At 74.6% G+C, this 54,744-nt stretch carries 54 protein-coding genes (1 of these 54 only partly in view); 25 read left to right on the top strand and 29 right to left on the bottom strand.

The genetic code is table 11. The features are described from left to right. Positions 1-128: 128 nt before the first annotated feature. Complete coding sequence (locus tag ACZ47G_RS24550) at positions 129-1,328, bottom strand: cytochrome P450 (protein ID WP_465745976.1); 1,200 nt, start codon at positions 1,326-1,328, stop codon at positions 129-131. A 303-nt stretch (positions 1,329-1,631) separates the two neighbouring features. On the opposite strand from ACZ47G_RS24550, the gene ACZ47G_RS24555 reads away from it, so the two are divergent. Continuing rightward, positions 1,632-2,285 carry a MarR family winged helix-turn-helix transcriptional regulator gene (locus tag ACZ47G_RS24555; RefSeq protein ID WP_465745978.1) on the top strand — a complete coding sequence of 218 codons (654 nt, stop codon included), beginning with the start codon at positions 1,632-1,634 and terminating at the stop codon, positions 2,283-2,285. 13 nt (positions 2,286-2,298) lie between these two features. On the opposite strand, the gene ACZ47G_RS24560 is transcribed toward ACZ47G_RS24555, so the two are convergent. Then, positions 2,299-3,624 carry a M14 family zinc carboxypeptidase gene (locus tag ACZ47G_RS24560; RefSeq protein WP_465745980.1) on the bottom strand — a complete coding sequence of 442 codons (1,326 nt, stop codon included), beginning with the start codon at positions 3,622-3,624 and terminating at the stop codon, positions 2,299-2,301. Between the two features lie 158 nt (positions 3,625-3,782). Here ACZ47G_RS24560 and ACZ47G_RS24565 point away from each other — a divergent pair, with 158 nt between their 5' ends. Continuing rightward, on the top strand, positions 3,783-6,593 hold the full coding sequence (locus ACZ47G_RS24565) for an AfsR/SARP family transcriptional regulator (protein WP_465745982.1): 2,811 nt from the start codon (positions 3,783-3,785) through the stop codon (positions 6,591-6,593). 19 nt (positions 6,594-6,612) lie between these two features. Here ACZ47G_RS24565 and ACZ47G_RS24570 read toward each other — a convergent pair whose 3' ends face one another. Beyond that, positions 6,613-7,017, bottom strand: coding sequence for a hypothetical protein (locus tag ACZ47G_RS24570; protein WP_465745984.1), 405 nt, complete (start codon positions 7,015-7,017; stop codon positions 6,613-6,615). A gap of 111 nt (positions 7,018-7,128) precedes the next feature. On the opposite strand from ACZ47G_RS24570, the gene ACZ47G_RS24575 reads away from it, so the two are divergent. Continuing rightward, a complete protein-coding gene (locus ACZ47G_RS24575) occupies positions 7,129-7,755 on the top strand; it encodes a hypothetical protein (protein ID WP_465745986.1) in 627 nt (208 codons plus the stop codon). A gap of 77 nt (positions 7,756-7,832) precedes the next feature. Here ACZ47G_RS24575 and ACZ47G_RS24580 read toward each other — a convergent pair whose 3' ends face one another. From ACZ47G_RS24580 to ACZ47G_RS24605, 6 genes are all read right to left on the bottom strand, one after another. Continuing rightward, entirely contained in the window at positions 7,833-8,195 is a 363-nt protein-coding gene (locus ACZ47G_RS24580) for a peptidoglycan-binding domain-containing protein (RefSeq protein WP_465745988.1), read from the bottom strand. A 143-nt stretch (positions 8,196-8,338) separates the two neighbouring features. Further along, positions 8,339-9,226, bottom strand: a complete 888-nt coding sequence (locus ACZ47G_RS24585; RefSeq protein ID WP_465745990.1) for an NAD-dependent epimerase/dehydratase family protein — start codon at positions 9,224-9,226, stop codon at positions 8,339-8,341. Positions 9,227-9,228: 2 nt separating this feature from the next. Then, positions 9,229-10,341 (bottom strand): cytochrome P450 family protein, encoded by a 1,113-nt coding sequence (locus ACZ47G_RS24590; protein ID WP_465745992.1) that lies wholly within the window; start codon positions 10,339-10,341, stop codon positions 9,229-9,231. Beyond that, positions 10,338-11,807 carry a class I adenylate-forming enzyme family protein gene (locus ACZ47G_RS24595; protein WP_465745994.1) on the bottom strand — a complete coding sequence of 490 codons (1,470 nt, stop codon included), beginning with the start codon at positions 11,805-11,807 and terminating at the stop codon, positions 10,338-10,340. The genes ACZ47G_RS24590 and ACZ47G_RS24595 overlap by 4 nt, the downstream gene beginning before the upstream one ends. A 123-nt stretch (positions 11,808-11,930) precedes the next feature. After that, on the bottom strand, positions 11,931-12,671 hold the full coding sequence (locus tag ACZ47G_RS24600) for a glycosyltransferase family 2 protein (RefSeq protein WP_465745996.1): 741 nt from the start codon (positions 12,669-12,671) through the stop codon (positions 11,931-11,933). Further along, positions 12,668-13,681, bottom strand: coding sequence for a 3-oxoacyl-ACP synthase III family protein (locus ACZ47G_RS24605; protein WP_465745998.1), 1,014 nt, complete (start codon positions 13,679-13,681; stop codon positions 12,668-12,670). The genes ACZ47G_RS24600 and ACZ47G_RS24605 overlap by 4 nt, the downstream gene beginning before the upstream one ends. A 395-nt stretch (positions 13,682-14,076) precedes the next feature. Here ACZ47G_RS24605 and ACZ47G_RS24610 point away from each other — a divergent pair, with 395 nt between their 5' ends. Next, a complete protein-coding gene (locus ACZ47G_RS24610) occupies positions 14,077-14,928 on the top strand; it encodes a PIG-L family deacetylase (RefSeq protein ID WP_465746000.1) in 852 nt (283 codons plus the stop codon). Between the two features lie 116 nt (positions 14,929-15,044). Here the strand turns inward: ACZ47G_RS24610 and ACZ47G_RS24615 are convergent, their stop codons facing one another. Continuing rightward, positions 15,045-15,749, bottom strand: coding sequence for a G1 family glutamic endopeptidase (locus ACZ47G_RS24615; RefSeq protein ID WP_465746002.1), 705 nt, complete (start codon positions 15,747-15,749; stop codon positions 15,045-15,047). Between the two features lie 194 nt (positions 15,750-15,943). Here ACZ47G_RS24615 and ACZ47G_RS24620 point away from each other — a divergent pair, with 194 nt between their 5' ends. After that, positions 15,944-16,897, top strand: coding sequence for a LuxR C-terminal-related transcriptional regulator (locus ACZ47G_RS24620; RefSeq protein ID WP_465746004.1), 954 nt, complete (start codon positions 15,944-15,946; stop codon positions 16,895-16,897). Between the two features lie 7 nt (positions 16,898-16,904). Here ACZ47G_RS24620 and ACZ47G_RS24625 read toward each other — a convergent pair whose 3' ends face one another. After that, positions 16,905-17,579, bottom strand: a complete 675-nt coding sequence (locus ACZ47G_RS24625; protein ID WP_465746006.1) for a TetR/AcrR family transcriptional regulator — start codon at positions 17,577-17,579, stop codon at positions 16,905-16,907. A gap of 166 nt (positions 17,580-17,745) precedes the next feature. On the opposite strand from ACZ47G_RS24625, the gene ACZ47G_RS24630 reads away from it, so the two are divergent. The 3 genes from ACZ47G_RS24630 to ACZ47G_RS24640 all read left to right on the top strand — a co-directional run bounded on the left by ACZ47G_RS24630 (position 17,746) and on the right by ACZ47G_RS24640 (position 20,829). Next, complete coding sequence (locus tag ACZ47G_RS24630) at positions 17,746-18,381, top strand: SRPBCC family protein (protein ID WP_465746008.1); 636 nt, start codon at positions 17,746-17,748, stop codon at positions 18,379-18,381. A 152-nt stretch (positions 18,382-18,533) separates the two neighbouring features. Further along, a complete protein-coding gene (locus tag ACZ47G_RS24635; RefSeq protein ID WP_465746010.1) occupies positions 18,534-19,937 on the top strand; it encodes a uracil-xanthine permease family protein in 1,404 nt (467 codons plus the stop codon). A gap of 148 nt (positions 19,938-20,085) precedes the next feature. Beyond that, positions 20,086-20,829 (top strand): heparin lyase I family protein, encoded by a 744-nt coding sequence (locus tag ACZ47G_RS24640; protein ID WP_465746012.1) that lies wholly within the window; start codon positions 20,086-20,088, stop codon positions 20,827-20,829. 56 nt (positions 20,830-20,885) lie between these two features. On the opposite strand, the gene ACZ47G_RS24645 is transcribed toward ACZ47G_RS24640, so the two are convergent. The 4 genes from ACZ47G_RS24645 to ACZ47G_RS24660 form a co-directional block, all read right to left on the bottom strand. Continuing rightward, on the bottom strand, positions 20,886-22,082 hold the full coding sequence (locus ACZ47G_RS24645; protein WP_465746014.1) for an MFS transporter: 1,197 nt from the start codon (positions 22,080-22,082) through the stop codon (positions 20,886-20,888). Between the two features lie 87 nt (positions 22,083-22,169). Then, a complete protein-coding gene (locus tag ACZ47G_RS24650; RefSeq protein WP_465746016.1) occupies positions 22,170-22,382 on the bottom strand; it encodes a DUF397 domain-containing protein in 213 nt (70 codons plus the stop codon). Positions 22,383-22,392: 10 nt separating this feature from the next. Further along, positions 22,393-22,590, bottom strand: coding sequence for a DUF397 domain-containing protein (locus ACZ47G_RS24655; RefSeq protein ID WP_380457753.1), 198 nt, complete (start codon positions 22,588-22,590; stop codon positions 22,393-22,395). After that, positions 22,583-23,410, bottom strand: coding sequence for a helix-turn-helix domain-containing protein (locus ACZ47G_RS24660; protein ID WP_465746018.1), 828 nt, complete (start codon positions 23,408-23,410; stop codon positions 22,583-22,585). Before ACZ47G_RS24660 ends, ACZ47G_RS24655 begins: the two co-directional genes overlap by 8 nt. 144 nt (positions 23,411-23,554) lie before the next feature. Between ACZ47G_RS24660 and ACZ47G_RS24665 the strand changes: the two genes are divergently transcribed. Further along, positions 23,555-23,800 carry a hypothetical protein gene (locus ACZ47G_RS24665; RefSeq protein ID WP_465746019.1) on the top strand — a complete coding sequence of 82 codons (246 nt, stop codon included), beginning with the start codon at positions 23,555-23,557 and terminating at the stop codon, positions 23,798-23,800. 47 nt (positions 23,801-23,847) lie between these two features. Next, entirely contained in the window at positions 23,848-24,336 is a 489-nt protein-coding gene (locus ACZ47G_RS24670) for an NUDIX domain-containing protein (protein ID WP_465746021.1), read from the top strand. Between the two features lie 59 nt (positions 24,337-24,395). Here ACZ47G_RS24670 and ACZ47G_RS24675 read toward each other — a convergent pair whose 3' ends face one another. Then, positions 24,396-25,337 carry a phosphatase PAP2 family protein gene (locus ACZ47G_RS24675; RefSeq protein WP_465746023.1) on the bottom strand — a complete coding sequence of 314 codons (942 nt, stop codon included), beginning with the start codon at positions 25,335-25,337 and terminating at the stop codon, positions 24,396-24,398. 290 nt (positions 25,338-25,627) lie between these two features. On the opposite strand from ACZ47G_RS24675, the gene ACZ47G_RS24680 reads away from it, so the two are divergent. From ACZ47G_RS24680 to ACZ47G_RS24690, 3 genes are all read left to right on the top strand, one after another. Next, a complete protein-coding gene (locus tag ACZ47G_RS24680; protein ID WP_465746025.1) occupies positions 25,628-26,590 on the top strand; it encodes a quinone oxidoreductase family protein in 963 nt (320 codons plus the stop codon). A gap of 36 nt (positions 26,591-26,626) precedes the next feature. Beyond that, complete coding sequence (locus ACZ47G_RS24685; protein ID WP_465746027.1) at positions 26,627-27,253, top strand: TetR/AcrR family transcriptional regulator; 627 nt, start codon at positions 26,627-26,629, stop codon at positions 27,251-27,253. Between the two features lie 329 nt (positions 27,254-27,582). Further along, a complete protein-coding gene (locus tag ACZ47G_RS24690; protein ID WP_465746029.1) occupies positions 27,583-28,971 on the top strand; it encodes an MFS transporter in 1,389 nt (462 codons plus the stop codon). An 88-nt stretch (positions 28,972-29,059) separates the two neighbouring features. On the opposite strand, the gene ACZ47G_RS24695 is transcribed toward ACZ47G_RS24690, so the two are convergent. Then, positions 29,060-29,998 carry a hypothetical protein gene (locus tag ACZ47G_RS24695; RefSeq protein WP_465746031.1) on the bottom strand — a complete coding sequence of 313 codons (939 nt, stop codon included), beginning with the start codon at positions 29,996-29,998 and terminating at the stop codon, positions 29,060-29,062. Positions 29,999-30,212: 214 nt separating this feature from the next. On the opposite strand from ACZ47G_RS24695, the gene ACZ47G_RS24700 reads away from it, so the two are divergent. After that, positions 30,213-31,316, top strand: a complete 1,104-nt coding sequence (locus tag ACZ47G_RS24700) for an NADH:flavin oxidoreductase/NADH oxidase (protein WP_465746033.1) — start codon at positions 30,213-30,215, stop codon at positions 31,314-31,316. A 117-nt stretch (positions 31,317-31,433) separates the two neighbouring features. Here the strand turns inward: ACZ47G_RS24700 and ACZ47G_RS24705 are convergent, their stop codons facing one another. Further along, positions 31,434-33,617 carry a hypothetical protein gene (locus tag ACZ47G_RS24705; RefSeq protein ID WP_465746035.1) on the bottom strand — a complete coding sequence of 728 codons (2,184 nt, stop codon included), beginning with the start codon at positions 33,615-33,617 and terminating at the stop codon, positions 31,434-31,436. A 2-nt stretch (positions 33,618-33,619) separates the two neighbouring features. Then, positions 33,620-33,931: a hypothetical protein gene (locus ACZ47G_RS24710; RefSeq protein WP_465746037.1), complete on the bottom strand. Its 312-nt coding sequence runs from the start codon at positions 33,929-33,931 to the stop codon at positions 33,620-33,622. Between the two features lie 337 nt (positions 33,932-34,268). Between ACZ47G_RS24710 and ACZ47G_RS24715 the strand changes: the two genes are divergently transcribed. Then, positions 34,269-35,516 carry a cytochrome P450 family protein gene (locus ACZ47G_RS24715; protein ID WP_465746039.1) on the top strand — a complete coding sequence of 416 codons (1,248 nt, stop codon included), beginning with the start codon at positions 34,269-34,271 and terminating at the stop codon, positions 35,514-35,516. Positions 35,517-35,628: 112 nt separating this feature from the next. Here the strand turns inward: ACZ47G_RS24715 and ACZ47G_RS24720 are convergent, their stop codons facing one another. From ACZ47G_RS24720 to ACZ47G_RS24735, 4 genes are all read right to left on the bottom strand, one after another. Then, positions 35,629-36,705: a hypothetical protein gene (locus ACZ47G_RS24720; protein WP_465746041.1), complete on the bottom strand. Its 1,077-nt coding sequence runs from the start codon at positions 36,703-36,705 to the stop codon at positions 35,629-35,631. Beyond that, positions 36,702-37,625, bottom strand: coding sequence for a hypothetical protein (locus ACZ47G_RS24725; RefSeq protein WP_465746043.1), 924 nt, complete (start codon positions 37,623-37,625; stop codon positions 36,702-36,704). Before ACZ47G_RS24725 ends, ACZ47G_RS24720 begins: the two co-directional genes overlap by 4 nt. Beyond that, positions 37,622-38,410, bottom strand: coding sequence for a hypothetical protein (locus ACZ47G_RS24730; RefSeq protein WP_465746045.1), 789 nt, complete (start codon positions 38,408-38,410; stop codon positions 37,622-37,624). The genes ACZ47G_RS24725 and ACZ47G_RS24730 overlap by 4 nt, the downstream gene beginning before the upstream one ends. A gap of 161 nt (positions 38,411-38,571) precedes the next feature. After that, complete coding sequence (locus ACZ47G_RS24735) at positions 38,572-39,432, bottom strand: hypothetical protein (RefSeq protein ID WP_465746047.1); 861 nt, start codon at positions 39,430-39,432, stop codon at positions 38,572-38,574. A gap of 448 nt (positions 39,433-39,880) precedes the next feature. Here ACZ47G_RS24735 and ACZ47G_RS24740 point away from each other — a divergent pair, with 448 nt between their 5' ends. From ACZ47G_RS24740 to ACZ47G_RS24755, 4 genes are all read left to right on the top strand, one after another. Beyond that, complete coding sequence (locus ACZ47G_RS24740) at positions 39,881-40,303, top strand: carboxymuconolactone decarboxylase family protein (RefSeq protein ID WP_465746049.1); 423 nt, start codon at positions 39,881-39,883, stop codon at positions 40,301-40,303. Between the two features lie 181 nt (positions 40,304-40,484). Further along, on the top strand, positions 40,485-41,495 hold the full coding sequence (locus ACZ47G_RS24745; protein ID WP_465746051.1) for an ADP-ribosylglycohydrolase family protein: 1,011 nt from the start codon (positions 40,485-40,487) through the stop codon (positions 41,493-41,495). Between the two features lie 187 nt (positions 41,496-41,682). Beyond that, entirely contained in the window at positions 41,683-42,345 is a 663-nt protein-coding gene (locus tag ACZ47G_RS24750; RefSeq protein ID WP_465746053.1) for a hypothetical protein, read from the top strand. Positions 42,346-42,537: 192 nt separating this feature from the next. Next, positions 42,538-45,297, top strand: a complete 2,760-nt coding sequence (locus ACZ47G_RS24755) for a M4 family metallopeptidase (RefSeq protein WP_465746055.1) — start codon at positions 42,538-42,540, stop codon at positions 45,295-45,297. Between the two features lie 205 nt (positions 45,298-45,502). Here ACZ47G_RS24755 and ACZ47G_RS24760 read toward each other — a convergent pair whose 3' ends face one another. Further along, positions 45,503-46,486, bottom strand: a complete 984-nt coding sequence (locus tag ACZ47G_RS24760) for a hypothetical protein (protein ID WP_465746057.1) — start codon at positions 46,484-46,486, stop codon at positions 45,503-45,505. Positions 46,487-46,790: 304 nt separating this feature from the next. Here ACZ47G_RS24760 and ACZ47G_RS24765 point away from each other — a divergent pair, with 304 nt between their 5' ends. After that, positions 46,791-47,945: an alpha/beta hydrolase gene (locus ACZ47G_RS24765; protein WP_465746059.1), complete on the top strand. Its 1,155-nt coding sequence runs from the start codon at positions 46,791-46,793 to the stop codon at positions 47,943-47,945. A 90-nt stretch (positions 47,946-48,035) separates the two neighbouring features. Continuing rightward, a complete protein-coding gene (locus ACZ47G_RS24770; protein ID WP_465746061.1) occupies positions 48,036-49,151 on the top strand; it encodes an RICIN domain-containing protein in 1,116 nt (371 codons plus the stop codon). Positions 49,152-49,233: 82 nt separating this feature from the next. On the opposite strand, the gene ACZ47G_RS24775 is transcribed toward ACZ47G_RS24770, so the two are convergent. Next, positions 49,234-49,635, bottom strand: coding sequence for a hypothetical protein (locus ACZ47G_RS24775; RefSeq protein ID WP_465746063.1), 402 nt, complete (start codon positions 49,633-49,635; stop codon positions 49,234-49,236). Further along, positions 49,632-50,153, bottom strand: a complete 522-nt coding sequence (locus tag ACZ47G_RS24780; protein ID WP_465746065.1) for a peptidylprolyl isomerase — start codon at positions 50,151-50,153, stop codon at positions 49,632-49,634. The genes ACZ47G_RS24775 and ACZ47G_RS24780 overlap by 4 nt, the downstream gene beginning before the upstream one ends. Positions 50,154-50,253: 100 nt before the next feature. Here ACZ47G_RS24780 and ACZ47G_RS24785 point away from each other — a divergent pair, with 100 nt between their 5' ends. Beyond that, on the top strand, positions 50,254-50,466 hold the full coding sequence (locus ACZ47G_RS24785; RefSeq protein WP_465746067.1) for a hypothetical protein: 213 nt from the start codon (positions 50,254-50,256) through the stop codon (positions 50,464-50,466). Between the two features lie 3 nt (positions 50,467-50,469). After that, positions 50,470-50,751 carry a hypothetical protein gene (locus tag ACZ47G_RS24790; RefSeq protein WP_465746069.1) on the top strand — a complete coding sequence of 94 codons (282 nt, stop codon included), beginning with the start codon at positions 50,470-50,472 and terminating at the stop codon, positions 50,749-50,751. A gap of 68 nt (positions 50,752-50,819) precedes the next feature. On the opposite strand, the gene ACZ47G_RS24795 is transcribed toward ACZ47G_RS24790, so the two are convergent. After that, positions 50,820-52,169, bottom strand: coding sequence for an ALF repeat-containing protein (locus ACZ47G_RS24795; RefSeq protein WP_465746071.1), 1,350 nt, complete (start codon positions 52,167-52,169; stop codon positions 50,820-50,822). Between the two features lie 165 nt (positions 52,170-52,334). Between ACZ47G_RS24795 and ACZ47G_RS24800 the strand changes: the two genes are divergently transcribed. After that, entirely contained in the window at positions 52,335-53,270 is a 936-nt protein-coding gene (locus ACZ47G_RS24800; protein ID WP_465746073.1) for an NAD-dependent epimerase/dehydratase family protein, read from the top strand. 58 nt (positions 53,271-53,328) lie between these two features. Here the strand turns inward: ACZ47G_RS24800 and ACZ47G_RS24805 are convergent, their stop codons facing one another. After that, the gene (locus ACZ47G_RS24805) at positions 53,329-53,658 is read right to left on the bottom strand and encodes a DUF1330 domain-containing protein (protein WP_465746075.1); all 330 of its coding nucleotides are present in this window, start codon (positions 53,656-53,658) and stop codon (positions 53,329-53,331) included. A gap of 177 nt (positions 53,659-53,835) precedes the next feature. Between ACZ47G_RS24805 and ACZ47G_RS24810 the strand changes: the two genes are divergently transcribed. Next, entirely contained in the window at positions 53,836-54,465 is a 630-nt protein-coding gene (locus ACZ47G_RS24810; protein ID WP_465746077.1) for a hypothetical protein, read from the top strand. A 38-nt stretch (positions 54,466-54,503) separates the two neighbouring features. Here ACZ47G_RS24810 and ACZ47G_RS24815 read toward each other — a convergent pair whose 3' ends face one another. Further along, positions 54,504-54,744: the 3' end of a DUF4253 domain-containing protein gene (locus tag ACZ47G_RS24815; RefSeq protein WP_465746079.1), read on the bottom strand. 533 nt of this gene lie beyond the right edge of the window; only the last 241 of its 774 coding nucleotides appear in the window; its start codon lies beyond the right edge, outside the window; the stop codon is at positions 54,504-54,506.

Here is a 54,744-nt window from a genome sequence, read left to right on the forward strand (position 1 = left end):
TGCGGCGGGTTGTTTTTCCTTTTTTCTTGGTGGGGCTGGGGGGGGGGGGGCGCCTCCCCCCCCTTCCCCCCCCTCCCCTTCCCCTTCCTCCCCCCCCCCCCCCCCCCCCCCCCCCCCCGGGCCCGGGCTCACCAGGCGACGGGCAGCTCGTGGACGCCGTAGATGAGCATCTCGCCGCGGAAGCGGACCTCCTCGAACGGCACCGCCAGGCGCAGTTCGGGCAGCCGGCGCAGCACGGTGGCGAGGGCGATCTGGAGTTCCAGCCGGGCCAGGGGCTGGCCCAGGCACTGGTGGACGCCGAAGCCGAAGGCCAGGTGGCGGCGGGCGTCGCGGGTCAGGTCGAGGTCGTCGCCGCCGGGGAACTCCGCGGTGTCCCGGTTGGCGGCGCTGACCATGCAGATGACGCCCTCGCCGGCCCGGATCCGCACCCCGCCCAGTTCGACGTCCTCGGTGGCGACCCTGGTCAGGCCGGAGTGCACGATCGTCAGGTAGCGCAGCAGTTCCTCGACGGCGCCGGCCACGGCCTCGGGGTGGCGGCGCAGGTGGTCGAGCTGGGCGGGGTTGCGCAGCAGGGCGAGGACGGAGAGCGCGGTCATGTTGGCGGTGGTCTCGTGCCCGGCGACCAGCAGCAGCCGGCCCATCGCGCCGATCTCCGCGGTGTTGAGTTCGCCGCGCTCGACGAGGCGGCTGAGGATGCCGTCGTCGGGCTGGGCGCGCTTGGTCTCGGTGAGTTCCTCCAGGTAGCCGGTCAGCCGTTGCTGGGCGGCGATGACGTCCTCGACGGCGGAGTCGCGGCGCAGCAGGACGCGGCTGCACTCCTGGAAGAACTCGTGGTCCTGGTAGGGGACGCCGAGCAGCAGGCAGATGACCAGGGAGGGCAGCGGCAGGGCGAACTCGCCGACCAGGTCGGCCTCGGTGCGGCCCTCGGTCATCGTGTCCAGCAGTTCGTCGGCGATGCGCTGGATCTCGGGGCGCAGCGCCTCGACCTTCTTGATCATGAATTCGCCGGTGAGCATCCGACGCAGGCGGGCGTGCTCGGGGTCGTCCATCCGGATGAAGGTGGGCTGGCCGTTGTTCAGCTGGCGGGCGCCGGCGCTGACGAAGGGGAAGCCGGCGCGGGTGGAGTCCGAGCTGAAGCGGGCGTCGGAGAGCACCGCCTTGATGTCCTCGTGGCGGGTGAGCAGCCAGCTGGGGGAACCGTCCCACAGCGAGATGCGGCTGATCGGCTCCTCCTGCTGGGCCTGCTGGTAGGCCGGCGGCGGGGCGAACGGGCAGGCGCCGCGGGCGGCGGGGTGGGTGAAGCGGGGGGTCTGTGCGGCGGTGGCCATGGGGGGCTCCCCTCTCGGAGCTGGCTGTGCCGGATCTGGTCGGTCCGCGGCGCCGTACGGTGTGCGGCCGTACGGGCGGGCGGCGGTGCGGCACGTGGGTGTGCGGTGGCATGCGGGCATGCGGTGACATGCGGGCGTGCGGGCCCGGAGCATTTACGTGCCAAAAGCAACTAACTCGCTGTCACGCTAACTCGCGGTCCGTGTCGGCGAAAGGGGCCACCGGGTGGACGGTGAATCTGTCCGAAATCCGGTCACCGGTCGGCACCGCAGCGGTGGCGGGCACCGGCTCGCTAAAGTTCCCCCATGTCGGACGCCCCAGACGATTCCGCGGACGATTCCGCAGACGACCGGACCGCCACCGCAGACCTGGAGGCCGTACTGGCCTCGCTGGCCTACCTGCTGACCCGCTCCCAGGAGCACGAACGCCGCACCGCCCGGGCCGGCATCACCGCCGCCCGCTCGGACGTCTACCTGCTGCGCGCGCTCGCCGAGGCGGACGGCGCCAGCCGGGTGGGCGACCTCGCCGCCCGACTGATGGTCAAGCCCTCCCACGTCACCCGGCAGATCGACCGCCTGGAGAGCCAGCGGCTGGTCGAGCGCGCCCCGGACGCGCTGGACCGGCGGGCCCGCCAGGTCGCGCTCACCGCCGGCGGGCGGGCCGTGCTCGAACAGCTGAAACAGGCCAACATCATCGGGCTGGCCGACGCCCTGGACGGCGTCCCGGAGCGGGACGTCGCCGCGACGGTGAGCGTGCTGTGCCACCTGATCGAGCGCTATGTGCACCGGGTGCGCAGCACCATGCTGTCGGAGGACGACCCGGCTCCCCCGGCGTGCCCGGAGGACGGGGTGCCGGCGGCGGTGCGGGTGGCGGCGGCGGGGCGGAGGCCGCCGTCCGGGGCCCGTCCGGGCGCGCGCGACGCGGTGCGCGACGCCGTGCGCGGCGCCGTCGAGTCCTGAGCGGCCCCCGGGGTCAGCGCAGGGCGGTCACGGCGGCCTCGGCGGTGTTGGCGTGGTGGGCGGCCTGGCGGGTGACGGGCAGCCAGGTGGGGCGGAAGCGGCGGCGGTACTGGGCGCACCAGGCGTCCAGGAGGGCGGCGGGGCGGGGGTCGGCCGCGGGGGTGGCGCGGCGCAGCAGGGCGGCGGCGCGCACCGGGATGCGGTGGGCCCACAGGTCGATGCCGGCCAGGTGGGCGCCGGTGAGCAGGGGCGGCGGGATGAGGGGGTGCTCGGCGGTGCGCGGGTCCCAGGCGTCGGCGAGCTGGCGCAGGGCGGTCAGCTGGGTGTGGAGGGCGCGCAGCAGCGGGGTGTCCCGCGGCGGGAGGGCGGGGAGCAGTTCGGTGAGCCGGCGGCCGCGGTCGCGCAGTCGGTCGGCGACGGCGCGCAGGTGCGGGTCGGGGTCGGCGGCGGGGCCGGGGTCGCCGAGGCGGTCGGTGGTCCAGGCGGGGACCTCGATGACGACGGTGTGGCCGCCGTGGCGCCGGGGGGCGAACCAGGTGGCGGCCCGGGCGCCGGCCGGGGTGTCGTCCGGGGCGTCGTCCGGCTCGGCGAGCATGCCGGTGGTGTTCTCCTGGGACTCGATGTGCCGGGGCTCCATCAGGAAGACGCCGGGGCCGGCGGCGGGCAGCCGGTAGGTGTCGAAGGAGCCGGTCTCGACCGGGATGCCGAGGGCGGCGGCGGAGCGGGCGAAGGGCGCGGCGAGGGCGGCCGGGTCGGTGGTGGCCTGGACGAAGGTGCCGCCCACGTCGGCGGTGTGCAGGGAGAGTTGGAGCGAGGGGCGGAGTTCGTCGATCAGGTCGAGCAGGATCCGGCTCTCCGGGAGGCGGCCGCCGATCGCCGGGGCCCATTCGGGCTGTTCGTCGGCGGCGGGGCGGAAGTAGCCGGCGAAGTAGGCGGGCAGGGTGCGGGAGTCCACGGCGCTCCGGGCGAGGTGGGCGCCGTCGGGGTCGAGGCAGAGCAGGAGGTGCCAGGTGGTCGAGGGGTGCCGGGCGGGGTGGGCCAGGGCCCGGTGGGCGAGTTCGAGGAGGCCGGCGCGGCCGGAGAACTCGTCGGCGTGGGCGCCGGAGACGACCAGCACGTTGTCGGCGGTGTTGTTGGTGTTGTCGGTGGGGCCGTCGGGGCCGATGGTGAGGAGCAGCAGGGGGCGGCCGGCGCGGGAGGTGCCGAGGGTGCGCACCCGGCAGCGTCCGGGGTGGCGGGCGGCCAACCGGTGGGCGGTGTCGGCGAGTTCGTCGAGGGTGGGGTAGCGGTCGTGGAGCAGGACGGCTCGGCCCGCGTCGGTCGAGGTGTCGGTCAGCATCGGTCTCCTTCCCGTGGTGTCCGGAGGCCGGTGGGCCCGGAGGTGGTATTGGATCCGGTCGGGTGGTGATCCGTCCAGGGGGCTCCGGGCGGTGGCCGGGCCGGTGGGGCGAACGGTGTGTCACGGCAAGGTCGCCTACTGTCATATGCTTGTCATATTTGCTGGTCAGGGTGGGGGAACGGGTGGACTTCCGGTTGTTGGGCTCGGTGGCCGCGGTGGCCGCGGATGGGCAGGAGCTCGCCCTCGGCTCCCCCAAGCGCCGCAGCCTGCTGGCGATGCTGCTGCTCAACCCCGGCGCCCCCGTCGGCGTCGGCCGGCTGACCGAGGCCCTCTGGGAGGAGGAGCCGCCCCGGCACGCCCGCACCGTCATCCACAACCACGTCTCCGGCCTGCGCGCCGTGCTCGCCGCCCACCGGGCCCCCGCCGCCGGCGTCGAACTGGCCACCGACGGAAGCGGCGGCTACCTGCTGCGGGTCCCCGAGGCCGCGGTGGACACCCAGCGCTTCGAACGGCTCGTCCGAACGGCCCGCGCGACCCGGGAGGCCGACACCGCGGTGACGGCCCTGCGGGCGGCGCTCGCGCTGTGGCGCGGGCCCGCGCTCGCCGGGACGGCGCCCAGCCTGCCGCTCCAGTGCGCCGCCCAGGCCCTGGAGGAACTGCGGCTGACGGCCGTGGAGGAACTCGCCCGCGCCCACGGCCGGCTCGGCGACCACGGCGCGGCCGCCGGCATCCTGGCCACCGAGGCCGCGCTCCACCCGCTGCGGGAACCGCTGGTCGCCGCGCTGATGGCCGCGCTCGGCCGGGCCGGGCGGCGCTCGGAGGCCCTGGAGTGGTACCACCGCACCCGCCGCACACTGGCCGAGCAGCTGGGGATCGACCCCGGGGCCGAACTCTCCGAGGCGTACGAGGCGCTGCTGCGCCGCAACGGGGCGCCCGTGGCCGCTTCGTCCGCCGCTCCCGCTTCGCCCACCGCTCCCGCTGCTCCGGCCGCCCCTGCTTCGCCTGCTTCGCCGGCCGTACCCCCCGTGCCCGCGCCGTGGCCCTTCCCGCGGCGGCCCCGCGGGTTCTCCGGGCGCGAGGACGAACTGGCCACGCTCGACCGGGCCGCCCGCTCCCCCGGCGCCATCGCCGTCGTCACCGGCGGGGCCGGGGTCGGCAAGACCGCCCTCGCCGTGCACTGGGCCCACCGGCGCCAGGCCGACTTCCCCGACGGACGGCTGTTCGTCGACCTGTGCGGGCACAGCCCGCTGCCCGAACGGGCCACCGGCGCGGTGCTGCGCGAACTGCTGCTCGCCCTCGGCCTGCCCGCCGAGCAGATGCCCGCCGCCCCCGAGGCCCTGGCCGCCCGCTACCGGGAACTGACCGCCGGACGCCGGATGCTGATCGTGCTCGACAACGCCCGCCGCTCCGAACAGGTCCGCCCGCTGCTGCCCGACGGGGACGGCTGCGTCACCCTGGTCACCAGCCGCGACCGGCTCGGCGGGCTGGTGGCCACCGACGCCGCCCGGCCCGTACCGCTCGCCGAACTCTCCGACCCGCAGTCCGTCACCCTGCTCGCCACCACCCTGGGCCCCGACCTGGGCCCCGACCTGGTCGGCGCCGAACCCGAGGCCGCCGCCCGGCTCGCCCGGCTGTGCGACGGACTGCCGCTCGCCCTGCGCCTGGCCGCCGCCCGCATCGCCACCTGCCCGCACCGGGGACTTGCCGCCCTCGCCGAGGAACTCGCCGACGAACAGGGCCGGTTGGGGCTTCTGGAGGTGGAGGACACCAGCGTCGCCGCCGCCCTGGCCCTGACCGTCCAGCACCTGTCCGCCCCGGCCCGCCGGATGCTCCAGCGCCTGGGCACCCACACCGGCACCACCCTGGACAGCCGCACCGCCGCCGCCCTCGCCGGCTGCGAACTCCCGCAGGCCGCAGGGGCGTTGGGGCAACTGGCCACCGCCCACCTGGTCGTCGAGATCGGCCGCGACGCCTACACCCTGCACGACCTCGTCCGCCTCTACGCCCGCAGCCTGCGCGCCCTGCCCGGCGAGGACGACACCGACGCCCTCCCCCGCCTCCTCGACCACCTGCTGCACACCCTGCTCGCCGCGAGCGCCGCCGCCGAACCCGGCAGCGAGCCCTGCTGCGACCTGCCGGCCGGGGCCCGGCGGCCCGTCGACGTCCGCCCCTTCCCCGACCGGGAGAGCGCCCTCGGCTGGTACGCCGCCGAACGCGACACCCTGCGCGGCGCCGCCCTGGCCGCGGTCGCCGCCGGACTGCACGACCGGGCCTGGCGCCTGGTCCTGCTGCAGTGGCCGCTGATCGTGTGGCAGGTCCGGGACGGCTGGGTGCCGCTGCTCGAACACGGGCTGGCCGCCGCCGAGGCCGACCTCGACCCCGGCGCCCAGTCCCGGGCCCGGGCCCTGCTCGGCTGGGTGCTGCTGGAGGAAGGCCGCCCCCAGGAGGCCCTCGTCCACCTCGAACGGGCCCCCGGCCTCGCCGCCCTGGCCGGCGACCGCAGCGCCCAGGCCGTCGCCCTGGTCAACCTGGCCGTCGCCCTCACCCGCCACGACGACGCCCCGAGGGTCCGCGACCTGCTGGGCCGCGCCCTCGCCCTCGCCGAACAGGCCGGCCGCCCCGACCTCGTCGCCCTCGCCCACCAGCACCTCGCCGACACCTGCCTGAGCGGCGGCGACCCCGAACGGGCCGCCCACCACGCCGCCCGCGGCCTCGCCCTCGCCGAACCCCCCTTCCCCGCCGCCCGCCGCATCGTGCTGCAGACCCTCTACGGCCGGGCGCTGGCCGCCACCGGCCACCCCGCCGAGGCCACCCACCACCTCGACGCGGCCCTGCGGGCGGCGCGGGCGCACCAGTACGGCGAGGGCGAGTCGGCCGCCCTCGCCGCGCTGACGGCCCTACGGGCCCTGCCGGGAGCGGCGGGGGCGGCGGGGGCGGAGCCGCGGGCGGGGCGGGGCAGGCGCTGCTGACCAGGGGCCGGAGGGGGTGTCAGTGGTAGCTGCGTGCCCCCCGGGCCGGGTCGGCCAGGACGTCGGCGACGAAGAGGCCGAGGTCGAAGTCCTCGGCCTCGACGAACGGGGTCAGGTCGTCCGCCAGGCCGTACCACTGCGGCGGCACCGGGTAGCGCGGTTCGACGACCTGGCCGATGGTCAGGACGCACTCCGGCTCGGCGATCCGGTGCCGGGCGGTGGTGGAGGCGTCGACGTCGTGCTCCCCCACCCGGATCCGCAGCCCGTCCGGGCCGCGGTAGAACACCACACCGGTGCCGGCCAGTCGGCCGTAGTGGCCGTGGGTCGCCTGCCCGGCGTCGACGGCCCGCTCGGGGCCGAGCCGTCCGGTCGCCGGGTCGAACTCGGCGGCCCGGCCGTAGGAGTCGAAGGCGGCGATCAGCACGGCGGGCTCTCTCCTGTCGGGTCGGCCTGTCGCCGTAGCCTGCCAGGTTCCGGCCCCCGGCGCACCGGGCGCGGGCATGATGCGGGGATGGGAAAGGGAATGGAAAAGGGGATGGGAAGGACGTTGGAGCCAGCGGGCGTCGGGGAGTTCGGCGCCCTGGGTGATCGGGTGTGGGACGTGCTGGTCCCCGCCCGGGCCGGTTACCTGGCCGGGGTCTCGCCGCACTACGACGAGGTCTTCGACGAGGTCGCGTTGCGGGTGCGGTGCAGCGGCAGTCTCGGGAAGGCCGATATCGCGGCGCTGGCGGTCTGGAAGCGGCTGACCGCGCGGACCCGGTGGGTGGCGGAGTTGATGGGCCTGCCCGACGGCCTGGTGCGGGCCGTCACCGGGCGGGCCGTCACGGCCGTCCGCGACACCGCCGCCCCGCGCGGTGAGGCGGCCCGGGCGGGGCGTCGCGTTCTCGCGGACCTGCCCGGTTTCGGGACCGGGGACGCGCTCGCCTCGGCCGTGCTGACGGCGGCGGCGCCCGACCGGATGGCGGTCTACGACCGCCGCGTCCAGAGCGCGCTGGACGCCCTCGGGCTCACCCTGACCTCCGCGCCGGGGCGGTACGGGCGGTACCTGCGGCTCCTGGACGACCTGCTGCGGCACGGCGGGGCGCGGGCGCAGGGCTGGACGGCCCGGGACGTCGACACCGCGCTGTACTGGGCCGGCGGCGGCCGGCCGCCGCAGCCCTGACGGGGGCAGGGCATCCGGATGCCCTGCCCCCGTCGCGGTTTCTACCGGCTAGGCCGGACAGGGCCTAGCCACCGGCCTCAGCAGTTGGGGTAGATGTCCTTGGAGCTCCACCAGTCCAGTGCGCCCCAGGTCGCCGGGCCGACATAGCCGTCGACCTGGAGGTAGCCCAGACAGGCCTGGAAGGTGCGGACGCGACCCAGGGTGTCGTTGCCGAAGACCCCGTCGATGGTGAGCTTGCCGTGGGTGTCGGGGTTGAGCGAGTAGTTGAGCTCGCACTGGAGCTCCTTGACGGCGTCGCCGGTGGCGCCGTACTTGAGCAGCGGCTCGCTGGTGCTCCAGTCGCCGCAGCGGGTGCCCGCGGCGTTGGCGGTGCCGGCGGTGGCGACCGTGCCTGCGAGCAGCAGGCCGGTGGCGGCCAGCCCGATGATGATCTTGCGCATGGATAACCCTCCCGTTGGCGTGCGCCCGTTCTGGCGGCGCAGCGTGTGCCCCGACCCTAGCCAGGTCCGATGCCCCAGCGGGGTATCCAATTGACCGCCGGATCTGTGGGCCAATCGGGCCGGACGGGGGGTCAGGGCGGGGGTCAGGGCCGGTAGTCGGCGAGGGTGTGACGCGGGTGCCAGCCCTGGGCGCGGGCCCGGGCGAGGTCGAGGACGACGCCTCGGGTGAGCAGGTCGACGGTGTAGGGGGTGAGGCCGGGCAGGAGGGTGGTGCGGGCGGCGAGGCGGACGAGGGGGGTGGGGAGGTGGAGGATGCGGGCGGGGCGGTGGTGGGTGGTGAGGACGTGGCGCAGGGCGGTGTCGCGGCGGTAGGGGGTGGGGTCGGCGATGTTGTAGGCGCCGGGGGGCCAGGGCGGGGTGCCGGTGAGGCCGAGGGCGGCGAGGCAGGCGTCGGTGAGGTTGGCGACGGCGGTGAGGCTGAGCGGGATGTCGGGGCCGGGCAGGGGCAGCAGGCCGTGGCGGGCGCGGGCGAGCAGGGGTGGCAGCAGGTGGGGGTCGCCGGGGCCGTAGACGGCGCGGGGGCGCAGCACGACGGCGCCGGCGGCGAGGGCGTGGCGTTCGGCGGCGGCTTTGGTGCGGCCGTAGGCGTTGAGGTGGCCGCCGGCGGTGGGGTGGTCCTCGGTCAGGGGTGTGGTGGTGGTGCGCGGGTCGTAGACGCTGGCGCTGCTGACGTGGACCAGGGGGCGGCCGGCGGCGGCGCGCAGGACGCGCTGGGTGCCGGTGACGTTGACGGCGTGCTGGTGGGATTCGTCGGGGTGGCCGGGTGGCAGGTCGGTGACGGCGGCGGCGCAGTGGACGATGACGTCGGCGCCGGTGAAGTCGGGGTCGATCTCGGTGGCGTCCCAGCGGAGGTGGCGGCCGGTGGGGCCGGGGCGGCGGCCGTGGCAGGTGACGTCGAGGCCGACGTGGGCTGCGGCGCGGGCGAGGTGGGCGCCGCAGAAGCCGGTGGCGCCGGTGATGGCGATGCGCATGGTCAGGGGGTTCCTCGGCGGACGGTGAGTTCGGCGTAGCCGGGCAGGGCGGCGTGGCGGTCGGCGCGGGAGCGCTGGACGCGGGGCTGGTGGGGGGCCAACGCGAGGAGGGTGTCGGCGAGTTGGGCGCGGGCGAGGGCGGCGCCGGGGCAGCCGTGGGGGCCGGCGCCGAAGACGGCCTGGGTGGCGGCCGGGTCGGCGGGTGGGGTGCGGTGGTGGGCGCGGGCGGCGTGGCGGGCGAGGAGGATGAGCCGGTCGCCGGCCCGGACGGGGTGTCCGGCGAGGGTGGCGTCGGCGGCGGCGGCCCTGGGCAGCAAGGGTGAGGGGGCGGTCAGGCGCAGGAGTTCGGCGGCGAGGGCGGGTGCGGTGGTCTCGTCGACGGCGGGCCACAGGCGGGTGTCGGCGCACCAGGCGACGGCCCTGGGCAGGGCGGCGACGGTGGTGTTGACGGCGGCGACGGCGAGCATGGCGGCCTGGGGGTCGGGCAGCAGGGCGGTGAGGCGGGCGGCGGCGTCGGCGGCCGTACGGGGGTGGCGTCGGCGGGGGCCGGGCAGGTGGTCGCGGGCGGCGTGGGCGGCGGCTTGTCGTGCGGTGTGGGCGAGTTGGCGGGGCTGGGCGTCGCATCCGGTCAGGGCGGCGGCGGTGGTGCCGGCCAACTCGGCGGCGAGGTCGACGAGTTCGAGGGTGCCGTCGGCCAGCGCGGCGACGCGTTCGGCGAGGACGGCCTGCCAGAGCGGGCGCAGCCGGTGCAGGGCGGTGGTGCCCAGGTCGGTGGCGAGGGCGCGGCGGGCGGTGCGGTGGTCGTCGCCGTCCTGGTCGAACAGCAGTCCTGGTCCTGCGAGTTGGGAGGCGGCGGCGCCGGTGGTGCCGGGTGCGGTGCGGTGCAGGGGGACGCGGGTGAGGGCTTCGCGGTAGGCGTCGGGGTGGTGGACCAGCAGGGTGCGGCCCAGGCGTAGGACGGGGCGGTGGCGGGTGGCGCAGAGCAGGGTGAACAGGAGGGGGTGGCTGCGCAGGTAGACGGTGCGGTCGCGGCGCCGGGCCCGGCGGGAGGAGGCGAGGGAGGCGGTGAGGGAGGCGGTGAGGTCGCAGGCGAGGGGCGGAACAGGGGTGCTCATCGGGTCAACTCCCGGGCGCAGTGGGCGGATGCGGCGGCCCGGTCGGGTTTGCGGGAGCGGCCGGCGAGCGGGACGGTGCCGAACAGGACGGCGTCGGGGCGGGCGGCGCCCATCCGCTCCAGCGGGACGGCCAGTCGGGTGCGCAGGTGCCGCGGGTCGGTGCCGGGGGCGGGTTGGACGAGGGCGACGAGCCGTTCGTCGCCGTGGCCGTCGGGGACGCCGACGAGCAGGGCGAGTTCGACGCCGGGGATGTGCAGGGCGGGTTCGTACAGGCCGGGGTAGATGTTGCGGGCGCCGCGCAGCACCATGTCCTTGAGGCGGCCGGCCAGGACGATCCGGCCGTCGGGGGTGAGGGTGGCGCGGTCGCCGGTGCGGATCCAGGGGTCGGGTTCCTGGCCGAGGTAGCGGTGGCGGGCGCCGGGGCCGGTGAGGTGAAGTTCGCCGTCGTCGGCGAGGTGGGTGCGGATGCCGGGCAGGGGGTGGCCGACGAGGTCGCCGTCGCCGGTGTGGGCGCTCTTGTCGTGCTCCTCGACGGCGGCGGCGGGGAAGAGTTCGGTGAGGGCGTAGACGCTCCAGGCCTGGTCGGCGCCGGCCGCTTTGGCGCGGCGCAGCAGGGCGGCGTCGGCGGGGGCGGAGCCGGTCCACAGGGTGCCGGTGAGGCGGGCGCCGGCGGTGAGGGCGGCGCGCAGCTGGGGTGGGGTGAGGTAGGTGTGGGCGGGGGTCAGGCGGGTGAGTTGGCGGGCGAGGGCGGTGGGGGTGCGGGCGGGCAGGGCGACGGTGGCGCCGGCGGCGAGGGCGGGGGCGAGGACGAAGAAGGTGCCGCCGAGGACGGTGGCGGCGGGCCGGGGCCGGACGAGGTCGGCGACGGTGTGCAGGCCGGCGGTGAGGCTGGCGTGGGTGTGGACGACGGCGCGGGGGCGGGCGGTGGTGCCGGAGGTGAAGACGATGACGGCGTCGGCGTCGGGGTCGTGGGGGCGGGGCGGTACGGGGGTGGTGGCGGGGCGCAGGCGGGGTGCGCAGCCGGGCAGGCGGCGGCCGAGGGTGGCGACCGGGCCGAGGGTGCGTAGGCGGGGCAGGTGCAGGTCGGCGCGGCGGGCCAGGGGTGCGGCCCAGCCGGCGGCGGCCTGGGCGGCGGCGTCGGCGAGGATGAGGCCGGGGGCGGCGAGGGTGAGGTGGGCGGCGAGGACGTCGGGGCCGGCGGTGGGGTCGAGGACGGCGGCGCGCAGGCCGAGGCGGTGGGCGGCGAGCAGGACGGCGAGGGCGCGGGGGCCGGGGCGCAGGGCGAGGCCGAGGGTGGTTCCGGGGGTGAGGCGGCGGGCGTGCAGGGCGGCGGCGTAGCCGTCGGCGAGGTCGGCGAGGTCGCCGCGGCGGATCCGGGTGCGGGTGGTGCCGGTGCGGGTGTGCTGCAGGACGGCGGGGCGGTCGGGGTGGTGGGTGCGCAGGGCGTGGGTGAGCTGGTCGAGCACGGCGGGGTCCCCCTTCCGGAGACACGGCGGGTCAGCGGACGTCGGCGGGTCAGCGGATGTCAGTGGTTCAGCGGATGTCGGCGGGTTCAGCGGACGTCGGCGGGTCAGCGGATGTCGGCGGGTTCAGCGGACGTCGGCGGGGCGGGGGCCGGCGCCGCGTTCGAGGTACCAGCGGGCGGTGCCGAGGACGCCGTAGGCGCGGATGCGGCGGGTGGAGTTCTGCACGACCATGTCGCGGCGGCTGACGATGGCGGTGGTGTGGCGGCGGACCTGGTTGAGGAAGGCCCGGTCGGTGGGTGAGGGGCGGCGGGGCATGCCGCCGACGGCCTGGTAGAGCTCGGCGGTGATGGCCATGTTGTTGCCGGCGTGCATCCGGTAGGGGGTGAGGTAGCCGTGGCGGCGGTGGTGGGCGGGGCGGATGCGGCCGAAGAGGGCGCCGAGGGCGACCAGGGCGCGGAAGACGGCGCGTCCGGCGGGTCCGTGTTCGTCGCGGCGGGCGGTGACGCGGCCGCAGACCAGTGCGTGTCCGGCGAGCAGGGCGGCGCGGGCGGCGGCGGTCCAGCCGGGTTCGGGCAGGCAGTCGGCGTCGGTGCGGGCGAGCAGGGTGGCGCCGTGGGCGATGGCGTGGCGGAAGGCGGTGTCGACGGCGCTGCCGACGCCCTTCTCGGGTTCGACCAGGACGTGGACCGGGAAGGGGGCGTGGTCGGCGAAGGCGCGGACGGTGGCGAGGGTGGCGTCGGTGGAGCCGTTGTCGGCGACCAGGAGGGTGAAGTCGCGGTCGCGTTGGGCGGCGAGGGCGCGCAGGGCGCCGCCGATGCGGGCTTCCTCCTGGTAGGCGGGGATGATCACCCACAACTGGTTCACGAGGCCTCCCAGACCATGGTCATCAGGCTGACGCCGCCGCCCAGGCCGATCAGCAGCACCCGCTCCCCCGGCGCCAACTGCGGTCGTATTCGGTCGAGTTGGACGCCGAGGGTGGCGCTGGCGATGTTGCCGAGTTCGGGCACGGTGAGGACCAGGCGGTCGGCGGGCGCGCCGGTGAGTTCGACGAAGCGCTCCAGGTAGGGGACGGTCACCTGGTGGACCAGCACCCGGGCGTAGTCGTCCCAGCCGAGGCCGGTGCGTTCGGCGACGGCGGCCAGCGCGGCGGGGCCGATCTGTTCGAAGACGCCGCGCAACTCCTTGCCGCCGCCGCGGAAGTAGCTGTACTCGTCGCCGCGCGGGTGGCGTGAGCCGCCGCCGGGGATGCCGCCGGCCTGCCAGTGTTCGGAGGCGGTGACGGCGGCGATGTCGAGGATGCCGCCGCGCTCGACCGGTTCGACGACGACGGCGGCGCCGGCGTCGCCGAAGGTGTAGCCGGCGAAGCCCTCGCGCAGGGCGGCGGCGTCGGCGGGGTCGCGGCGCATGGCGCGGCTGGGGGTCTCGCCGGTGACGACCAGGGCGCGGCGGGCGCGGCCGGCCAGGATCATGGCGCGGGCCAGGTCGATCCCGTTGAGGAAGCTGTTGCAGGCGTTGCTGACGTCCAGGGCGTGGGCGCGGGTGCCGAGTTCGGCCTGGACGATGTGGGCGGTGGCGGGTTCGCAGATGTCCCGGGTGGCGGAGGCGTACAGCAGCAGGTCGACGTCGTGGGGGTGCAGGCCGCCGGAGGCCAGGGCGCGGCGGGCGGCGGCGGTGGCGAGGGTGGAGGCGTACTCGTCGTCGGCGGCGAAGTGGCGGGTGCGGATGCCGGTGGCCTTCTCCAGCATCCGTTCGGGCAGGGCGAGTCCGGTGCCGGCGGTGATCTCGTCCTGGAGCTGTCGGGAGGTGAGCCGGCGGGCGGGCAGGTGGGAGCCGACGGCGGTGATGCCGATCCTCGGGGTCGCTGCTGGGTGCATGGCCCCATGCTGGGGCGGACGAGCCCGGGCCCACCTGAGTACGGGTACTCAGGTGGGCCCGGGCGGATACCCGTTCGGGTGGTGCGGGCTACCCGGGCGGGTGCGGGTGCCGGTCCCGTACGGGGGACGGGGCCGGCGCCGTAACGGGGAGGGCCTCGGGGGGTGAGGACCCACTTCTGGTTGGCCAGGCCGTTGCGGTCCCAGATGCCCGGCCGGGCGCGGTTGGAGCTGTCGAAGCCGAGTTCGTCCAGGTGCGGTCGGCGGTGCGGTCGGCGGGGCGGTCGGCGCCCGCCGTGAACGGGGGCCCAGGGCGGGGCCGCCGGGGGTCGACGGCCGGGTGTCACACCCGCCAGGCACACTGGGTGCGGACACCCGAGCGAACCGAGGACTGAACCATGGCCGACCGGCCCCTGACGTTGATGGCAGTGCACGCCCACCCCGACGACGAGGCCACCGGCACCGGCGGCGTCCTCGCCCGCTACGCCGCCGAGGGCATCCGCACCGTCCTGGTCACCTGCACCGACGGGGCCTGCGGCGACGGCCCCGGCGGTGCCAAGCCCGGCGAGGACGGGCACGACCCGGCCGCGGTGGCCGCCCTGCGCCGCAAGGAGCTGGAGGCCAGCTGCCGGGTCCTGGGCGTCGACCACCTCGAAACGCTCGACTACGGCGACTCCGGGATGATGGGCTGGGCCGCCAACGACGCCCCCGGCTCGTTCTGGAGCACCCCCGTCGCCGACGGCGCCGCCCGCCTGGCCGAACTGCTGCACCACTACCGGCCGGACGTCGTCGTCACCTACGACGAGAACGGCTTCTACGGCCACCCCGACCACATCCAGGCCAACCGCATCACCATGGCCGCCCTGGAGCTGGCCCCCGACCTGGCCGCCAAGGTGTACTGGACCACCGCGCCGCACTCGGCGATGAAGCGCTTCGGCGAGGCCATGCGGGAGTTCGGCACCGACTGGGACGCGCCCGCGCAGCCCGACGGCGAGAGCGCCCCGGCCCCCGAGCTGCCCCCGATCGGGCTGCCGGACGAGGAGGTCACCACCTGGGTGGACACCCGCGCCTGGGGCGGCCAGAAGTACGACGCGCTGGCCGCCCACGCCAGCCAGGGCGAGAACATCTTCTTCCTGCGGATGGGCAAGGAGCGCTTCACCGAGCTGATGGGCACCGAGACCTTCGTCCGGGTCCGCGACACCACCGGCGCGGCCCTGCCGGAGCAGGACCTCTTCGCCGGCCTGCGCTGACCCCGGCGCGCCCGCCCCGGTCCGTAGCGGGTACGGGCCGGGGCGGGCGGCGTTCACGTCCGGGCGGTGCTCACGCCAGGCCGGGCGGAGCTCACGCCGGGCCGGGCGGAGCCGGATCAGGCGGGGACGATGGCGAAGGCGCCGTTGCTGAGCGAAGTCTCGGTGTACTGCCCGCTGTTGATGGCCTGCGGGGAGTAGCTGTCGAAGACCTGGCCGTTGACGGTGACGCCGGAGAAGTCCAGGCGGTCGAAGGACGGGTAGCTCTGGCTCGGGGACTCTATGACGGCCTCGGCGCTGACGTTCTGTCCGTCGAGCTGCTGGGTGGTGTTCTCGCTCCAGCCCTTGGTGGTGTCGGTGATCTGCAGGGTGTAGTCGGAGCCGCCGCTGTTGACGACGGAGGCGGTGAAGCTGTCGCCGGCGTCCACCGGGTCGTTGAAGTACTGGGGCGGGGCCGGGTACATCTCGTACCAGGCGGAGTAGACCGGGGAGCCGCTGGAGCAGTCGACCTGGACGCCGGTCTGCTCGACGGTCTGCGAGCCGTAGCCGTCGATGCCGACCCAGGGGGCGAACAGGTCGTTGGAGGAGTTGCACTGGACGGTGGGCATGGTCCAGGAGCCGGAGACACTCTGGAAGCCGTTGCCCTGGGCGACGTAACCGCCCCAGACGCCGCCGTCGTAGCGGGCGCCGTGGCCGTAGCGGTGGGCGCCGTGGGCGTGGCCGGCGTGGGTGGGGGCGGCGCTGGCCGCGGGGGCGGCGAGGCCGGCGGCCGGCAGGGCCAGCAGGGCGGCGAGCGCGAGGCGGCCGACGCGGGAAAGGGCCATGGAGGGCTCCTTGACTGGACGTTGTGGGGGTGCCGCCCAGCTTGGTGGCGCCGCGGCGGGGCCGGGAAGGGAGCCGTGGGGACCGGAACCCGACATGGCGTAAACATGTCAAGCGGTCAACCTCTTGATTTAGGCCACCGGGTGGCGCACAGTCGCTCTGATCCGCTGGCGGTGCAGGACGCGAGGAGGGTGTCGTGCCGGGGACGGGCATGCTCGCCGGACTCGGCCTCGGCGCGCTGGAGGAGCAGCTCTACCTGCGGTTGCTGGGCCTGCCGGCCGCCGAACCGCAGTGGCTGGCGGCGCAGTTGAACCTGCGGGCGTCCATCGTGGTGGCCACGCTGGCGGTGCTGGCCGAACTGGGGCTGGTGGAGGCGTGCGCGGCGGGGGCCTGGGCGGCGGTGCCGCCGGACGTGGCGCTGGAGGAGTTGCTGCTGCGGCGCGAGGTGGAGCTGCGGCGCGCCCGGGGCCGGATCGGCGAGTTGATGCGCGCCTACCGGCAGGGCCGCCCGGACGCGGAGGCGACCGGGCCGGTGGAGGTGATCAGCGGGCGCCGCTCGATCGCCGACCTGTGGCGCACCCTGCAACTGGGGGTGCGCGAGCGGGTGCGGGTGCTGGACCGGCCGCCGTACGTACGGCGCTCCGATCCGCAGACCGAACTGGCGCTGCTGGGGCGGGGCGTGGCGACCCGGGTGGTGTACCACAGCCGGGTGCTGCGCGATCCGGAGCGGCTGGCGGAGATCCGGACCTTCACGGCGGCCGGGGAGCAGGCCCGGGTGCACACCGAAGTGCCGCTGAAGCTGGCCCTGTTGGACGACCGGTGGGCACTGCTGCCGGTGAGCGCGGGCACCGAGCTGGAGAGCGTGCTGCTGATCCGCCCCTCGACCCTGCTGGACGCGCTGGCGGGGCTGTTCGAGCTGTACTGGGCGCACGCGATGCGGCTGCCCGAGCTGTCCGAGGAGCCGCCGGAGGACCGGCACCGGCAGCTGCTGACGCTGCTGGCCGCCGGGCTCACCGACGAGTCGATCGCCCGGCAGCTGGGGGTGTCGACCCGTACGGTGCAGCGCTGGGTGCGGGAGCTGATGGACCGCTTCGGCGCCCGGACCCGGTTCCAGGCGGGCATCCAGGCGGCCCGGGCGGAGCTGCTGTGAACCTCCGTCAGGCGCGCGGGGCGAGCAGGTCGTCGAGTTCGGCGGTGTAGAGCAGGGCGGGGTCGAAGCCCATCCCGGTGAAGTGGCCGGCCAGCTCCAGGGACAGCACGCCGTGCAGGCGGGTCCACAGGCTCAGGAAGCGGTGCAGGGCCTCGGGCGGGGCGGGGTGGCCGAGGGTCCAGTCGCGGTGGCCGGCCAGGTGGGCTTCGAGCGCGGTGGGCCCGGTGGCGGGTTCGAGGACGGCGGGCGGCTCCTGAGCGGCGAGGTGGGCGGCGCAGGCGTCCAGCAGGACCGTCATGATCTCGCCGGAGATCGCGGTGGTGTCCTCGGGGGCGTGGTAGCCGGGGACGGGGGTGCCGTAGATCAGGAAGTAGCGCTGGGGGTCGGCGAGGGCCCACAGGCGCAGGGCGTGGGCCAGGGCCCGCAGGTCGGCGCCGCCCTCGGCGCCCACCTTCAGGGTGTCGGCGAGGCTGCGGTAGGCGTCGCGGACGAGTTCGGTGATCAGTTCGTCGCGGCCGGCGAAGTAGCGGTAGAGCGCGGGCCCGCTCAGGCCCATCTGCTTGGCGATGGCGTTGAGGGACAGCGCGGAGGCCCCGGCCGTGGCGATCTGCTCCCGGGCGTGCCGCTTGACCTCCTCGCGCACCTGGGCGCGGTAGCGCTCCCTCGGGGTCTCCTCCGCCATGGTCCGCCGCCCTTCCGCGCCGCGTCGGCTACATCCTCAAGTTTTGGTTAGAGGCTATCACCGAACCTGTTGACCCCGGCCGGGCCTAGGAGTTACAACTTCTAACGAACGCAGGAACGTCTAGCGGAAACCTCCGCAGGCCCTTCGTCGACCCAAGGGGACCGCCATGTCCGGCATCCGCAGCACCCGCACCCGCAGCACCCGCGTCCGCACCGCCCTGTCCGCCGCCGCGCTCGCCGCCGCCCTGCTCGGCACCGCCGCCGTACCCGCCCAGGCCGCCACCACCCGCCCCCGTGCCCCGCTCAGCTGCCAGGGCCAGGGCGTCGACCCCTCCGCCCGGATCCGCTACCGCACCGAGGCGGTGGTCCACGCCCCGCTGTCCACCGTCTGGCGGCTGCAGACCGACGTCGCCCACTGGCCGTCCTGGCAGAGCGCCGTGGCGAGCGCCGAGCGGCTGGACCACGGCCCGCTGCGGGCCGGCTCGGCGTTCCACTGGACCACCCCGCTGCCGCCCAACCCCGCCACCACCGCCCCCAGCCTGGACATCACCTCCACCGTCCGGCAGCTGAAGCCGGGCAGCTGCATCCGCTGGACCGGCCCCGCCGTCGCCGAGGGCCTCCACATCGACGGCGTGCACGTGTGGACCTTCGCTCCGGCGCACGGCGGCGTCCTGGTGCGCACCGAGGAGACCCACACCGGCCCGCAGGTCGACGCGGACGTCCCGGCCGCCACCGCGATCCTGCGCCAGGGCCTGGACGCCTGGATGCACGACCTCGAGGCCGCTGCGGAGGAGTGCGCCTGACCGCCCGTCACCTCTCGTTCGAGTCCTCCCCCGGCCCCGCTCCCCCGCGCGACTGCGCAGGTCAGGAGCGGGGCCGGTGGCGCGGGGGAGGCCGGATGACCACGAGAATGGTGCGGACAGTCCCCCGAAAGTTTCAGAGAAGGAACCCCCACATGGATCTCGGCGTGCGCTGGAAGCTGCACGGTGACGGGCGGACGCCCGCACCGGGAGCGGTCGTCCGCCCCGACGAACGGCTCTCCTGGCCCCGCACGGCAGGGCTCGGCGCCCAGCACGTGGTGGCCATGTTCGGCGCGAGCTTCGTCGCCCCGGTGCTGATGGGGCTGGACCCCAACCTGGCGATCATGATGTCCGGCGTCTCGACCGTCATCTTCCTGCTGGCCACCCGCGGCCGGATCCCCAGCTACCTCGGCTGCTCGCTGTCCTTCGTCGGGGTCGCCGCGGTGATCCGGGCCCAGGGCGGCACCAGCGCGACGGTGACCGGCGCGGTGCTCGTGGTGGGCGCGGCGCTGTTCCTGGTGGGCCTGGCGGTGCAGTACTTCGGGGCGCGGATCATCCACGCGGCGATGCCGCCGATCGTCACCGGCGCCGTCGTCATGCTGATCGGCTTCAACCTCGCCCCGGTGACCGCCTCGACCTACTGGCCGCAGGACCAGTGGACGGCGCTGCTGGTGATGCTGTTCACCGGCCTCGCGGTGGTGTGCCTGCGCGGCTTCTGGTCACGGGTGGCGATCTTCCTCGGGCTGGTCTTCGGCTACGGGATCTCCTGGGTCTTCGACCGGGTCTTCGGCAAGATCCACTCGGTGGACGCCGGCGGGCACCTGACCGACCACTGGCGCCTGGACCTCTCCGGCGTCGGCAAGGCGGACTGGATCGGCCTGCCCACCTTCCACGGCCCCTCCTTCCAGTGGTCCGCGATCCTGGTCGCACTGCCCGTGGTGATCGCCCTGGTCGCGGAGAACGCCGGGCACGTCAAGGCCGTCGGCGAGATGACCGGGGCGAACCTGGACGACAAGCTGGGCACCGCGATCTCCGCGGACGGCGTCGGCTCGATGCTCTCCACCGCGCTCGGCGGCCCGCCCAACACCACGTACTCCGAGAACATCGGCGTCATGGCCGCCACCCGGGTCTACTCCACCGCCGCCTACTGGGCCGCGGCCGGCTTCGCCCTGCTGTTCGGCGTCTGCCCGAAGTTCGGCGCCGTGGTGGCCGCGATCCCCGGCGGGGTGCTCGGCGGCATCACCGTCATCCTGTACGGCATGATCGGCCTGCTCGGCGCGCAGATCTGGATCAAGTCCGGGGTGGACCTGCGCAACCCGCTGAACCTGGTGCCGGCCGCCGCGGGCATCATCATCGGCATCGGCAACGTGACGCTGAAGTTCACCGACACCTTCAGCCTCAGCGGCATCGCCCTGGGCACCGTGGTCGTCATCACCGGCTACCACACGCTGCGGGCGCTGGCCCCCGCGCACCTGCGGACCCAGGAGCCGCTGCTGGACGAGGGCACGTCCTCGTACGACGAGCCGTCCGGGGGCGAGGGGGAACGGCGCGCGCCGTAGCCGTGGTTCAGGGCAGGCGGAACTGACCCGAACATGTCCGGAAGATACTTCCGCCGGTCGTTCCGCCTGGTCAGCAGGGCCGTCGGGTGGTCGAATCACAAGCAGCGATTCCGACCACCCGACCCCCCGCGATTCCCCCGGGAGAGGCATGTCCCTTCTGTCCCACCACCGCAAGCTCGCCGTCGGGGCCCTGGCCCTCGCCACGTTCGCGATCTCCTGCGGCTCGGCCACCGCCAGCACCTCCGCCGCCGCTCCCGCGGCAGGGAAGGTCCTGTGGACCCCGAACACCAAGACCGGCCCGACGTCCTTCCCCGGCGGCATCCAGTGCGCCGCCCCCAGCAGCTTCGGCGTCGTCAAGGACCCGGCCAAGGGCAGCGTGTGGAAGGCGTTCCAGGCCGCGAACCAGGAGCGGTGCGAGACGGTCGGCCCCGACCTGAAGCAGGGCGACACCTTCTACCTGGGCTGGTCGTCCAAGGTGGACATCAAGGACGACAACAGCCGGTACGTCTTCCAGCTCAAGTGCTCGCCCAGCGAGGGCACGGCCAACCACCCGATCGAGATCGACATCACCAACAACCGGGTGCGCCTCCAGGAGTGGGACACCGACCACGTGGCGCACCCGCTGTGGACGGCGCCGGTGAAGAACGGCGAGTGGCACGCCTACGCGCTGAAGATCCACCTGGGGCGCACGGACGGCACCATCGACTTCTGGTTCGACGGCAAGAAGCAGACGTTCAGCACCGGTTCGGGCACCTTCAAGGGCACCACCTGGGACGGCGACCGCAACTACCTCAAGTGGGGCTCCTACCACCCCTCCTCGGGCGACGCGACGAACATGTTCACCAGCCCGGTGATGGCCACCACCCTGGAGACGGCCACCGCCGGCTCGTAGGAACGCCCGCAGGCCCTGACCCCGGCCGCCGGGCACGCCCCGGCGGCCGGGAGTCGTCAGCGGACCCGGGCGACGCGGGCCGCCGCCACGGCCACCAGCAGCCCCAGACCGACGCAGGACGCGCAGACGAGGAACATCGTCCGGTACCCGGTGGCCTCGGCGACCAGCCCGAGGGAGCCGCTGCCGGCGGCCAGGCCCACGGTGAAGCAGGCCCCGAAGGTCGACAGCGCCGTGGCACGCTGGCGCTCGCCGACCGAGCGCACCACGAACAGGCCCAGCACCGGGTAGATCTGCCACATGCCGACCCCGGTGAGCACACCGCCGACCACGCCCAGACCGAGGCCGTTCGACAGCCCGATGAGCGCGACCCCCAGGGCCTCGACGACGAACAGGGCGGCGAGCGCCACCGGTCGCGTGGCCTCCCAGCGGATCCAGGTGCTCGCCACCCGGAGCAGCACCACGGTCAGGGAGTACGCGGTGACCACGGCCGCTCCCCCGGCGACACCGAGGGCGTCGAACTTCGCGACCGCGAAGCCGGAGACGGCCGCGAAGCCGAACGCGGTGAAGACCAGCGCGATGCTGGGCAGCACGGTGCCGAGCAGCGCCCGGCCCCGGTCGATTCCGGCCGCCTGCTTCGCCTTCGACGGCAGGCGCACCTCGGGCACGGACAGGGCGATGGGGATGACGGGCAGGGCGAGCAGCCCGGCGATCACGAACGTGGCCGTCGTGCCCACCAGGTGCTCGATCAACGTGCCCAGCGGAGCGCCCAGGCCGATGGCCACGTAGATGACGGTGCCGCTCAGCCCCAGCGCCCAGCTCTGCCGGTCCTTGGCGACCAGTTGGACGGGCCAGACCCCGGTCGCGGCCAGCATGACGCCCATGCCGATGCCCACCAGCATGCGCAGGCCGATGAGTTCGGCGATCGACCCGGCGAGCGGGTAGCAGACGGTGGCGAGCGTGGTGAGTATCGCGCCGCCGATGGTCAGGGCCCGGGCGCCCAGGCGGTTCATCAGCGCCCCCGACACCGGGCGGGCCAGCAGCGCGGTCAGCGCGTAACCGCCGACGACCGCGCCGACTTCGGCGGGGCCGCCGTGGAGTTGGTTTGTGACGAGGCCGGGCAGGATCGGGATGGTCAGGGCGAACGGCATGTAGCCGATGCCGCTGCCCAGCGAGATCAGCAGGGCATGCCGTACGGATCGCTTGTCGGTGGTCTCGGCAGCAGGCTGCTCCAGCTGCTCGGTCTGCACGCGCACAGGTTTCACTCCCCCAGGTTCACGAACCCCCTCACCCGTGCGGTGCGAAGGCCCGGACCGCAGCGGCTGCGGCCCGGGCCCACTGTTTCAGATGCTGCCGAACTGCCCGCTGCGGACGGCGGCGACGAACGACGCCCAGGCCTCGGACGGGAAGACCAGAGCCGGCCCGTTGGGGTCCTTGGAGTCGCGGACGGGAGCCAGGCCGGGGAAGTTCGGAGCCACCTCAACGCAGGATCCGCCATTGTTGCTGTAGGAGGACTTGAACCACTGGGCCTCGGACAGATCTACGCGGTCAGCCATGATGCTCCTCTCAGACTTCACCGAACTCACCGCTGCGGACAGCGGCCACGAATGACTTCCACGCCTCGGGCGGGAAGACGAGGGCCGGGCCCTGAGGGTCCTTGGAGTCACGGACTCTGCCCGGGCGCGCATCGTCCACCTCGATGCAGCCGCCCCCACCGTTGCTGTAGGTGCTCTTGCGCCACTTGACGCCCGTTGGGTCATGCATGGTCCAGTTCCTTCCGTGCCTCCCGGATCATGGCCAAACTGTCCGGCTGGCTGAGCGCGTTGACCTGGAGTCGATCGTATCTATCGACCCATCGGGCCACCGTCTCGGCATCCTGTTCCAGGTATCCCCGTTGCAGCGTCTCCGTATATCCGACCAGGGCCCGATTCGGCAGGGTCAGAAGCGTGACGGGGTGGGACAGCGGTCGATCCTCGGCGAGGCGGTACGGGGCAACCTGGATGATCACGTTCGGGAGCTCGCTCAGACTCTCCAGGTGGGAGAGCTGCCTGACCATGATCTCCCGGCCGCCGATCGGGCGACGCAGGGCTCCCTCATCCAGAACAGCATGGACCGTCGTGCCCCGGGCCAGCATGAGTTGACGTTGGGCCAGCAAGCCGAGCCTCCCGTCGGCTTGCTCCCGGGTCGCTTCGCCGCGTCGGACAATGCCGGCTTCGTAAGCTGCGCTGTAGTCCGGGTGTTGAAGTATGCCCGACACCATATCCGTGTCGAACAGCCTGGCTGTGATCGCTTCGCGTTCTCGGCGGAGGTACTCGGAGAACCCAGGCAACAGGGCACCGTTCTTCCAGCTCCACCACAGCCCCGTCAGAGCGCCACCGGCATCCAGGGCAGCGTCCACCCGCTCTACGAACTTTAAAGACGGAGCTTGTTTGGCTCGCTCCACATTCGAGATATAGACGTTGGAGTACCCGACTCGCTTGCCGAGTTCGATCTGCGTCATCCCTTTGGTCTGACGTGACCTGCTGATTTGAACCGCCAGAGCTTCCAAGGGAGATGACGTTGGGTCAAGTGTGCGACGAACCAAGATCGCCTTCTTTAAAATCCGCTGGACTAGAGATTTGAAACTCTTCCGATCCTAGAGGAGGCTGAGCCACCCTGGTAGTCATTCGGTCACCGACCGAAGTCATTCACCAGGGCAGCACTGCGCACGTCTCCCATGGAGCCCCCCATGCCCAACGGTCAGAACTTCCCACTCCCCTTCCAACTGCACGAAGTGGTGCAGGACTTCAGCAGCCTGAAGGCTGGAAAGCCGCGCGAGGGGGTCTTCGTGGAGGTGTTGCTCGGCAAGGCCGTTCTCCGGCCCCTCGGGGCGACCGGGCCCGAGTGGCGGGTCGACCCGATCTCCCTCCAAGCGCTCATCCCCCGGGAGACCGCGCCCGGGACCTGCGGGAATCCGCGCCGCCGGCCGCTGTGACCTTCGAATCCCTCACCCCTGGAGCAGAGTTGAGCAGCATCCGTCTCATGAGCCGTCCGCCCGGCCGCCGTTCGGGCCAGCAGGTGTTCATCCTGCGCGAGGACCCCGACGGGTCGGGCGAACTCCTCGTCCTCCTGGTCGACCCCGCCTACAAGGAGGGCATGACCCTGCCCGGCGGCAGCGCCGAACAGGACGAACTCCCCCACCTCGCCGCCCGCCGCCACCTCGAAACGGAGACCGGGCTCGTCCTCCCCCTCCGCACGATCCTCACGATCGACTACGTCCCCGCCGCGCGATTCCCCGAGGGCGTCAACTTCGTCTACGCGGGCGGCCTGCTCTCCCACCGCCAGGCCGAGGCCGTCCACCGCCACCAGCCGCCGCCGGAGATCCGCGGCCTCCACTGGATCCCCCAGTCCGGGCTGCGCGAGGTCACGACCGACGACCAGTACCGCCGCGTCGAGGACGCCTGGGACGCCTGGGACCACGGCGCCGGCCTCCCGCTCCTCATCCAGGGCGTCCCGATCGCGGTCGGCTGAGGGTCCGGTCAAGTGGTTCGTCGACGGCGCCGGGGGCGAGTACTTCGCCGGCTCTCCGACTACGGAGCCGAGTTGGACACCCCCACCGGCCGCTGACCCGGCCGCGGCCGAGCCGTCGCGGTCCCCTCCGTCGCGGTGTACCAGACCAGGAGCGCGCACAGGAAGGCCGCCGCCGCGAAGACCAGCGGTCCCGCGACGGAGTCCTCCCGGGCGCCGGCGGCGAGCGCGCCGACTGCGGACAGGGCGAAGGCGACGGCCGGCAGCGCCCGGGGGCCTGGCGTGCCGCCCGGGGCGGCGGCCGACGGCGGCAGCAGCCGGGTCGCGAGGCTGTGGCAGGCGCAGCCCAGCAGGGTGGCCCCCAGCACGTCGCTGGGCCGGTGGTGGTAGAGGGCCTGGACCGCGCCGGCGGTGACGGCGAGCCACAGCATGCCGGCCGCGATGACGTAGGGGCGCACGCGGGGGGAGGCGACGAGGGCGGCGCCGAGGACCAGTCCGACGGGGACGGCCGCGTGCCCGCTGGGAAAGCTCACCTCCGTGAGCATGGCGGGCGCGCCCACCAGGTCGGGGCGGGGCAGGACCGTGGTGCTGAGCACCTCGGTGCCCCCGAAGGTGGCCAGGACCACCCCGACCGCCGCGCCCCCCGCCCACCAGCACCGCCGCACCAGGGTGACGGTCACGATGAGCGCCGTGCCCACGACCAGGGTGGGCAGGGCGGTGAAGTCCAGCGGCGGCATGGCCCCCGAGTCGAACCTCGACCCCGACCAGTCGTAGATCCATGCCGGTTCGCCGCCGTTGCGGTTCATCAGGCCGTTCTCCGCCCGCTGCCCGAACGGGGTGCAGACGGCGATCAGGTAGACCGCCGCCAAGCCGAGGATGCGCAGCAGCACGGGGGTCCACGGCCGTACCGCCCGCGAGGGGCTCGGCCCGGCCGGGGTTCCCGGGGCCGGGCCGGGGGCGTCCGGCCGGTGCGTGGCCTGGTCCGCGTGGTCGTGCCGGGTCATCGCCGTCCCTCCTCCGCGTCCCGGTGCGCGTACTCCGCGATCCCGGGCCCGTCGTACCAGGCACCGCGGAGGCGGTCCTGACCGAGGACGTCCGCTCACCGGACGGCCCACTCAGTACAGGGGACGGATGCCCGGGATCGACGGGTTCACCGACCGTTCCGCGCCGTCGACCCGAGGCGCGTGCCCCACCGCCCCTACCCCGTCGATTCTGGACTTGTGGGTCCATTTTCGGCTGCCTAACGTAACGGACGTTCCCTCCGAACGAACCCGCACAGGAAGGCGGTCACCCCATGCACGCGATCCGGATCGAGGAGCACGGCGGCCCCGAGGTCATGCGTTGGACCGAGCTGCCCGACCCCGTCCCGGGCCCCGGTGAGGTGCTGGTGCGCCTGGGCGCGGCCGGGGTCAACTACATGGACATCGGCGCCCGTTCGCAGGGCACCGGCGGCTGGGCGGCCCCGGCGGTGCTGGGCGCCGAGGGCATGGGGTACGTCACCGACCTCGGCGCGGGGGTGGCGAACCTGGCCGTCGGCGACCGGGTCGCCTGGTTCTACCACCCGGGCAGCTACGCCGAGTTGCTGGCGATCCCGGCCGCCTCGCTGGTCAAGGTCCCCGACGGGATCGACGACGAGACGGCCGCCGGGCTGCTGATGCAGGGCCTGACCGCCAACCACCTGAGCACCGAGACCTACCCGGTCGGCCCCGGCGACACCGCCGTGGTGCACGCCGCGGCCGGCGGGGTGGGCCTGCTGCTCACCCAGCTGGTCAAGGCCCGCGGCGGCGACGTCATCGGGCTGGTCTCGCGCGAGGAGAAGGCCGCCGCCGCGAAGGAGGCCGGCGCCGACCACGTGCTGGTCCACTCCGGCGCCGGGTTCGAGGAGCGGGTGCGGGAGCTGACCGGCGGCCGCGGGGCCGACGTCGTCTACGACGGCGGCGGCGCCGACACCTTCGCCTCCTCCCAGCTGGCCCTGCGCCCGCACGGCGTGCACGCCTACTACGGCCCCTTCATGGGCGTGCCCACCCTGCGCCCCACCGACCTGCCCAACAGCATCCTGCTGACCTACCCGGTGGTGCACCACCACGTCCCCACCCGCGAGGCCCTGGTGCGGCGCAGCGCCGAGGTGTTCGACCTGGTCCTGGACGGGCGGCTGACCCAGCGGGTCACCGGCCGCTACCCGCTGGCCGAGGCGGCCCGGGCGCACGCGGACCTGGAGTCCCGGCGCACCACCGGCAAGCTGGTGCTGCTGCCCTGACCGGGGCGAGGGACGGGACCATGGGAGGGGAGACACATGACGCTGACCCGCAAGGGCGCCGCGACCAGGCGGCGCATCGTCGAGGGCGCGGCCGGTCAGATCCGTGAGGAGGGCGTGTTCGCGCTGCGGCTGGAGGACGTGATGGCCCGCACCGCGACCAGCAAGAGCCAGCTGTTCCACTACTTCCCCGGCGGCAAGGACGAGCTGCTGCTGGCGGTGGCCGGGCACGAGGCGGCGCGGGTGCTGGACGACCAGCAGCCGGAGCTGGGCGCGCTGACCACCTGGGCGGCCTGGCAGCGCTGGCGCGACAAGGTGGTGGCCCGCTACCGGGCCCAGGGCGTGAACTGTCCGCTGCACACGGCGCTGTCGCAGCTGGGCTCGACCACGGACGCGGCGCGGGCGGTGGCCGCGCGGCTGCTGGAGCAGTGGCAGGGGCAGCTGGCCGACGGCGTCCGCCACCTCCAGGGCAGCGGGGAGATCTCCCGGGCCCTGGACGCGGACCGGGAGGCTGCGGCGCTGCTGGCCGGGGTGCAGGGCGGGGTGCTGATCCTGCTGACCACCGGCTCCACCACCCACCTGGAGGCGGCCCTGGACTCCGGTCTGGCCCGGCTGCGCGAGGCCCGCCCGCTCCCCCGTGGTCTGGACCAGAGTGCCGGAATGTGACGCGGGGCACGCCCGGAGGGGCTCCGGGTGAGAAGGGTCACCCGGGGCGCCCCGCCGGGCGGGCGGAGGGCGACAGGGCCCGTGAGGACTGGGCGGGACGTAAACCGGCACGGGCGAAGGCCCTGTCCGCTTCGGGACCTTGGGCCCGAATCCGGCCGACCTTCGGCCCGGTGGTTCACCCTCCGTACCCGGGCAACCGTGGACGGTCGCCCGGTGTGACCGGGTGATGGTGCCGTCCAGCGTGGGCGGCGCCGTTCCCCCGCCGTCTACCCGGCGCACGGCACGCGTGTTCAGCGCGGCGCCGTACGTCCCGGAGGACCCCGAAGCCCATGTCCCAAACGATCGACAACGCCCCGTATACCGCGTTCCACCGCAGGCTGGCCCTGGCCTGTTCCGGCGGGCCGCTGCTCGACGGCTACATCCTGAGCATCGTCGGTGTCGCCCTGATCGGGATGCGCCCCGACCTGGGCCTGTCCACCGCGGAGGTCAGCCTGATCGGCGCCGCCGCCCTGGTGGGCATGTTCGTCGGCGGCGCCCTGTTCGGCGTGCTGACCGACAAGATCGGCCGGGAGGTGATGTACACCGCCGACCTGCTGGTGATGGTCGCCTGCTCGGTGCTCTCGTTCTGGGTCGACTCGGTGTGGGCGATCACCGTGCTGCGCTTCGTGCTCGGCATGGCCGTCGCCGCCGACTACCCGATCGCCACCTCCCTGCTCGCCGAGTGGCTGCCCGCCAAGAAGCGCGGGCGGCTGCTCGGTCAGCAGATCGTCGCCTGGTACGCCGGCTCGGTGCTCGCCTACGTGGTGGGCTACCTGTTCCTGGAGCTGGCCGGACCGGGCAGCTGGCGGTGGATGCTGGCCAGTTCCACCGTGCTGTGCGTGGTCTTCCTGGTGATCCGTCGCGGCTCCCCCGAGTCGCCGCGCTGGCTGGCCGCCAACGGACGGGTCGGCGACGCGGTGCGCGTGGTGGAGAAGCACCTCGGGGTACGGGTCGACGGCCGCGAGCTGATGCCCGACCCGGCCGAGCGCGCCCGCAGCGCCGCCGGACTGCGGCTGCTGATGACCCCGCCCTACCGGCGCCGCACCCTGTTCTGCGGCCTGTTCTTCCTCTGCCAGGTCGGCCCGCTGTTCGCGATGCTCACCTTCGGCCCGCAGATCCTCTCCTCCTTCGGCATGCCCGGCGGCACCGTGATGGAGACCCTGGGCACCGGCCTGATCAGCCTGGTCTTCCTGCTCGGCTGCTACCCGGCGCTGCGCCTGATCGACACCAGGGGCCGGCGCCCCGTCATCATCTGGTCCTTCGCGCTGATGACCGTCCCGCTGGCGCTGCTGGGGGTGTGGCCCACCGCGCCGGCCGCCGTCGCGCTGACCGCGCTGTGCGCGTACGCCTTCCTGTGCGGCGGGCCGAACGTGCTCGACTGGACCTACCCCAACGAGCTGTTCCCGACCGAGATCCGGGCCACCGCCGTGGGCGTGGCCACCTCGGTGAGCCGGATCGGCGCGGCGGTGGGCACCTACCTGCTGCCGCTGTCGCTGACCGGTCTGGGCACCGGCCCGACCATGCTGATCGCCGCGGGGACGACGGCGCTGGGCCTGCTGGTGTGCGTGCTGTGGGCGGAGGAGACCCGCGGCACGGCGCTGGGCGCCGCCCCGGCCGCCGCCGGTACGGCCAAGGCCCCGGCCGTCCCGGCCCAGCGCGTGCCGCAGACGGTGCGCTGACCGACGGTGTGCTGACAGTGCGCTGACGGCTGACGCGTGAGCGGCGGCGCCGCCCGGGATGCTCCCCGGGCGGCGCCGCCGTCGTTCCTCACCAGCAGTCGCCCTCCTCCGTCCCGTCGACACCGTTCAGGCGGTTCAGGACGGACCGGAAGACCCACCGGTCGAGGTACCCCGAGTACAGGGGGTGGGGCGGGAGGGGGTCGTCGCGCTCGACGCCCGGGGGCAACCCGCCAGTGGCGGGCGCGAGTTCGCGTTCGTCGCGGAAGGCGAGGGCGGCCCAGAACCCGGCGGCCAGCGGCGCGGCGGCCACGCCCGGGGGGACGGGCCAGGACTCGCCGCTCTGGGGGTGGCGCGGGACCACGGCGATGTCCGGGAGGGGGCTGGGCAGCGGCCGGTCCGGTCCGGCCAGCACCGCGCGCCTGGCCGGACCGGGCTCCGGGGGCGGCAGTTCGCCGAGGAGTCCGCGGAACGCCCGGGCGAGCGGACCGGCGCAGAGCGCGAGGGGCGCGCCGTCGGCGGCGAAGACCAGGTGGGCCAGCGTCACGGCGGCCTCCACGTCCCAGCGGATGCTCCGCCCCCCGTTCCCGTCCGACAGGTCGGCGGCGCACCACCGATCGGTGACGGTGCGCCAGTCGGCGATCGGACGGTCCGGGCCCGCCGGGGCCGGGCGCACGGCGGCGGGCTCCAGCCAGGTGGCCTGCCACAGCGAACAGTCGTCGATCCTGGTGGCCACCTTCCGGCCGCAGCCGGCGCAGGTGAGGTTCGGGCCGTAGCGGCCGTCGATGCCGCAGCAGGCGCCGAGTTCACGCCGCTGGACCAGGTCGGTGCCGTGGGTGTCGCCGGGGGCGATGACGATCGAGCGGAACTGCCCGTCGGGGCCCTCGTCGACGCCGTAGGTGCCCGCCTCCATCAGGACCGGCATGGACACCCCGTTGCCGTAGGAGAGGCCGCCGTAGACCGGGTACGGGACCCGGGACAGCGGCCCGGTCAGTGCGGTGCCGCACCCCTTGCACTCGAAGACCTCCACGCCCGCCCGCTCCCCCGGCCCCGTGCCCCCGCGCCTGGTGCCTCGTGCCCCCGCGTCCCCGTGCCGACGGGCGAGTATCGCGGTCCGGCCGAAGGGGCGCCAACGGGTTTCGCCGCCCATTGAAAGTATCGTCCCGTGCAACTATTGTTTAGACAGATAGAGCGCATCAGCAAGCGCCTGTGCCCTGGCGTTGCCGACCTCACGGGAGTCCCACATGAGCAGCACCCTCTTCACCCCGTTCACCCTGCGGGACGTGACCGCCCCCAACCGGGTCTGGATGCCGCCGATGTGCCAGTACAGCGCCGCGCCGGCCGGGGAGCGCGCCGGGGTGCCCGACGAGTGGCACTACACCCACCTGGCGGCGCGGGCCGCCGGCGGCACCGGGCTGATCATCGTGGAGGCCACCGCGGTCAGCCCCGAGGGGCGGATCAGCCCGTACGACCTCGGGCTGTGGAACGACACCCAGACCGAGGCGTTCCGCCGGATCACCGCCTTCCTCAAGGAGCAGGGCACCGTCCCGGCCATCCAGCTCGGCCACGCCGGGCGCAAGGCCTCCACCGAGCGGCCCTGGGTCGAGCGCGGGCGCGCCCTGAGCCCCGAGGAGGAGCACGGCTGGACCCCGGTCGCCCCCAGCGCGCTGGCCTTCTCCCCCGAGCACACCACCCCCGACGAGCTGACGGTCGATCAGATCGGCGTCATCGTGCGGCAGTTCGCCGACGCGGCCCGGCGCGCGCTGGCGGCCGGGTTCCAGGCCGTCGAACTCCACGGCGCCCACGGCTACCTGATCCACCAGTTCCTCTCCCCGCAGAGCAACCGCCGCACCGACGCCTACGGCGGCTCCTTCGAGGGCCGGATCCGCTTCGCCCTGGAGGTCGTCGACGCGGTGCGCGCGGTGTGGCCCGAGGAACTGCCGCTGTTCTTCCGGGTCTCCGCCACCGACTGGCTCACCGAGAACCCCGAGGACGGCCGCGAGGGCTGGACCTCCCAGGACACCGTCCGCCTCGCCAAGGAGCTCCAAGCCCACGGCGTGGACCTGCTGGACGTCTCCACCGGCGGCCTGGTCCCCGACGCCCGGATCGAGGCCGCGCCCGGCTTCCAGGTGCCCTTCGCCGAAGCGGTCCGCGACCAGACCGGCCTGCCGGTGGCGGCCGTCGGGCTGATCACCGACCCGGCCCAGGCCCAGCGGATCCTCACCGACGGGCGCGCCGACGCCGTGCTGATCGGCCGCGAGCTGCTGCGCGACCCGTTCTGGGCCCGCCACGCGGCCGGCGCCCTCGGCGGCGAGGTCCACTCCCCCGTCCAGTACCACCGCGCCTGACGGCGCCCGACCCCGCCCGACCCCCGGGCGGGGCCGGGGGCCGGGCGTCGGCGCGCAGTTCGGCGGACGGCCGCAGCCGCCCGAAACAGGCGGCTGCGGCTGGCAGTTGACGGTGCGTCAGGAGTTGCCGCGGCCGAGGAAGTGCCCGGCGGTGGTGGCGCTGGTGGAGCGGCGGTCGTGGGAGCCGTCCTCGACGACGTGGATCATGCTGCTGTCCGGGTCCATGCCGCGGTCCTTGGCCCAGCCGCTGACCAGGTGGGTCATCTCGTTGTTGGCGTCCAGGTAGGTGTCGGAGATCTTGGCGTTGGCGACGCTGTTGTTGTGGTCCTTCATCTGGTTGTCCCACTCCCAGGCCCAGGTGTCGACCAGGCGCTGGGCGCTGTCGCCGACCCACGGGATGGGGGTCAGCGGGGCGCCGACCACGTGGTAGGCGACCTTGGCCTTCCAGTCGGCCTGGAGGTTGGCGTCGTCGCGCTGGCCCATGGCGACGTCGGCGCGGATCGCGTCGTAGACGCCGAGGCTCGCGGCGCCCTTGTTCATGACGTCCTGGATGTCGTTCTGCGAGGGGTTGGGCCCCAGCGAGGACAGTTCCTGGGCGATCCTGGCGCTCTCGGCCTGGTGCAGGGTGGCGTAGGCGTCGGGGTTGTCGGACAGTCCGCGCATCACCCGCACCAGGCTGTCCTCGCCGACGCCCATGTGCACCGTGCCGTTGGCGTCGGTCCACACCGCGCTGCCGTGGTCCATGTACTGGGAGTTGCGGCCGTTGAAGATCTCGTGGCTGTCGTTGGTGTAGTCGGCCAGGGCGTTGGCCAGCGGCTGGCGCAGGTTGGCGTTGACCTTGTTGCCGCCCTGGCCCTCGTCCAGGGTGGTGACGGTGTCGTGCATGATCCGGGCCTGGGCCTCGGTGTGGTGGCCGGTGTGCGGGGCGCCGGCCGGCTGGCCGGTGGTGGCGGCCTCCAGGGCCGCGCCCAGGCCGCTCTGGGACAGCGGGTCGGGCATCTTGAACGGGCCGGCCATCGAACTGACCCAGCCGTCCGGCCACTTGCGGTCCTTGAGCAGGTAGTGCAGGTGCTGGTTGCCGCCGTTCGCGTTCGGGTCCAGGTAGGCGGTGGCGGCGTCGGGTTCGCGGCCCATGATGGCGAGCACGTTGTCCAGCGGGTCGGCGCCCAGCGCGTCGCCGGTGTGGCCGGCCTTGTAGCTCCAGGCGTCGGGGTGGGCCTTCTCCGTCGCGGTGATGTCGTCGGCGAGGTCGCCCAGCATCCCGGCGGAGTACTTGCCGTCGCCCTTGGTCATCAGGGTGGTGAGGACCTGGTAGCCGTACACCGGATCGGTGTTGGAGCCGTAGTTCTTGTAGCCGGCGTCCTTCATGCTCTGGCGCCAGCGGCGGTAGAAGTCGGTGTTGGTGTCCTGGGTGGCGGAGGCCACCGCGTGGGTGAGGCCGCCCTGCAGGTCGGTGTAGGCGGCCTTCTTGTCGCCGCCGGGGCTGTTCAGCTGCTGGGCGAGCTTCAACAGGCCGTCGGGGCCGAGCCGGTCCAGCAGGCCCTGGGAGAAGGCGGGGTGGTCCGCCTTGTCCTTCATCAGGTCCTGCAGCTGGGTGAGCTGCTCGGGGGTGAGGCTGTCCAGGTGGATGGCGAGGTCTGCGGCGCGCTGGGCGTCGCCGGCGTCGCCGCCGCCCACCGCCTGGCCGTTGAAGGTGAGGTCCAGCGGGTTGCCGGCCTTGGAGGCGCCGCGCAGCGCGGCGGCGATGCGCTGGTCGGCGCGGGTGGCGGCCTGGACGCCGGCGGTGATCGCCTTGGTCCACTTGTCGGCCGCGTCCTGGTAGGACTGCCGGCCCTCCGGGTCGTGGTGCAGCGCCTGGCGGGTCGCCGGGTCGAGGGTGCTCTCGTCGAACACGGCGGTGCCGGTGCCGGTGACCTTGAAGCCGTCCTTGACCGCGCCGTCGGCGGCGTCGCGGGTCTGCTTCTGCGCGGCGGCGAAGTCGGTGTGCGCCTCGTCGAGCAGCGAGGCCATCGCGTTGGCCTCGGTCTGGGCGTCGACGATCTGGCCCTTGGTGGCCAGCAGGGCGGTGTTGGCCAGGTTCGCCGTGTTGCCGGTCCACCAGGGGCCGCCGCCGGTGAGGCCGTTGCCGCCGGGGAACAGGCCGTTGCCGCCGATGCCGTTGCCCTGGCCGCTGCCGCCCAGGACGTCCTGCTCCATGGTGGTCTGCATGGTGTGGAAGCGGGTGGCCATCGCGCGCCACTGGGTGGCGGCGGTGGTCAGCGCGTCGATGTTGGCGTTGATGACGTCTTCGTATCCGAGCATGATCACTGCACCTGGAGGGACTGGGCGACGGCCTGGTTGGCACTGAGGTAGTTGGCCCCGGTGCCCTGCATCGCGGCGGCGTTGGCGTTCAGGCGCCCGGTCAGCGCCTTGACCTGCTGGTGCCATTCGTCCAGCGAGTCCTTCAGCGCGCCGGAGCTGTCCCAGCCCTTGAGGCCGGTGACCGCCGTCCCGGTGGCGTCGTCGGCGACCGCGCCCGCACCGGGGCAGTCGTGGGCCAGGTTGGTCAGCGTGGCGTGCGCCTTGTCCAGCGCGGCGTGGTTGACCCCGAAACCGCCTGGTGCTGGTGTGCTCATGCGTTGATCCCCCATACGTGGTGACCCGGCGGTGTGGTCACCGGGCGCCGATGATCGTAAGTCCGCGGAGCACCGGATTGTGCATGGGATTGATCAGGGATCTGTCACCGTTTCGTCACTGCCCTGCGACGGGGCGAGCCGACGGGGCCGGTGGGGCCGTTGCGGTGACCGTCGGTGACGGACCGTTGACGGCCACCGCCCACCCCTCTACAACGGGAGCACAGGCCACGGACGCGGTGAGCCGCGCCGCGGCACCGCCCACCGGGACGGCCCCGAAAGATCCCGAAAGGCCCCGAAAGATCACGAGAGATCCCGCGAGACCCCGAGGAGCAACGCCATGGCTCCGGACGACCCCCACTGCCCGGTGCTCGACATGACCGCCCGGGCCCTCCACCAGCAGAACGCGCGGCTGCGCTGCGCCGGACCCGCCGTACGGGTCGAACTCCCCGACGGCGTCATCGCCTGGTCCGTCACCCGCAGCTCGGTGATCCGCGCCCTCACCTCCGATCCCCGGATCTCCCGCGACCCGCGCCGGCACTGGCCCGGCCTGGCCGCGGTGCCCGAGGGCTGGCCGATGGGCCCGATCGCCTTCCAGGAGAACTTCTTCAACCTCTACGGCGACCACCACCGCTCCGCCCGGCGCCGGATGGCGCCCTCCTTCTCCCCCCGCCGGGTGTCCGCGCTGCGGCCCCGGATCGCGGCCACCACCGCCGCCCTCGTCGGCGCGTTCGGCGCCCTCGCCCCCGGCGAGGCCGTGGACGTGCGCCGGGCCCTGTCCCTCCCGCTGACCATGACGGTCATCTGCGACCTCTTCGGCGTCCCCGCCGACCTGCGGCCCCGGATCGGCCGGGCGATGGACGCCCTGCTGACCACCACGGCGGCGAACGAGCAGATGACCGCCTCCCGCGCCGAGATCAACGTGGTGCTCACCGAACTGCTCGCACTCAAACGCCGCGAGCCCGGGCCCGACCTGGCCAGCGACGTGGCCGCCGTCAGCACCGGCGGCGACACCGGCCGCACCGAGGAGGAGTCCCGCGACACCCTCTTCCTGATGCTCGGCGCCGGGTACGAGACCGCCGTCAACCTCATCACCAGCGCCGTCCAGGCCCTGCTCACCCACCCCCGACACCTGGCCGGGGTCCGCGCGGGCGCGCTGAGCTGGGAGGACGTCATCGAGGAGACGCTGCGCCACGAGAGCCCGGTGATGCACATCCCGCTGCGCTACCCGCTGGAGGACATCGACCTCGGCGAGGGCGTGGTCATCCGCCGCGGCGAGCCGATCCTGGTCGGCTTCGGCGCGGCCGGCCGCGACCCGCAGGTCCACCCCGACCACCCGGACGACTTCGACCCGGCCCGCCCCGACAAGGAGCACCTGGCCTTCGGCCACGGCCCGCACTTCTGCCTCGGCGCGCCGCTGGCCCGGCTGGAGGCCGAAGTCGCCCTGGCCGGCCTCTTCGGCGCCCACCCCGACACCGTGCTCGACCCGTCCCGGCCGGCGCCGGCCCGGCTCGAGTCCGTGATCATAAACGGGCCCGCCGAGCTGTGGATCGTCCCGACGCCCGGCCCGACGCCCGGCCCGGCCTGACCTCCCGGCCTGACCTCCCGTCGGGCGTCCCGCCGGGCACACGACAGGGCCCCTCACCCCCGTGGAGGGGTGAGGGGCCCTTGCGGCGGCCGGCCCTTCCGGTGACGGCCGGTCAGGCCAGCAGGTCGGACTGGAGGTCGACCACCTGGCGGAAGGCCGTGGCGGGGACCCCGCGGGGGTTGGTCATGGTGACGACGGCCACCACGTCGGAGGCCGACACGTACGCCAGCCTGGTCGTCGGCACGTCCTTGCCGACGGTCTCCCGGGACTCCTTGCGGGTCACCTCGACACCGTCGGGCAGCTCCCTGTCGGCCGAGGAGGGCGCGGTCCTCGCGTCGGGCGCGGCCTTGAGCTGGATCTCCGAACGCATCCGGGAGAAGGTGTCCCAGGCCTCGGCCGAGGAGCCGAAGCTCAGCAGCCGGATCCGGGTGGTGGTGCCGTCGGAGGCGGTCCACTCCCGCACGGTGGCCGCCCGGCACACGTTCTGCAACAGCAGGGCGTGCAGCCGGGCCGGGTTCTGCAGGTCACCGAGGATCGCCTCGCAGGACACCCAGTGCGCCGGGGCCGTCCCGCCGGGGGCCGCCGAGGCGGACGGTGTGGCGGATCCGGACGGCGAGGCGGTGGCGGTGGCGCCTGCGGTGGCGCCTGCGGTCGGGCTCGCCGAGGGGGCGTCGGAGGCCGTGGCCGTGGCGGAGCCCGTCGCCGTCGGGGCCGGGAAGAGCGGCGGGTTCACCGAGCCGCCGGCCTCCTTGGGCGCGGGCAGCAGCAGGTAGCGCAGGTCGGCCTGGTGGAGGCCCTTGCCGTCGCCCTTGTCCTTCAGGTTCGGCGCGGCCTTGCCCGAGGGCAGCGGCGGCAGCGCCAGCGGCGGGAAGGTGTAGCGGCCGTCGTTCGCGGTGGCCAGCCCGGGGACGTCGGTGCGGTCGGGGGCGGTGACGGCCAGCGCAGTGCCGGTGCTGGCCAGGGCGAAGACCAGGACGGCGCAGCCCCAGCGCACCGCGGCCTTGCGGCGGCGGGTGCGCCGGGCGGCCTGCTCCTCGGGGGTCTCCGCCGTCGTGGGGGCCGGGGCGGTGTCGGTCTGCGGGTCGTCGGGCTGCGGGTCGTCGAGGGTGACGGCGGCCCAGGGGCTGTCGGCGGGTGCGGCGTCGGGGGCCCGGTCGGGCGGCTGCGGCGCGGCGGCGTGGTCGGTCATACGGAGGCTCCGGGGCTGGCAAGGCGGTCGAGCTGCATGGTGAAGAGGGCGACGATCTTGTCCTTGGGCAGCGGGGCCACGCCCTCGGCGCTCATGATCACCAGGAGGTCGCCCTCGGCGGCCGAGCACTCCAGGTAGTCGATCGGCGCGGACGGCGGCGCGGGCATCAGGTAGCAGTGCGCCTCCGGGTGGCCGGGGACCTGCGGGCCGGAGCGGAAGATGCCGGTGTCGCCGGTGAACACCGCCGTGTACTCGTTGATCCGCTGCACCTCCTGCTGGTTGAACTGGCGCAGCCGCAGCCCGACCACCAGGTTGTCGTCCTCGTTGCGGTAGGTCCGCACGCCGCTGCCCTTGACGTGCAGGCCCTCCCAGTAGGAGCGGAGCTTGTCGCGCTTGTCCTTGGGGATCTGCTGGAGGTCGGCGTCCATCTCGTCGGACAGCTGACCGGCGCCGAGTTCGGTGTCGTTGCCGTAGCCGCCGTCGTCGGGGCCCGGTGCGTAGCCGGCCGGGACGGGCAGCAGCAGGTCGCGCAGCGAGCCGAAGTGGCTGCCGTTGGACTTGGCGCCGTAGGGCGTGGGGGTGGCGGTCGGGGCGGGGGCGCCGGTGGGGCCGGCGGCGGTGGCCGGGGCCGGGTCGTCGTACTGGGTCTTGATGATGCCGACGCCGATGACCACGCCGACCAGGGCGGCGGCGACGGTCGCGGCGCCCGCGCGCAGCAGGCGGCGGGAGGCGGGTGCGGGTGCGGCGGGGGCGGGCGCGGGTGCGGGTGCGGCGGGGGCGCCCTCGGGGCTGAACTCGGCGGTGGGCACGGCCGGTTCGGGGTTCGCCGGGGCGGCCGGGGTCTCCGGCTCGGTCGGCGCGGCCGGCGCCGTCGGGGTGACCGGGGTGACCGGGGTGGTGGTCATGGAGTCGTCGGTCATGCCAGCTTCTCCCACTGCTGCTTGGCGAGGGCCTTGAGGTCGGCGGAGTCCACCGGCTTGGGGCTGAAGACCTCCACGGTCATCAGCACCGTGCCGCGCTGGGAGGCGGCCTGCCCGTAGTAGTACTGGTCGTTGCTGTCGGCCCAGCGGCTGGGCTCGCTCTCCACCCGGTAGCCGCCGTTGGCGTCGTCGGCGAAGGGCTGCCCGTGGAAGGCGGCGGCCTTGTCGAGGTTCTCGGGCGTGTACTGGGTGAGCATGACGCGGTAGCGGACGCCGTCCTTCTGCCAGTCCACCTCGGCGGCGCGCCGGAAGCCGGACCTGGCCAGGTCCTTGAAGAAGTAGGCCGCGTCGCCGTTGCGCTCGGCGAGTTCGCCGATCGACATCCAGCTCGGCTTGTTCGGGAAGTCGCCCCAGGCGGAGGTGCCGTCGGGGGCGCTGATCAGCAGCTTGCGCAGGTCGCCCTCGACGGCCGGCGGCCCGGGCTGCTCGGCGGCCAGGGCGACCGGGTCGACCCGCTCGGCCGGGTAGGCCGGCAGGGCCACCTGGAGCGGCGGCAGCGGCGTGGGCGGGCGCTGGGCCTGGATCGCGTAGCCGACGCCGCCGCCGGCCAGCGCGCCCACGACCAGGGCGCAGACGGACAGCAGCACCGGTCGGGGCCGGCGCGGGGCGCGGGGCGCGGGGTCGGGGCCGGCGGACAGGAGGTCCGGCTCCCCGGTCTGCCCTGCGGCGTCGGCCGACCCTGCGGCGTCGGCCGACCAGTCGGGCGCGCCCGGGACGGGCGGCACCGGTGGGACCGGCGGTACGGACGGCTCGGCCGGGACCGGGGGCACGGGCGGGACCGGGGGCGCGGGCGGTGCGGGTGGCACCGGGGGCAGAGGTGGTTCGGTGGTCATGTGGGTGGCTCCGGAGGAGGAGGGGAGGGCGACGTCGTGGGGCGGGCGCGGGCTCAGCCGCCGGAGGCGAGCCACTCGCGCTGGCGCTTCATCAGGTCGTTCAGCAGCGCCTTGTCCGGCGTGCCCTTGACCTCGACGTCGACGGTGTACTGGACGTCGCCCTGGCTGGAGATGCCGGTCATCGAGCCGGTGTAGGCCTCGTTCTTGGGCTTGCGGCGGAAGCCGTGGGCGTTGGGGTCGCCGTCGATGTCGATCGACTCCTGCGACTTGACGGTGTAGCCCTGGACGAACCTGCTCGCCAGATCGGCGGAGCCGAAGTGCAGCAGGGTGACGGTGACTTCGGCCGTGCCGTCGGCCGTGCGGTAGGTGCGCGCGGCGCCGTCCCGGTAGCCGAGCCGGTTGAGGATGGTGTCGATGTCGTCCGGCTTGCCGAACATCTCGGAGACGTCGTCGCGGGTCATCGGCATTCCGTCCGCGGGCCCGTAGGACTCGCCGCCGGCCGGGATCGGGAGCAGGAAGTAGCGCAGGTCGCCCTCGTGCTTGCCGCCGTTGACCGTGCCCTTGACGGTGCTGGCCGGGGCGGGCTGGCTCGGCACGGCGGTGGGCACCGGGACGGGCACGGCGGACGGCGTCGCGCTCGCGCTCGTACTCGCGCCGGCGTTCGCGCTCGCGCTCGCCGGGGCGGTGGCACGCGGCGCGGGCGCGGCGGCCGGACGGCCGTCCGGCTTGCCGACCGCGACGGTCACCGCGGCGCTGGCCGCCGTGACGGCGAGCAGCCCGGCGGTGGCCAGCGCGACGCCGAGGGCGCGCGGCAGCCGCCGCGCGGCCTGGGCCTGGGCCTGGGCCTGGGCCTGAGAAGCCTGGGCCGGAGTCGCCGTCAGATCGGACGCGGCTTCGGGCGCGGCTTCGGGCACGGCAGCTGCCTCCGGCGCGGCAGCGGGCGGCGGCGGTGGATCGGTGAACGCGGCGCTCGCGTTCTCGGGCGCGGACAAAGCACTCCCCCAAGGGAAAAGAATTCGGAAATCCCGCACGCGGGCCACTGTCGGAAATCCGCCCCCCGGCGACTTTCCGGACCGCCCATCACGTGTCTCAGCAGGCAGTATGAGAGTTCGATGACATTCATGCCAATGAAAACAATCACCACACTCCCGTCCAATGCCCGATGAATCGGACAGTCCGTGATCCAACCGCAACCGGCGGCCGCGCCGGCCCCGCTCGGGTGGACGCCGCCGCCCTGACGACGTGTCGTGCGGGTCGGGCTTGAGTTGGAGCGCACTCCAAGTCCTACGGTTCTTCCCGTGGTCACGGGCCGGACGGTCCGGGCCGCGACACGGAGAACAGCACGAGGAGAGGACAGGCGCCATGGGTGTTTCCGGAAACGAGGCCGGGCAGCGGCAGGAGCGGTTCGAGCGGGGCATGGAGGTGCTCACCCGGGTCAACGGCGAGGGCGGGCAGCGGGTGGTGGACGCGCTGGCCGACATCAATCCCGAGCTGGCCCACCAGGTCGTGGCCTGGGGCTTCGGCGAGATCTACAGCCGCCCCGAACTCGCCCCGCGCGACCGCCAGTTGGTGACCCTGGGGATGCTCACCGCGCTCGGCGGCTGCGAGCCGCAGCTGGAGGTCCACATCAACGCGGCCCTCAACGTCGGCCTGACGCCCACCGAGGTCACCGAGGCGCTGCTGCACGCGGTCGGCTACTGCGGCTTCCCCAAGGCGCTGAACGCCACCTTCGTCGCCAAGAAGGTCTTCGGCGAGCGCGGCCTGCTCCCGGTCACGGCCGACTGACCCCCCGCCGGGGGCTCTGCCCGTGCCCGGCGGGGCGGTGCGAGGATGCGGGGATGACGTATTCGGCAGCACGTGACGCGTTGGAGGGCCCGGGGCGTGTCTTCTGACTCCCGTCGTTCGCCCGGAGGGCGGGCGGGGCGGCGTTGGGGTGCGTGCATCGCAAGGCGGAGGAGGGAGCCCAATGCAGCGCATTGGCGACCGACGACAACGCGGCGAGGTGCGTGCCCCGGCGTCGCCCCGCAGACGGGAGTCAGAAGACACGCCCCAGCTCGGGGACGGTTTCGGGGAGCGGTGGTTCCCGCTGTTCCGCACGCCGAAGGTAGCGTTCACCCAGATCCGGGCCCGGCGGGTGCCGCCGGAGACCCCGTGGCACTGGACCGACGACACGGCGATGGCGCTGTCGGTGTACGGCGTCCTCACCGCGTACGAGGCGGTGCACCAGGAGCGGCTGGCGCAGGCCTTCGGGGCGACGTACCTGGCCGACGCGTACCGCGGCTACGGCAACGGGATGAGTCTGTTGCTGCCCAAACTGGCCGACCGGCCGTCGAGTTGGCGCGCCGAGTCGCGCAAGCTGTTCGACGGCCAGGGCAGCCTGGGCAACGGCGCGGCGATGCGGGTGGCGCCGCTGGGGGCCTGGTTCGCCGCGGACCTGGACGAGGCGGCGGAACAGGCCGCGCTGTCGGCCGAGGTGACCCACGCCCACCCCGAGGGGATCGCCGGGGCGGTGGCCGTGGCCCTGGCGGCCGCGCTCGCCGCCCGCGGCCGCGAGGGCGCCGGCGCGGCGACGGAGGCTCAGGCCCCGGCCGGCGCCGCCCTGCTGGCCGAGGTGGCCGGGCGCACCCCGCCCGGGCCGGTGCGCGACGGGCTGGCCCGGGCCGCCGAACTGGCCCCGGACACCGAGCCCTGGCGGGCGGCGGACCTGCTCGGCAACGGGCAGCGCGTACGGGCCGGCGACACCGTGCCCTTCGCCCTGTGGTCGGCCGCCCACCACCTGGACAGCCTGACCGACGCCCTGTGGACCACCGCCGAGGGCCTGGGCGACGTCGACACCACCTGCGCCATCACCGGCGGAGTGGTCGCCGCCCGTACCGGCCTGGGCGGCGACACCGCCCAGTGGCTCGCCGGGCGCGAACCGCTGCCGGAGTGGGTGGCCAGGGCCGAGGAAGAGTCCCCGGCCCGGCAAGGGAGTTGAGACCACCGGCCCCGCGGCTCAGCCCGCGGGGCCGCGGCGCGCCCGGGTGGAACCGAACCCCGGCGCCGGGCCCGCCGTGACGATGTCGCGGCCTTGTCACCGCTGGGGGGAAGCCTGGTCAGGGCGGCCCGGGCGGTCCGATGATCGGGTGGGGGCCGGTGGCGGCCCGTGACGTCGGGGGGCGGGGTTGAGCGGGACGGGATTCGAGGAGCGGCACTTCGAGCGGCGGTACCTCGCGGTGACCGCGGCGGCGGTGGTGACGCTGGCGCTCGCGGGCTCGGTCGCGCTGTGGGCGTGGTCGCAGGACGATCCGGTGCCCGGGTGGCTGTGGTGGCTGTGCGCCGGCGCGGCGGTGGCGGGGGTGGCGGCCTGGCTCCCGGTGCGCCGGTGCGGCCCGGAGCGGCTGCGCGGGACGGGCATCCGGGCGGCGGGGTTCCTGCTGCTGACGCTGGTCGCGGTGTTCCTGGCGGCGCAGGTCGCCGGCACCGTGCGGGAGCGGCTGAGCCATCCGCGCAGCACGACGGCCCTGGTGACGGGCTGCCGGGTGAGCGGCCAGGAGCCGGGCGGGGAGGGCAACGGCCTGGGCGCGAAGACGTACGCCTGCACCTTCCACTGGAGCGTGGACGGGCGGGAGTTCAGCGCGGAGCGGCCGGAGGGCCCGTACCCGGAGGGCCACCGGATCACGGTGTGGCTGGACGACCGGGGGCGGATGAGCACCGGGCGGCCGAGCTGGCTGTCGGTGCCGCTGTTCGCCCTGCCCGTCCCGTTCGCCGCGTACGGCGCGGTGTTCCTGGGCCGCTGGACGGCCGAGGACCTGCGGGAGCGCTGGCGCCGGGCGACGGCGTCCTGAACGGGCCGCTCGCGTACGGACGTTGAGGGGGTTGGGAGTCCGCACGGAACGGGCCCGAGATAGACAGTCCATCGACATATGTCGCCTGACTGCCTATTGTGGGGGCTGCGACGCGACGCCCTGCGCCGTCGCACCCCCGTACCCGCACGCGAGAGGACCGCCGTGCCCCAACATCCGCTTACCGCCCGCGCGTTGGCCGTCGCCGCCACCACGGTGGCGCTGGCCCTGACCGCGCCGACCGCCCTGGCCGCCCCGGCCCCGAGCACGGCCCCGGCCCCGACCCTGACGCTGAGCGCGGACGCCGACCCGGTGCCCGCCCTGGTGGCGGGTCAGGACACCGCCACGCCACAGCTGGTGACCGGCCTGGACGAGCCCGCCCCCGGCGACCCGGTCCAGGCCGCCCGGGCCCACCTGGCGGCCCATCCCGAGCGCTACCGCATCGACACCGGCGAGCTGACCGAACTCGCCTCCACCCCCGGCCCGGACGGCCGGCGCACCGTCAGGTTCGAGCAGCGCCACGACGGGGTCCCCGTCCTCGGCGGCCAGTACCTGGTGCACCTGACCGGGCAGGGCGCCGGCCAGAAGGTCGAGTCGGCGGGCGGGCGCTACTTCACCGGCCTGACCGCCCCCACCACCCCCGCCGTCCCGGCCGAGGCGCTGCGCCGCACCGCGATCGACTCGCTGGCCGACCCCCAGCAGCGCACCGGCGCCACCGCCGAGGACCTCGGCGCGGTCGTGCTGCCCGGCGGCCCCGGCCGTCTGACCGAGCACTACACCGTGCGCCCCGCGGACGGCGGCGCCGCCCGCGAGGTGTACGTGGACGCCACCGCCGGCACCGTCGCCCTCGCCCACGACGCCCGCGCACCCCGCCCGGCGAACGGCCGAGCGAGCGGCCCGGCGAACAGCCCGGCGAACGGCCCGACCTCCGACCGGAAGGCCGCGCAGGCCCCCGCCGACGGCCTCCAGCCCGCCGACGGCACCGCCCCCGACGCCCACGGCCGCGCCACCGCGCTGCACATCGCCAAGCGCCCCGACGGCACCTACCAGCTCACCGACCTCACCCGCCCCGCCACCATCACCACCTACGACGCGGCCGGCCGCGACGCGGGCGACTTCGACGCGGGCGACTTCGACGGCACCGTCCCGGCCGACGCCGTCCCCGCCTCCTCCCCCACCCCCGACTTCCCCGCCGCCACCGGCGACGACGGCGCCACCGACGCCCACGTCAACGCCGGGATCGTGTACGACTTCTACCGCGACCGGCTCGGCCGCGACGGCCTGGACGGCCAGGGCGGGCCGATCGTCTCCGTGGTCAACGTCAGCGACCACGGCGGCCCGTTCGCCAACGCGTTCTGGGACGGCCAGAAGATGGTCTACGGCGCCCTCCCCGGCCGCTACCCCTTCTCCGCCGCCCTGGACGTCTCCGGGCACGAGATGACCCACGCCGTCATCAGCCACACCGCGCGCCTGGTCTACTTCGGCCAGTCCGGCGCCATGAACGAGGCCCTCGCCGACTACTTCGGCAACGCCATCGAGGTCACCGCCCGCGGCGTGTCCATGGACGACCCCACCGCCCCGCTGCTGGGCGAGTCCCTGTGCCGCACCGGCACCCCGCAGGAGTGCGCGGACCGCCGCCTGGACGACCACCACACCACCACGAAGGACTACCTGGGCACCCTGGACGTCGACTCGGGCGGGGTGCACCTGAACTCCACCATCTTCGGCGGCGCCCTGTGGGACGTGCGGCGCACCCTCGACCCGCTCACCGCCGACCGGGTCGTCTACCACGCCCTCGCCGACTACCTCACCCCCACCGACGACTTCCTCGCCGGGCGCAACGCGGTGCTGGCCGCCGGCCGCGCCCAGGGCCTGGACGCCCGCCAACTGCGCGCCGTCGCCGCCGCGTTCGACGCCCACGGGATCCGGGCCGGCTGGCAGCAGCGGCTCGGCACGGACGCCCGCACCCTGCTGACGGACATCCCCAACAGCATGTCCAGCCCGGTCGCCGCCAACGGGCACTGGGTGATCCTGACCAACGGGCCCGACGGCAACGGGCTGTACACCGGCACCGTCGACGGCCGCGGCAAGCCCGTACGGCTCAGCCCCCAGGACGGGCGCTTCCACAGCTGGGCGGCCACCGACGGCACCACCGCCGTCTGGGAGGCCCAGGGCGGCTCCGGCGGCCCGGGCAAGGAGGTCCTGACCGCCCCGCTCAGCGGCGCCGGCCCGGTGCGCAGCCTGCTGCGCACCACCGACAGCCTCGACGGGCTCCAGGTCTCCGGGACGGACATCGCCTACGCGCTCCTCGACGCCGCCCACCGCACCCGTCTGTACCTGATCCACGACGGGGCGCCGGCGGTCGAACTCCCGCTGCCCGCGGGGCACGGCCTGTCCGGCCTGACCCTGCGCGACGGCCTGCTCGGCTGGACCGAGACCTGGCAGGACGGCGGCCGGCAGGTGAACGCGCCGACCGTCTACTCCGTCGCCGCCGGGAAGGTCACCGCCCAGTACACCGCGCACGCCCCGGCCGGCTCCGGGCCGAGCCGCACCTCCTCCACCCTGCTGGCGGGCGGACGCCTGGTGTGGCTGGACACCCCCGCCGACCCGGCCGGGCGCAGCACCATCCGCTCGGGAGCGGTGGACGGCTCGGGGATCGTCGACGTGCTGCCCGCGAGCTCCCCGCAGGCCCCCCGGTTCGCCACGCTGACCGCCTCCGACCAGGCCGTCAGCTACCAGCTGACCTCGACGAAGCCGGCCGGTGGCTGGACCAACGCCGCGATGCCCAAGCTGTGGCAGGTGCCGCTGGCGGGCGGCGAGCCGCGGCGGATCTCCTGCGACCGGGGCGGCCAGTACGCGGTGGCCGCCGACCAGGGCACCCGGGTGGTGTGGCTGGACGCCACGGCCGGGCGGGCCGACCTGGTGGCCCGGGAGCGGCCGGCGGGCGGCTGCTGAGCGTCTCGCGTCGGACGGCGGCGGGGCCGCGGGGTGATCGTGCCCCGCGGCCCCGCCGTCTTCCCTGGTGTCCGGGGCCGCCCGGGTCGTCCGGGCCGTCCGTACCGTACGGGCCGTACGGGCTGTCAGCGCCGCCCCAGTCGTCCGGGCCGTCCGGGCCGTCAGCGCCTCCCGGGTCGTCCGGGCCGTCCGGGTGGGGGCCGGTTCAGAGCCAGCCGCGGCGGGCGGCCTGGACGCCGGCCTGGAAGCGGGTGGTGGCGCCGAGGTGGGCGAGCAGGGTGGAGACCCGGCGCACCACGGTGCGCCGGCCCAGGCCCAGGCGGCGGGCGATGGCGTCGTCGGTGGCGCCGGAGGCCATCAGGGTCAGGATGCGGCGGTCGCGGTCGTCGATGCGCAGGTCGACGTCGGTCACGGTGGCCGGTACGGCCAGGCGCCACAGCGTCTCGAAGACCGCGGCCAGGACGGTGAGCAGGCCGGAGGGGCGGATCAGCAGGGAGACGACGCCCTCGCGGTCGTCGGCGGGCAGGGTGACGATGGCCAGGTCCTCGTCCCCGATGGCGAGTTTGAGCGGCGGCTCGGCCAGGGTGCGGGCCTGTTCCCCGGCCTCGACCATCCGCGCCATGTTCGGTCCGGCGACCGGGTCCTCGAAGGCGCCGCCGTGGTAGATGACCCGGTACGCCACGCCCGCGGCCATCCGGCGGCGCTGCAGCTCCTCCTGGTCGAGGTAGTGGGTGCGGCTGCCGGAGTAGGGCGGCACGTCGATCACCCGGACCTGGTGACGGGCCGCCAGCTGGAGGCGGTCGCTGGCCGCGAGCACCTCGGCGGGTTCCTCCACCACCTCCAGCGGGCCGTAGGTGCCGGCGTCGCGGCGGGCGTAGCGGTAGAGGCGTTCCAGTTCGGCGCCGGCCCGGCGGGCGGTGGCCTGGCGCAGGGCGTCGCGCTGGAGGACGGCCTCGACGACGCGGTCGGGGGGCAGGGCCTCCCAGGCGTGGTCGCGGTCGTCGGCGCTGCGGGTGGTGTCGAAGGCGACGGCGGCGCCGTCGTCGGCGAGGTCGCGCAGGACGGCCAGCACGGTGTCCGTGTCCAGGCCCGTCTCGGCGGCGAGTTGGTGCGGGTGGGCGCGGGGCCGGGCGACCAGGCTGCGGTAGACGCGGCCGCGTTCGCTGTCGGGATCCAGCACGTCGTGCACGGGCACCCCCTGGTGTCGTGTCGTGTCGTGTCGTTGCGTGTCGTCCGGCCCCGGCGCCGGGCGGGGCCGGGGGTGTCTGCCCGTGGCAGCGACGGTGACGCCGACGGTGACGCCGACGGTGGCGGTGGCGCCGACGGTGACGCCAACGCCGGCGGTGGCACCGGCGGTGACGGTGGCGCACCTGCGCCAGTGGCCCAGGTGGGCCGCCTGGCGCTCTGGCGGTGGCCGGGTCGCCTCGCGAGAGTTGTCGATGCTCAGACAGACCCCTGAGTCTCGCACAGGCCCGCCGACGACGAGGACGCCCATGACCCCTGCCCGGCTCCGGCGCGCCCGAGCGGCCCTCGCCGCCCTGGCCGCCCTGCTGCTCCCGCTCGCCGCACCCGCGGCGGGCACGCCCGCGGCGGCGGCTCCGGTCCCCGCGCCCGCCTCCAGCCTGACCGGGGCGCCCGCCGCTGCGACCGGGGCGGGCGCCGAGGCGCCCGGGCCGCCGCCGCTGACCGACGGCTCCGGGCTCACCCAGGTCGGCGCCGCCACCGGCAGCGCCACCAACTTCGTCATCACCGTCACCACGCCCCAGGTCGCCGGGCCGCACACCATCCGCATCCTGCTGCCCGCCGACTACGCCGCGCGGCCGGACCGGCGCTACCCGGTGTTCTACTTCCTGCACGGCGCCGCCGACGGCCCGGACGACCCGGCGCTGGCCTACCCCGCCCTGACCGCCGCCCAGTCGATGATCACCGTCATCCCGGACGGCGGACTGCGCGGCTGGTACACCGACTGGCTCGACCAGGGCACCGCCGCCGGGGCGCAGAACTGGGAGACCTTCCACCTGAACCAGGTCGTCCCGTTCGTCGACGCCAACCTGCGCACCCTCACCGACCGCGCCCACCGGGCCGTCGGCGGCCTGTCCATGGGCGGCTTCGGCGCCCTGCACTACGCCCAGGACCGCCCCGAACTGTTCGGCCAGGTGCTCACCATGTCCGGCGCGGACGACCTGTCGGCCAACGAGATGATCATCCGCGGCGCCGTCGTCGCCATGCTCACCAACGCCGGCACCGTGCTGTCCGGGCCCAGCGACGGACACCCGTGCGGCTGGAACTACGGCCCCGCCGTCTCCAGCGACGCGGTCTTCGGCAGCCCCTACCCGGTGCTCAACGCCGACTGGCGCTGGAACGCCGCCGACCCCGGCTCCCGCGCGGCCCTGCTGGCCCGCACCGGCATCGCCGTCTACACCGGCAACGGCAACGGCAACACCGGGGACATGGAGTTCTGGGCCGAGGGCACCGCCAAGCGCTTCAAGGACGCCCTGGACGCGGCCGGCCTGCCGTACCGCTACGTCGACTACGGCGACGGCACCGGCTGGGGCGCCGACTGCCACGGCGGCCACACCGCGGGCTGCTGGGCGCAGGACCTCGTGGACTACGTCCCGCGCCTGGAGGCGGCCTTCGCCGCCGCCTGACCGCGCCTCACCTCTCCCTCCCTACGAAACGCCCTACGAAACGCCCTACGAAACGCCCTACGAAACGCCCCGTGAAAGGACCCCTTCTCCATGCCCTCCACTCCCACCCCGGCGTCGCGCACGGCGCCCTGGCTGCGGCTGCTGGCGACCGTCCTGACGGCCTGCTGCGTCGCGCTGGGCCTGGCCGCCGCGCCCGCCCTCGCCGCGCCCTCGACAGCGGGCGCCGCCGGCACGCCGGGCGTCAGCGCCGCCTGTTCCTCACCGCAGCAGTGCCTGACCATCAAGTCGCTCAGCAACGGCCGCCAACTCGACGTCCAGAACGGCAACACCGGCGACGGCGCCTACATCGTCACCAACTCCGCGCCCGGCTACCACCAGTCCTGGCACCTGAGCGTCGACCCCTCCGACTACTCCTTCACCATCGTCAACAACGACACCGGCAAGTGCGTCGACCTGGCCTTCTTCACCCCCGCACTGCGCCAGCAGACCTGCGCCGGGCAGGCCAGCCAGCGCTGGTTCTTCCAGCCGGTGCCGAACGCCGACGACGCGTTCATGATCCGCCACCAGGGCGACAACACCTGCCTGGACCTGCTGCTCGGCGGCAACTACGACGACGCCTGGACCGACCAGTACAGCTGCAACGGCACCGCCAACCAGCAGTGGTCCACCGGCTTCCCGCCGGCCGCCCGCAACCTGGCCGTCGACCACGCCGCCAAGCAGTGCGAGAAGGACACCTCCAGCTGCTCCTGGGCCGTGCGGAGCGAGGCCCCCGCCGCGCCGCTGGCGCGCTCCTGCGTCTCCTCGGTCTGGTTCAACAACACCTCCGGCACCGTCCAGCAGTCCTTCTCGGTCACCGACGAGAGCGGCTGGTCCAACAGCATCGGCACCAGCCTGACCTCCACCATCTCCGGCGGCGCCCCGACCGCCCTGACCGCGACCATCACCTCGGCGCTGTCCTTCACCAACGAGTGGCACGGGTCCAGGAGCGTCAACAACGCCGTCGTGGTCTCCGTCCCGCCCCAGCAGTACGGCTGGGTGACGCTGGCCGAGATCGCCCGCAAGGTCACCGGCAGCTGGACCTTCGACACCCACGGCTTCCCCTGGACGGCCGACGACACCATCACCGTCCCGGTCACCTCGGACCCGAACGCCGGCCCCACCCTCTACGTCGCCAACACCGACTCGACCTTCACCAGCTGCAGCTGACGCCCCGTCAACTCCCTTGCCGCCGCCCGCGCTTCGCCGGGCGGCGGCTCGGCGCGTGCCCGCACGGGAGGGCGGGCACGTCTCAGCCCAGGAGGGCGGGCACCTCGCCGTCCAGAAGGGCGAGCACCTCGCGCACCGCCACCCGCCCGGCCCTGCGGTACGCGTACTCGCTGGTGTCCACGGCGTGCACCACCGTGCGGTGCACCACCAGCGCCAGAGCCACCGCCGCACCGGGCAGTCGCTCGGCCAGCTCGGCGCGCACCCCCTCCACCAGAGCCGCGTGGTAGCGGGCCAGATCCGCCGCGTCCACCGGCCCGCCGACCACGGTGGCGCCCCGGGCGACCTCCAGCCGCACGCCCTCCTCCCACGGCTCGAAGTCCACCGCAGCGTCCGCGAAGGCGCTCGGGCAGCCGCCCTGGAGGACGTAGCGGGCGCGCACCCCGCGCACCGGGCGGGGCGGGAAGGCCGGCGCCCCGGGCGTCATGCGTGGGTGATCTCGACCTTCGTGATCACCACGTCCTCCACCGGGCGCTCGCCGTCGGTGGGGGCGGTGGCGATCGCGTCCACCACGGCCTTGGAGGCCGCGTCGGCGACCTGCCCGAAGATGGTGTGCTTGCGGTTGAGGTGGGCCGGGGTGCCCACCGTGATGAAGAACTGCGAACCGTTCGTCCCCGGGCCGGAGTTGGCCATGGCCAGCAGGTACGGCTTGGTGAAGAACAGCTCTGGGTGGAACTCGTCCGCGAAGGCGTAGCCCGGCCCGCCGGAGCCGGTGCCGGTCGGGTCGCCGCCCTGGATCATGAAGCCCTTGACCACCCGGTGGAACGTCGTCCCGTCGTAGTACGGGCCGCTGCCCGGCTCCCCGGTCCGCGGGTCGGTGTACTCCCGGGCGCCCTCGGCGAGTTCGACGAAGTTGCGGACCGTCTTCGGGGCGTGGAACGGGAACAGTTCCAGCCGGATCGGGCCCGCGGTGGTGTGCAGGGTGGCGAACCGGGCGTGGGCCACGGGTGACTCCTCTTGCTCGTCCTTGTTCGGTGTTCGGAGGGGAATCCTGGCACAGTGAGGGATTCGTGGCCGAACCGGCCAGGGAACAGAGGGGGCCGTCATGGTCGGAGTGGCGCTGGTCGTGGTGCTGGTGCTGGTGCTCGCCGGGTGCGGGTGCGTGGTGTGGGCCGAGCGCGGCGGGCCGCGCTGGGCGCGCGCCGTGGCGGCGGTGACGCTCGCCGCGGGCGAGCTGCTGCGGCGCGACGCCCGGCGACGGCGGCGCGAGCGGCGGCGCCTGGGCGGCAACAGCAGCGGCGAGGGCGGCGGGGACTGAGCGGTGGCGGACGTGACGGACGAGCAGCGGTTGCGGCGGGTCTTCGCGGGGGCGCTGGACGACGCCCTGGCCGGGCGCGGGGTGGTGACCTGCCTGGGCCTGGACGACCCCACCGAGGACGCGCTGTGGGCGGTGTACGACGCCGCGATCGGGTACCGCGCGGCGGGGTCCCGTACGGAGCTGGTGGCGGCCGCCCACCGGGCCTTCGAGGGGCAGTTGGACGGCAGCAACGCGGCGCGGTGGCGCGAGCAGCTGGCCCGCAAGCTCGCCGAGCGCGGGCGCTGACGCCCCGGAACGCGGCGCGTCCCCGGCCGCCGTGGGGTGTACGCGGCGGCCGGGGACGCGACCGGGGGTCAGCTCTCGGCGGAGCGGCGGCGGGAGACCGCGACCAGCGCCGCGCCCGCGGCGAGGGCCGCGGCGGCGCCGCCGGCCTCCCAGCCGGCGCCGTCGGTGCCGGTGGCGGCGAGCGAGCCGGTGCCGGTGGTGGCCTCGGTGCCGGTGGTGGTTCCGTCGGTCTTGGTCAGGGCGGCCGGCTGGACGGTCTGCGGCTGCTGGGCGCCCTGGTCCTGCTGCCCGGCGGGCTGGTCGGCGGGCTTGTTCGCGGCGGCCTCGTCCGCGGCGCGGGCGGTGGCCCAGCCCTCGGCGAGGAACTTCGCGATGTCGGCGTCGCTGCCGTCCATCGCCTTGCTCGCGGCGGCGCGCACGGCCGGGCCGCCGGTCTCGATCAGCTGGGAGACCTTGACCCGGTTGTCCGAGGCGCGCAGCTTGGGAAGATCGCGCAGGAACTGGGCGACATCGGCCGCGGTGCCGCTGAGCGCCTTCCGGCCGGCCTCGATGGTGTGCGGGCCGGTGTTCTTGTCGGACAGGGCGACGACCAGCGCGACGCGGTTGTCCGAGGCCTCGGCGGCGGGCCAGCCCTCCGCGAGCCACTTCGCGACGTCCGCGTCGCTGCCGTCCAGCGCCTTGGCCGCGCCCTCGCGCACCTCGCGCCCGCCGGTCGCCAGCAGCTGGGAGACCTTGACCCGGTTGTCGTCCGCGCGGGTCTTGGGCAGCTCGATCTCCAGGAAGTGCCGCAGCTCGGCGGCCCCGCCCTTGAGCGCCTTCTCGGCGGCCTCGCGCACGCCCGGGCCGGTGTTCCGGTCGGCCAGGATCTTCTGGACCTCGGCGCGGTCCGCGTCCTCGGCCTGGGCGGCGGGCAGTCCCTCCGCGAGGAACTTCAGCAGCGCCGCCTCGCTGCCGCCGCCGTCCAGCACCTTGCTGACCGCCGCGCGCACGGCCGGGCCGCCCTGGTCCATGATCTGGGAGACCTTCACCCGCAGGTCGTCGCCGCGGTTCCTGGCCAGTTCGATCTCCAGGAAGTGCCGCAGCTCGGCGGCGCCGCCCTTCAGCGCCTTCTCGGCCGCCTCGCGCACTCCGGGGCCGGTGTTCTTGTCGGCCAGGATCTTCTGGATCTCGGCACGGTCGCGCTGCTCCTGCCCGTCGGGGGTCGCGGGGCCGCTGCTGTTGCCCGGGCCGCCGTTGACGCCGTCGTCGCCGGGGGTGACGTCGCCGCCGGGGGTGATGTCGCTGCCGGCGGCGGCGTCCGGCACGGAGCCGGAGGCGGTGTCAGGCCCGGAGACCCCGGCGGGCTGGGGGGCGGCGGAGGCCGAGGAGGGGAACAGAACGGCAGGGGCCAGGACCGCGGCGGCGACGACAGCGGACACCCGGGGCAGCTTCATGCAGGGAAACCTGTTTTTCCTGTGAAGGGATCTTGAACGCCCGACAGCATAGATCCTCTTTTGCTATCGCCATACCTGATAATTGCCGGCCCCCGCAGGCCGGGCCGACGCCGTGTCACACCTGTCGGTGACAGGCCCTAGGGTGGGCGGGTGAGCTTCCACCTGGTCGTCGGATACGGGCCCGCCGGGGCCGCCACCGCCCGTCTGCTGGCCGAACAGGGCCACGAGGTCCGGGTCGCCACCCGCACCGGGCACCCCGCCGCCCCCGCCGACGGCGTCGAACACCTCGCGCTGGACGCGAGCGACCCCGTACGGCTGGCCCAGGCCGCGCGCGGCGCCGTCGCGATCCACGGCTGCGCCGCACCCCCGCTGCCCCAGTGGGCCGGGCAGTGGCCCGCGCTCGCCTCCTCGCTGTGCGCGGCCGCCGAGGACAGCGGCGCCGTCCTGGTGATGCTCGGCAACCTGTACGGCTACGGCCCGGTCGACGGCCCGATGACCGAGGACCTGCCGCTCGCCGCCACCGGCCCCAAGGGCCGTGTCCGCGCCGCCGCCTGGGAACAGGCCCTGGACCTGCACCGGGCCGGACGGATCCGCGCCGTCGAGGTACGGGCCTCCGACTTCTTCGGCCCCGGCGTCACCGACGGCGGCCACCTCGCCTCCCGCGCGCTGCCCGCCCTGCTGACGGGCCGCCCGGTCACCGTCCTCGGCGACCCGGACACCCCGCACAGCTGGACCTACCTGCCCGACGTCGCCCGGGCCATGGCCGAACTCGCCACCGAGGAAGCCGCCTGGGGCCGCCCCTGGCACGTCCCCACGACCCCCGCCCTGCCCGCCCGCACCATGCTCGAACAGCTCGCCGCCGAAGCCGGCACCGGCCCCGTCACGGTGCGCCGCCTCTCCCCCGCCCTGCTCGCCGTGGGCGGCCTCCTCTCCCCCCTGCTGCGCGAACTGCGCGAAGTCCGCTACCAGTTCGACCGGCCCTTCGTCATGGACTCCACCGCCTACGAGGCCGCCTTCACCGTCCGCGCCACCCCGCTGGAGGAGCAGCTCGCGGCGACGGTCGCCTGGTGGCGCGAGCGCTCATAGGCCCGCTCCGGGCTCAGTGCCCCTTGAGTCAGCGCTCCTTGAACCAGTGCTTCTTGAGTCAGTGCTCCTTGAGGCCGTCCGCACCCCGGTACCCGGCCGGCACCCCCTCGGCGATGATCACATCGGCCACCATGTGCCGGGTGCGCAGCGGCAGGATCTCCCGGTACGCGGGCGAGTCGTACCAGGCCCGGGCCCGCTCGTAGTCCGGGAACTCGATCAGGATCAGCCCGAGCGGCCCCCAACTCCCCTCCGGGTTCTCGAACCTGCCCCCGTGGACGACGAAGCGCCCACCGAACCCGTCGAGCGTGGCGTCGATCCGCTCCAGGTACTCGACGATGTCGGGGCACATCTCGGCGGAGTGGACCTGGGCGAGGGCGTAGGCGGACATCTGCTGCTCCCGGTGTGCGTCGGAGTGGGTCGATGTCTCCGACGGTAGGGCGCGGCCGGGCCCGGGCGAATCAGTCACGCATCGGCATCGGCGGGCGTGACGTACGTACACCCCTGATGGTTCGTGTAGCATCCGGCCGGCTCGAATACTTGATCGACACGAAGAGGGGTGGGACGGGTGCCGGAGAACACGGAGGACGGCCCGCAGGACGGCAGAACGACGCCGTGGCGCCGACGGATCCTCGCCGCCACGGCGGGGGCGTGCGCCCTCGGCGGAGCGGTGCTGCTCACGGGTTCGCCGGGTGCCGCCCCGGCGGCGCCGGACGCGGTGGCCACGTCGAGCCCCTCGCCGACTGCCTCGCCGTCGGCTTCGCCTTCGGCGCCCTCCGCCTCGCCCACCACCGCACCCTCGGCCTCGACCTCCGTCTCGACCCCCGTCTCGCCCTCGACCGAGGCGCCCACGGTCGCACCGGCGGCCGACGAGACCGAGGCCGCGCCCGAACCGGACACCACCCACCAGGCCCCGGCCCCCACCAAGCCCTCGCCGGCCCGCCCCCAGCCGTCGGCCCCGGCCCAGGCCCAGGCGGCGAAGCCACCCGCGAGCAAGGAGGCCCCCGCCCCCGCCCCCGCCCCCGCCCCCGCCCCCGCCCCCGCCCCCGAGCGGACCGTCCCGCCCCGACCGACCCCGCCGCCCATCGCCCCGGTCCGGACCGACACCCCCTGCCCGCCCGGCCAGGCCATCACCTACCTCGGCTGCCGCCCCATCGGCCCGGTCATCACCCTCGGCCCGACCAGCCCGCACACCTGATCCCCTCGGCTGATCCCCTCGGCTGATCCCCTCGGCGGTCAGTCCCACCAGAAGTGCCACTGGTGGGCGCCGACCAGCTCCTCGGCGTAGGCGGTGAGACTGCCGGCGCCCTGGTGGATCTGGTCGGGGCAGAAGGCGGCGTGCTCGGCGGCCAGCGGGAGAGCCTCGGCGGGGGTGGCCGGTGGCACCGGGACGCTCAACTGCAGGGTGTCGAAGCCCACTTCGACCAGCTGGGCGCCGAAGCGGCGTTCCCAGTCGGCGAGCACGGCGGCGATCTTG

Source organism: Kitasatospora sp. NPDC030952 (assembly GCF_055571335.1).

Excerpts from the sequence above, each read along its gene's own strand:
- ACZ47G_RS24775 (WP_465746063.1), bottom strand. The coding sequence starts at position 49,635 with ATGACGCCCGGGGCGCCGGCCTTCCCGCCCCGCCCGGTGCGCGGGGTG.
- ACZ47G_RS24630 (WP_465746008.1), top strand. The coding sequence starts at position 17,746 with ATGTCCGGCATCCGCAGCACCCGCACCCGCAGCACCCGCGTCCGCACC.
- ACZ47G_RS24765 (WP_465746059.1), top strand. The coding sequence starts at position 46,791 with ATGACCCCTGCCCGGCTCCGGCGCGCCCGAGCGGCCCTCGCCGCCCTG.
- ACZ47G_RS24770 (WP_465746061.1), top strand. The coding sequence starts at position 48,036 with ATGCCCTCCACTCCCACCCCGGCGTCGCGCACGGCGCCCTGGCTGCGG.
- ACZ47G_RS24685 (WP_465746027.1), top strand. The coding sequence starts at position 26,627 with ATGACGCTGACCCGCAAGGGCGCCGCGACCAGGCGGCGCATCGTCGAG.
- ACZ47G_RS24555 (WP_465745978.1), top strand. The coding sequence starts at position 1,632 with ATGTCGGACGCCCCAGACGATTCCGCGGACGATTCCGCAGACGACCGG.
- ACZ47G_RS24590 (WP_465745992.1), bottom strand. The coding sequence starts at position 10,341 with ATGAGCACCCCTGTTCCGCCCCTCGCCTGCGACCTCACCGCCTCCCTC.
- ACZ47G_RS24720 (WP_465746041.1), bottom strand. The coding sequence starts at position 36,705 with ATGACCGACCACGCCGCCGCGCCGCAGCCGCCCGACCGGGCCCCCGAC.
- ACZ47G_RS24710 (WP_465746037.1), bottom strand. The coding sequence starts at position 33,931 with ATGAGCACACCAGCACCAGGCGGTTTCGGGGTCAACCACGCCGCGCTG.
- ACZ47G_RS24740 (WP_465746049.1), top strand. The coding sequence starts at position 39,881 with ATGGGTGTTTCCGGAAACGAGGCCGGGCAGCGGCAGGAGCGGTTCGAG.
- ACZ47G_RS24550 (WP_465745976.1), bottom strand. The coding sequence starts at position 1,328 with ATGGCCACCGCCGCACAGACCCCCCGCTTCACCCACCCCGCCGCCCGC.
- ACZ47G_RS24625 (WP_465746006.1), bottom strand. The coding sequence starts at position 17,579 with ATGGCGGAGGAGACCCCGAGGGAGCGCTACCGCGCCCAGGTGCGCGAG.
- ACZ47G_RS24690 (WP_465746029.1), top strand. The coding sequence starts at position 27,583 with ATGTCCCAAACGATCGACAACGCCCCGTATACCGCGTTCCACCGCAGG.
- ACZ47G_RS24700 (WP_465746033.1), top strand. The coding sequence starts at position 30,213 with ATGAGCAGCACCCTCTTCACCCCGTTCACCCTGCGGGACGTGACCGCC.
- ACZ47G_RS24680 (WP_465746025.1), top strand. The coding sequence starts at position 25,628 with ATGCACGCGATCCGGATCGAGGAGCACGGCGGCCCCGAGGTCATGCGT.
- ACZ47G_RS24640 (WP_465746012.1), top strand. The coding sequence starts at position 20,086 with ATGTCCCTTCTGTCCCACCACCGCAAGCTCGCCGTCGGGGCCCTGGCC.
- ACZ47G_RS24725 (WP_465746043.1), bottom strand. The coding sequence starts at position 37,625 with ATGACCGACGACTCCATGACCACCACCCCGGTCACCCCGGTCACCCCG.
- ACZ47G_RS24610 (WP_465746000.1), top strand. The coding sequence starts at position 14,077 with ATGGCCGACCGGCCCCTGACGTTGATGGCAGTGCACGCCCACCCCGAC.
- ACZ47G_RS24650 (WP_465746016.1), bottom strand. The coding sequence starts at position 22,382 with ATGGCTGACCGCGTAGATCTGTCCGAGGCCCAGTGGTTCAAGTCCTCC.
- ACZ47G_RS24615 (WP_465746002.1), bottom strand. The coding sequence starts at position 15,749 with ATGGCCCTTTCCCGCGTCGGCCGCCTCGCGCTCGCCGCCCTGCTGGCC.
- ACZ47G_RS24705 (WP_465746035.1), bottom strand. The coding sequence starts at position 33,617 with ATGCTCGGATACGAAGACGTCATCAACGCCAACATCGACGCGCTGACC.
- ACZ47G_RS24715 (WP_465746039.1), top strand. The coding sequence starts at position 34,269 with ATGGCTCCGGACGACCCCCACTGCCCGGTGCTCGACATGACCGCCCGG.
- ACZ47G_RS24575 (WP_465745986.1), top strand. The coding sequence starts at position 7,129 with ATGGGAAGGACGTTGGAGCCAGCGGGCGTCGGGGAGTTCGGCGCCCTG.
- ACZ47G_RS24635 (WP_465746010.1), top strand. The coding sequence starts at position 18,534 with ATGGATCTCGGCGTGCGCTGGAAGCTGCACGGTGACGGGCGGACGCCC.
- ACZ47G_RS24670 (WP_465746021.1), top strand. The coding sequence starts at position 23,848 with ATGAGCCGTCCGCCCGGCCGCCGTTCGGGCCAGCAGGTGTTCATCCTG.
- ACZ47G_RS24585 (WP_465745990.1), bottom strand. The coding sequence starts at position 9,226 with ATGCGCATCGCCATCACCGGCGCCACCGGCTTCTGCGGCGCCCACCTC.
- ACZ47G_RS24655 (WP_380457753.1), bottom strand. The coding sequence starts at position 22,590 with ATGCATGACCCAACGGGCGTCAAGTGGCGCAAGAGCACCTACAGCAAC.
- ACZ47G_RS24805 (WP_465746075.1), bottom strand. The coding sequence starts at position 53,658 with ATGTCCGCCTACGCCCTCGCCCAGGTCCACTCCGCCGAGATGTGCCCC.
- ACZ47G_RS24560 (WP_465745980.1), bottom strand. The coding sequence starts at position 3,624 with ATGCTGACCGACACCTCGACCGACGCGGGCCGAGCCGTCCTGCTCCAC.
- ACZ47G_RS24605 (WP_465745998.1), bottom strand. The coding sequence starts at position 13,681 with ATGCACCCAGCAGCGACCCCGAGGATCGGCATCACCGCCGTCGGCTCC.
- ACZ47G_RS24675 (WP_465746023.1), bottom strand. The coding sequence starts at position 25,337 with ATGACCCGGCACGACCACGCGGACCAGGCCACGCACCGGCCGGACGCC.
- ACZ47G_RS24580 (WP_465745988.1), bottom strand. The coding sequence starts at position 8,195 with ATGCGCAAGATCATCATCGGGCTGGCCGCCACCGGCCTGCTGCTCGCA.
- ACZ47G_RS24665 (WP_465746019.1), top strand. The coding sequence starts at position 23,555 with ATGCCCAACGGTCAGAACTTCCCACTCCCCTTCCAACTGCACGAAGTG.
- ACZ47G_RS24785 (WP_465746067.1), top strand. The coding sequence starts at position 50,254 with ATGGTCGGAGTGGCGCTGGTCGTGGTGCTGGTGCTGGTGCTCGCCGGG.
- ACZ47G_RS24745 (WP_465746051.1), top strand. The coding sequence starts at position 40,485 with ATGCAGCGCATTGGCGACCGACGACAACGCGGCGAGGTGCGTGCCCCG.